We start from the raw sequence: 57,671 nt of genomic DNA, 5'->3' as shown, positions 1-57,671 counted from the left end.
TTCTTTGGTAACTGGGGTATCTTCGATGGTGTCATGAAGCAGGGCTGCCATTAATGTCTCGTGATCAAGACGCATGTCAGCCACAATGCGGGCTACCGCAACGGGATGGGTAATATAGGGTTCGCCACTTGTGCGCATTTGCCCTTCATGGGCATCACGCGCAACAATGTACGCCTGCTTGAGTAACTCTACTTGCGCGGGTTCTAAATAACCTGACGCAGACTCCTTAAGACCTTCAAACAGATACAAGTGGCGCTACTCCTTAAAGCGTACGGCCTTCAGCAATTGCTGCAACAGCAGCAATTTCAGCGGCTTCACGCTCACGAACAGTTTGACGTTCGTCAGCATCTAAAGTGTTAGAGGTGACTAAGCCTAATTCGATTTCGCGTAGAGCGATAACCGTTGGCTTATCATTCATCTCTTCAACCATAGGGTCTTTACCTTGCACAGCGATTTGGCGTGCACGACGCGCTGCAACCAGGATCATGTCAAAACGGTTGCCGATTTGTTCTACGGCGTCTTCTACAGTTACGCGAGCCATGTGGTGAAACTCCAGTGTTATCTATGGGAAAAAAATGACGCAAAATTGTACACTATGACAATTAATCTGCCAACAGATCGTTAATCATACCACTGTGAGTATGGATCTGACTAGCACAGGTTGATCTTTGACTGCGAATGATCGCGCAAAGATCGCCTAAAGCTACGTCAAAATCATCATTTACAATAATATAATCTGCATCTTTATAGTGTGACATTTCTGATACAGCCTCAGCCATACGTCCGTCAATGACGTCTTGGCTGTCTTGACCACGGCCAGTTAAACGGCGTTCAAGTTCAGCTCTTGAAGGAGGTAAAATAAATACCCCAATGGCTTCTGGCATGAGTTTTTTGACTTGTTCAGCGCCTTGCCAATCAATATCTAAAAATACATCAATACCATTTGCTAATGTTTGTTCAATAACCGTGCGGGATGTGCCGTAATAGTTACCAAACACTTCAGCCCATTCAAAGAAGGATTCTTCAGCAATAAGCGCTTTGAACTCTTCAACCGAGACAAAGTGATAATGTTGACCATTCACTTCACCTGGGCGAGGCTGACGGGTGGTATGAGACACAGACACTTGCATGTCGCTTGGCTTATCTTTTAGTAAAGCAGAGATAAGTGAAGATTTACCGGCGCCACTTGGGGCAGACACAATAAATAGATTTCCTCGAGCGCTCATAGTGCAATTTCCAACCAGATTATTTATCAGGCCGAGTATTATACTCAAAGCCATACAATTTGCGAGATTTGTGATAGAGAAAAATGCAAAAATCTGCACTAAAAATAGCAAAGAATTCTGCGTTGAATTTAGCACTCAATCCCCGACTGATATAGATGCAGCACCTAACTAGCCTGAATTTAACCTTAATCGAAAAAGACAATGGATAAGTTTCCTCTTCGATTTAGTACCAAATAGTGCTTTTTAGCATTTTTTTGTGCCATTTTACGTGGGTTTCACTGACTTTAGCGTTGAAATTGTTTAGTCTGCCAACAGTTCATTTATTTAGATATTGGGATTGCTTGTGTCATTCGCCTCCTTATTTTGTCGCCAAGGTCGAGATAACGGCCTAAGAGCCTTAGCCATTCAATTAAGCTGCTTAGTCTTTGTGTTATTGATTGCGCTACTTTTTTCAAACTCGATTGTGACATTAATTGCAGCTGTCTTAGCGTTACCTATTTGCGCGTTAAGCACTTTACGTCGCTTAAAAGATGCGGCTAAACCCAATACGTTGCTTGCGATCCCTGTATTGTTGTTGCTGCTGTTTAGCATGTCGCTCAGTTTTAGCTTTCCTGCAGCAGTCTCTATTACCGTATTTATTCTTGCTGCACTAACAGCGGGCGGTTTTGCATGGTTTGCTGCGCCAACAACCAATCAGCGAAAACCTGCGTATGTAATGGGTTACTTTGGCCCTCACGCTAAAGCAGCGGTAAAGCTTGGCGATGTACGCCGAAGACAAGAGCCAGTTATAGGCGGCGAGCATGCGTTTTCATCAATGACTGAAGATAATGAGCAATCTGTTTATGATGCCGATGATGTCAGTTATGAGCCTGGTTATCAGCATGAAACCGTTTATAAAGATGATGTTAAAGCCCAACAACATAATATTGATGAGCAAGCCGCTTATGAAAGCGATGATAAACCGACCTACAGAGTTGACCGTGGTGCATTAGAGTCTGGCTCGTTATCTGAACTGCTAAAGTCATGGCTTGTTTGGGGACAAAACAATCAAAAAACGCTCATGATGCTAGCTAAAGGGCTGGGTGTTGTTAGTGTCATTGCGGTAATTATTTACCTCATAAGCTTACTATTTAGTAAAAGCGATGTTGAACAAGAGCCAGTAGAAATAGCGCCTATCGAGCAGCCTGCAATCATTAGCGAGACAGCAAGAGTTAAGCTACCAGATGGGTTTTGGCTGATTTTACAACAAGACATTTTAATCATTCGCTGGTTAGGTGATGAAGGCGATGCGCAATCTATTTGGCGTTTAGATAACGCAGAAGGTGATAAACGTTGTGCTGAATTAGTGTTTAACGACGGCAGTAAATTCCGCCCTATGCAGGTAGATTTAATGGCAGACAGCGGTACTGAAGCTCGTTTTTCTCCTCTAGATAACGCTAAGATCATCAACAATATAGCCATGCGAGGTAGTTTTAAAATGTGCGGATTTAATTTTAGTTTGAAGGGCAGCCAAGCAACATTGTCTAGTCAACCTGATTTTGCGCACTACTTAAAAAGCCTTTAACCTCGTGAGATAGCGTGAATAGTGTCGTTTTTGTTGAGTTTTAAGGCATTACTGGTGCATAGCTAGTCTTGTGCTCAGGGATGGATTAGACTATCGGGCTCGCGATAAAAAATATGGAGTGTTGGGTGGTGGAGTTTATTAGGCAAACAATTTTGCCTTTGTATGGAATTACTGATGAAAATGCCAGTATTGCCCCGTTAGGCAATGGCCATATTAACCAAACCTTTTTGGTGAGATGGTCTACAGGGCAACTTGTGCTACAGCAAATTAATACTACTGTATTTACCGAGCCAGACGTATTAATCGAAAATGCGGCAAAAGTCAGTCATCACCTAATACAAAAGTCCACTCTTGGTGAGTATCAGCTTGATGTCATTTCTCCTGTCGTATTAAAAGATGGTCGCTTATCTGTCGACCTTGGTGATAGAGGTTATTGGCGCGCCATTAGCTACTTAGCTAACAGCCATACGATTGAAGTCGTCACCAATACTGAGCAAGCTGAAATGGCGGCCAGTGCTTTTGGTCACTTCGCTTTTGCATTAAGTGACTTAGATGCCAACAGCCTAGTCGATGTTATTCCCAACTTTTTAAACTTACCGCAACGTATCGAGCAGCTTAAACAAGCCATTGCCGAAGATAACGCTGGCAGGCTTGAGCACTGCAAGCCTTGGGCTGACTTTGTGCTTTCTCAGCAGGCACTTTTCGCAGAGCTTGAACAAATAGAAAGCCGATTACCGCTGCGTGTTTGCCATAACGATACCAAAATCAACAACATGCTATTTGATAAACGTGACATGTCGAGCATGGCTGTTATTGATATCGACACCTGCATGAAAGGCTACTTAATGTATGACTTTGGTGACATGGTGCGCGCGTTTTGCTCACCAGAGGAAGAAGACTCAACAGCACTTGATAAGGTCGTTGCTCGTCCTGAAATCATTGCTGCAGCCACCCAAGCGTATACCGACCAATTAGCTGCAATTTTAACCCCGCTAGAAAAACGTAGTTTGTGGTTAGGCATAAAGGTAATGGCGTTAATGCTAGGGTCGCGCTTTTTAACCGATCACTTAAATGGTGATGTGTATTTCGGTATTCATCGCGAAGGTCATAACCTCGACAGAGCTGCCAACCAGTTAACCGTATACAAAAGCTTAGTTGCACAAGAAGCGCAACTGATGGCGCTATTTGAATAATTCAGTCACTGTATATATCAGTAAGGGTAAATCATGAAGTACCAATGGATTTTGTTTGATGCCGACGAAACCCTATTTGATTTTGATATTTTTGCAGGGTTAAAGCTGATGTTCTCTCGCTTTGATATCGAATTTGATGCCAGTGATTTCGCTTTTTATCAAACCGTAAATAAGCAGTTATGGGTTGATTATCAGCAAGGATTAATCGATGCCGCCGAGCTACAACACACACGCTTTTTACACTGGGCGACCAAATTAGGCTTAACAACCAAGCAGCTTAATAGCGACTTTTTAGCTGCTATGGCAGATATTTGTCAGCCGTTACCAGGTGCTAAAAAACTCATTAACAGTTTAGAAGGTAAAGCCAGTTTAGGGATCATCACTAACGGCTTAACAGAATTACAAAATGTGCGATTAGAACGCACTGGATTTAAACCTGCTTTTGAACACGTAGTGATTTCTGAACAGTTTGGCAAAGCAAAACCCGATGTCAGTATTTTTGAGCACACGTTTGAGTTAATGGGTCATCCAGACAAAAATACTGTATTGATGGTGGGTGATAATCTGCATTCGGATATTCTTGGTGGCGTTAATGCAGGTATTGATACCTGTTGGCTCAATCATCATGGAAAGGATGTCGTCGATGGGATTACCCCCACCTTTGAAGTCAAAGACTTGCATCAACTGCACGATAAATTGCACTCAAGTCGCCGCTAAACCTCTTTTTAAACAGCTTAACGTCAATGCCATTATTAATAAAAGCCACTCAATTGAGTGGCTTTTTCGTTCACTTTGTAAGATTTATTCGCTTGCTGCAGACTTTGGAAATGCCTTATGAAAAGCAATCATAAAGTCTTCTCTAATATGTTGCTCTAAATGGGTCGCACGTTCAGTCGGGCAAAAAATCATGATATTCACTAATTGCTCGCCAGCAGGCCCACTATGGATATGAATATGAGGCTCTGGCCCTGGTAAATCTACCCCTGCATGCTTTTCAATCACATTGTTGTAGCGGGTGGCGACTTCTAAAAAGTCTTCACAGTGGGCTTCAATCTTTTTAACTAAATCAGGGAACAGTGGGTACAAGTTTACAAACTCCACCACTGTAATCGTGAAGCTGTGATACACATAGCGCTTCATAAAGTTAAGGTTTTTTACTGCATAGCTAAAAAACATACTATTAGGGAAGGTGACCGTTTTACCCGTGTAATGGTACTGACCATGGTGTAAATCAATCTCTTGGATCACCGTCGCCATTAGATTGTGCTCGATGACCTCACCACACAGCTTGCCCACTTCAATCCAGTCGCCAATCACAAATGAGCGTGAGCTTGCACGTTGTATCGAGCCGGTAAAACACAAAATGATTTCTTTTGACGCTACCACAAACGCAATCGCAATCGCGGTAACAGACAGCGCAAACTTATTAATCTCGGTTTGCCACAGTAAAAACAACACCATGACGATTAAAATAAAGGTGCCGTTTTTAGTACGAGACATCCATTTACGTTGATCTTCACTGACAAAAGCTACATCACCACGGATCTTAGACACCACAAAGCGTTTAAGCATCGACAGCAGTAGGATAATTAGTACAGTAACAAACAACTTATAAGTTGCTAAAAAATCAATGACGATAGTAACTTGTTCCACAAAACCTTCTTTAATAACGATAACTTGGTGATGAATTCAGCTATAAGGTTCACTGTAACATAGCCATAGATTAAGTCAGCTTTGACCAGTAATTTTAATGGAAAAATCTTTCGCAGTAAGCAGTGCACACTCGCAGTGGTAATAGCGTTAAAATGCAGAAAATAAATGAAAGCGAAGCTGCCAGAATACCATTTTTATAAAAATCCAGCTTTGATAAAAAGGCAGCTTCGCTAACATGCAATTGCACTAGAAGTGATAAAGCGGATTATTGCTTCAAGAATATATAGCCAGCCTTTTCTGCGCCCCACACTTGCTTATCCTCGCTGTCATAGCCGCGATCCCAACTAACAATACTGTCTTTGGTTACGGTCACTTCAGATGTGGCATAGCTTGCCCCGCGCAGCTGACTTAAACAGGTTTTCTCATCGGTGGAGCCTGCAAAGTGCTGCTCTGCCTCAGACCAAGTTAAAAGGACCGTACAACCTGCCTTTTCTGTTAAGTCACTTGGTGTGAGCTCGTTAAGCGGCGCCGCATTTTTGTAAGCCCCCGCAAAGCTTTTGTCATTGTCAAAGGTGTAAACTTTGCTGGCAAATTTAGTGTCAGACAATGCCGTCACTTCATACACGCGTTGACGATATGGCTTATCTAAATGCGTTGCTGCAGCTTGCTCAACATAAAGCCAAGTTGAATTTTCTTTAGGCCAAATCTGCACCATATTAAGGTGAATATTATAAAAATCTGTATCGTCGATTGATTGCTGATGACTATCGAAATGTCCCTGCATCCACTCAAGTAACAAAGCCTGTTTGTCTTGTTCAGTCGCTTGAGAGGTGATTGGTATTAGAGCTAAGGCAGAGAGTGCGGTGGTTAGAGCAATATGAGTTAGTGATGTTTTCACAGGAAGTCCTTTCCGTTAAATGGGGTGTTCGGTTGACAAAAATAAATATTTTTCTGTTAAATTAAATGATTAGTTCCATTATGTAAAACAGGACTACTTTCAGATTTATTTGGTTAGTACTTTAATTTAGCCTATAGCGAGCTTAGCCGTTTCTTGCCATAAATAAGCAGGCATAGGATGCTTTAATTTCCATGTGATATTCATTGGTTGACTACCTTCATATTTAACAAACTCAATTGGACCAAAATTAACAAAACCAACCGTTTTTCCGTACTCGTCTTTTGCCTGTTCTCGAACAAATAAAATAAAAGATTTACCATTCTTTTTATGATTTATATAACTTAGTCCGCGGCCTGTATTAGGTCTTGTGTTATTTTGTGTTTGCCAGTGAAATAATGATGGACTGATAGCGTAATCATGATACATGGTTGCTGCTGTGAATTGTTTCTCGCATTTATTCAAAGTAACAAATAAAAGCGCAATATTGGAATTTGGTAAATCTAAAATCCCTTCTCTGCTCGATGATTTTTTATCGAAAGTACTGTCACCAAATGCCACTAAAATATGTTCTTTGGGGTAACGAACATGCATTTTTAAAGGTGATGTATCGACGATTGAGTTGCCAACTACAGGCATAGAAAACTCATTGATACCAAGTTTTTGTATAAGAATAGAAATGACTTGGCTTAACTCATCTTGCAAGGTTGGATCTTGTAAGGTTAGAAGGCTGTCTTTAAGAGTGTTAAAGCCCGCGTTTTTACCTGTTTTATCCCAAAAATCATAATGGCACATTAGTGCTAAAAGCCGCTCACTTGTTAAATGATTATGGAAGTTGCTTTCACAGAGCGCTTTTACAAAGCGTAAATAGGAAATAGATGAACAGCTTAATAATCTATTCTTAATTGCACGATAATAGGCTTCATAAATTGTTTTGCGATCTGGTGATACTTCTTCTCCTTTACTCAATGCCAGCAATACAGTCCACCCTCCTAATTTGCCATGTTTAACTTTGTAAATGTCATCTAGGCTTATATTGGGGTGGATATGCAAGAAATTAGTCAAGGTTAAGGGCAGGTTGGTAACATGCTGGTAATTGATGATTAAGCTAATAAGCTTATTTTTATTGAGGGTCGCTTGGGTAATATTTTTCAGGATCATTGATTGAGTTTTTTCTTGCAACTCAATGCGGCAGCCTAAAGGTAGATGCGGAAACCCTTGCTTTATTTCTTTAGCGATCGGCTGATGGGTTTTACCTACTAATGCTCTAAATTTATGGGAAAAATCATACTCAGGTCGTGAGTTACCTACAAAGTCTAAAATGGTGCAGCATTCTTTATCATTAGTTAATCGTAAGCCACGACCCAGTTGCTGCAAAAATATAGTTAAACTTTCAGTCGGGCGTAAAAAAAGCAAGGTGTCTAGCTCAGGGATATCAACACCTTCATTAAAGATATCAACCACAAACAAGACATTTATTTGTTTTAAATTTAACTGCTGTTGCAACACTTCTCGGTCGTTACTGTTATCGCTAGTTAACACGCCACATGCAATATTATGTAAGGTAAACTTTTGCGCCATAAACTTTGCGTGAGCTTTACTAACACAAAATGCCAACGCCCGCATTTGGGTTATATCTGTCACTATCTCGTAAAGGCTTTGCAATATCCGCTGTAAGCGCTGATCGTTATAAGTATAGAGGTGGGTCAATTCGGCAATATCATAACGACCTTTTGACCAAGATATTTGTGTTAAGTCGGTGTCGTCATCAATAGCAAAATATTGAAATGGCGATAAGTGCCTTTGATTGATTGCCTCAGGTAAGCGAATCTCGGCAGCAATAACATTACAAAAGTCAGTTAAAATATCTGCCCCGTCATTGCGCTCCGGTGTTGCAGTTAAGCCTAATAGAATTTGAGGTGTAAAATGCTGTAATACTGCTCGATAACTGCTTGCAGTAATATGATGTACTTCGTCAATGACGATGAAGTCAAAGTAATCTTCACTCAACGCTATGCTATCAATTTGATTATTTAGGCTTTGAATGGAGGCAAATAGCTGCTGAAAATGTGTTGGTTTGTGATTACCTACCCATAATTCACCAAAGGCACGATTTTTTAATACACCACGATATGCCGCTTGTGCTTGTTTTAGTATTTCTTCGCGATGGGCAACAAATAAGAATTTGGCTTCGGGATTATTTTGATAAAAGCGCGCGAAATCAAAAGCTGAAATAATGGTTTTTCCCGTTCCGGTCGCCGCAACCACTAAGTTTCTGTATCTGCCATGTAGCTCTCGTTCAACTGTTAACTTATTCAGAATGGTTTGCTGGTGAGAGTGAGGCTGAATATCAAAATAGAAACTAGGTGCTGTGGTACTGAATTCTCCCTTTGCTGCTTGCAGTGCTACATGCAATTTTTTTCGGCTTTCAATGTTACCGTCAAAGATTTCAAAATCAGGTGATTCCCAATAGGTTTCAAAAGTACTTAACGACTTTTCAATGATGTGTGGGATTTCTTGGGAGGTGATTTTTAGGTTCCACTCTAAGCCGCTTGTTAGCGCTGAATGAGACAGGTTAGAAGAACCAATATAGCCTGTATGAAAGCCTGTGTTACGCATGAATAAATAGGATTTAGCATGTAAGCGCTCACGATTGGTGTTGTAGCTAAGTTTAACTTCGGTGTTGGGGAGTGATGCTAGAAACTCAACCGCTTTTGCATCAGTGGCGCCCATATATGAAGTGGTAATAATTTTTAATTGTTTGCCGCAGCGGGTGAAAGACTCTAGCTCTTTTTTAAATATTCGAATACCTGCCCACTTTATAAATGAAACTAACCAATAGATTTTATCAGATGACAGGATTTCTCTTTTAATTTCAGTTTCTAGTGAAACACCCACATTGCTGCCACAAAATAACTCACTCTGCGTAAGGCCTGTTATTGGCATTATGGTTTCTACGTGTTTAGGTAAATCAGCTGCAATGGGGTTGGATTTATCAAATAGCGCGGTAAGTATTTTACCTTGGCTATCGATTAAGTTTTCGTTAATTAATTCTTTATCGTGAATATGAGTACTGATCCACTGAACGATTGTATTAGCTAAATTGATCTGCTGATGAACTCTAGTATCGCTATTGGGAACAGAATCCATAGCAATTTCAATAATGCGGGTTAAAAATCGAGATAAGAATGTGGCCGCTTCAGCGGCTTCCAATGCGCGTTCACCAACATAAAAAGAATCACGATCTAAGTTGTGCTCAACCAACTGGGTGATGAGTTGCTCGTATATACCTGCTTGATTCATGGAAGCTCATTGTTATCTGCTATTTGTCAGCCAGGATAGCTTAAATATCTGTAAAGATGAATGATGTGAATAATATTGAGGTAATCTTTTAAAAACAGCAGTTTGAATGGGTTTTAAGGTAGGTAAGGCGATAAAGTATACTAACTTACCGCCTATAGCGTGTAAAAGTGATTTTAACGGTTATAGCGTGTGAAGATTGATTACCTAAACACTGAACGGCAGAAACACAAAAACCAGCCGATGCTGGGTTTGCTGATTTGATAGATTCAATTAAACGTTTTCAAGATTGACGTCGTTATGACGTCATCAAATAAGTGAAAATAAGTTGGGTCAGTGTAAAACTTATCATTTGGGATTATTTCTTAACAAAAAAAACCAGCACTTAGCTGGTTTTTTATTTTCAGAATGCAAAGAAAACCAATTACTCTACGTTCTGGATCTGCTCACGCATTTGCTCAATTAATACTTTAAGCTCTACCGCTGCGGCGGTGACTTCTGCGCTGATTGATTTAGACGCTAGGGTGTTAGATTCACGGTTAAACTCTTGCATCATGAAATCTAAACGGCGGCCTTGTGCGCCCCCTTTTTTAAGGATTAAACGCGTTTCTGCAACGTGTGCATCAAGGCGATCCATTTCTTCTGCGACATCCATTTTTTGTGCAAGCAATACCATTTCTTGTTCCATACGCGCTGGATCAAGTTCGCCAGTGATTTCGGCTAAGCGGTTGGTGAGCTTGTCACGTTGCCATTGCATCACGGCTGGCATGTGTTCACGCACGATTGCTACTTGCTCAACAATTTGGTCTAGGCGAGTTTGCAGCATAGTGTTGATAGCTTCACCTTCACGACCACGGGCTTCAATAAATTGTGCAACGGCGCCGTCAAATGCACTAAGTAAATCTTTATTGATTTCACCCATATCTTGCTCTGCACCGGCCATAACACCAGGCCAGCGTAGTATATCCACTAGGTTAATTTGGCCGTGTGGCGCTTCTTTGTTTAACCATTCAGTCGCGTTTAACAGCTGCTTGGCTAAGTCTTGGTTTAGGCGCATTTCACTGCTGCCAGACTCTGATAATTCGTAACGTAGGTTTACTTCTACTTTGCCGCGGTTTAAACGTTTACGTAGGCGGTCACGTAATACGGGTTCAAGGCTACGCATTTGTTCTGGTAAACGCAGGTAGGTTTCCAAGTAACGTTGATTGACTGAGCGGAGTTCCCAAGAGGCTGTGCCCCATTCAGCTTTGTGCTCAATGCGAGCGTAGGCGGTCATACTTTGGATCATGTTTGAACCCTGATTAAGTTAGCGGCAATTGTATGGTGTCGATTATAGTCTGCTAACAGTGAAGGTCAAAGTTTACAAAAGCTTATGGGGTGGGTTTTACATTAATATGCAACTTACGCTGTCTTTTTGGGTCATATTGGCTACATATGTGCGATCGAATGGATTTTCATGGCTGCTTGTTATTGGTATTTAGCGTGTAGTTAGCAATGAGCATCGAATTACACGATTGAATTGTTTATAGTAAGCCTACATCTACTGCTTGTGCCTAAAAGGTTTAGCTGTTTTATTATTTTGGAGTAGTCAATTGGACCATTTTGTGTGGAATCTCGACCCTGTGTTAGTTTCGTTTATGGGTCTTAAAGTACATTGGTATGGTGCCTTGTTTGCCTTGGCCATTGCGAGCGGGTTTCAGGTAATGAAGCGCATGTATAAAAAAGAAGGTTTGGATGTTGAATCGCTTGATAATCTACTGATGTACTGTGTGATAGGGATTATTGTTGGCGCACGTTTAGCACACTGCTTTTTTTACGATCCAAGTTACTACTTTGCCAACCCTATGAAGATTTTAGCTATTTGGGAAGGCGGCTTAGCCAGCCATGGCGGCGGGTTAGGGGCGATTCTAGCGCTGTATTATTACAAGCGTAAAACCGATATGCCGTTTTTGTTTTTGCTCGACAGATTAGCGATTGCGACCGCGATATTTGGCTTTTTTGTGCGTATGGCCAATTTTGCCAATTCAGAAATTTTAGGTCTGCCGACCACTAAGCCTTGGGGCATTATTTTTGAGCGTGTGGATTTATTACCGCGTCACCCTGCGCAGTTATATGAAGCGATTAGCTACTTAATTATCTTTATCGCGCTTTATGCTGTGTACAAGTTTACTAACTTAAAAGAAAAGCATGGCGTGATTTTTGGCTTGTTCTTGTGCAGTGTGTTCAGCGCCCGCTGGGCCATCGAAATGGTCAAGGTTAAGCAAGCTGCATACGCTACAGAATGGACCATGAGTGCAGGACAGTTATTGAGTATTCCATTTTTAGTGGTAGGCGTAGCCTTACTGATATTACCGTTTGTGAGAAAGCAAAAGTAAACGCGAGATAGGTTTAGTATGAATCGATAACAGGCCGTGACTTGATAAAGTCGCGGCCTTTTTTTGCTCTAATTAAGACTGCTTAAAATAATGTGTCAATATCGACAGTCTGGCCCTGTTCAAGTTGTTTGATGCCTGCGGAAATAGCGGCATTGACAGGGGTGCTGACATTGACTTGTCGACCTAGCTTGACCACAGCGCCATTGAGATAGTCAATTTCAGTTTGCCGTTTGGCTTGAATATCTTCCCACATCGATGAGCGGGCTTCAGGGTCTATGTCCAGCATTTGCTTAGCTATGAGATTAAACAGCCAATCGGGCATTGAGAGTATTAATGGCAACCATGCGGGTTTTACTTTGGTAAATTGCGCTAGCGGCAGCTTGGCTTGCTGGCATACGGTTAGCCACTCTTTCATAGCAAGGCCGAGTAGTTTGCGGGTACGGCGCTGGCTAAGCTGTTCTTTAATGGGCACATCAGTAATGGCGTTGAGTGCATTATTAAGATTAAGTAGCAATTTCCCGTGGATCACAGGCGCCATATCATCAACAAGGGTGCATTCGCTTTGTTGGGCTTTACGCATTGCCTGTTGTATGGCTTTAGTGTGTTGAGTGCTGTCAAAGGTAAATTGGCCTTCTGTGCCTTTATGAAACGTCGCATTTGACTGTTGCAGCACGTTAAATGGGGTAATCCCTTGACTGACATGACGATGTGTTAAGAGCGGTAATATTTCATCTAAGCTGCCTAAGCCATTTTGCATAAAAATAATGCTGCTTTGTGAGTGCGTTATTTGCAGTAATTGCTCAGTAATGGCTGCTAGCTGGTGACATTTTAAGGTGACAAAGATAACGTCAAATAGTGGAGCTGGGTTTACTTCGTTTTGTAAATCGCTGTTAGAGTCAATATTTTGATTTGTTGCTAGTTCGGTAATTAACGCCGTGGGCATCACTGTTTGATGTAAACCTTGGTAACTGGTGAGAGTGATACCTTGGTTTTCAATAATGCTGCGCTTAATTCGCTCGCGGCAGATGAGGCTCACATTCAGTTTTGCCATCAGTAGTTCGCCTGCGAGGTAGCAGCCGGTAGAGCCTGCTCCAAATATGGCAATGTTCATTATTTCCCTTAACCTTTGCACCGAATTCTAACCCAGTGTGCCTTTTTGTTAATAAAAATCCAATAAGGGTTTTGTTTAGCGTGGCATCCGTGCAAACAAGTCACTATAATGTGCAGCCAAATGTGCATGAAAATAGATGCACACTGTCTAGAAATCGATTTTGCTTTTTCTAGGTAGCAATTAGATACAGAATTTGTCATCGATTCCACACAATAGGAAATTCATATGCGTCCAAGCGACAGAACACCTGCACAATCTCGTCCAGTTACGATTACTCGTCAATTTACAGCTCACGCTGAAGGTTCGGTGTTGGTTGAATTTGGTGACACTAAAGTTTTGTGTACCGCAAGCTTTGAAGAAGGCGTACCACGCTTTCTTAAAGGTCAAGGCCAAGGTTGGGTAACCGCTGAATACGGTATGTTACCGCGTTCAACTCATAGCCGCATGCAACGTGAAGCTGCCCGTGGCAAGCAATCAGGCCGTACTCAAGAAATCCAACGCTTAATCGGTCGTTCATTACGTGCAGCTGTTGATATGAAAGCGTTAGGCGAAAACACGATTGTTATCGATTGTGACGTGATTCAAGCTGACGGTGGTACGCGTACCGCTGCAATTACTGGTGCATGTGTTGCATTAGTAGATGCATTAAACTGGGCGCGTGGTAAAGGCATTTTAAAAACTAACCCGCTTAAGTTCTTAATTGCAGCTGTTAGTGTTGGCATTTATAAAGGTGAGCCAATCTGCGATTTAGAATACATCGAAGACAGCGCGGCTGAAACCGACATGAACGTTGTGATGAATGAAACTGGCAAGATGATTGAAATCCAAGGCACTGCCGAAGGTGAGCCGTTCAGCCACGAAGAGTTATTAAGCTTACTTGAGCTTGCGAAGCACGGCATTCGCGAAATCGTGGATACGCAAAAAGCAGCATTAAGCTAAAACGTATTTGATTAAGGGGCTCTGTTAATAAGAGCCCCTTTTTTTAAGCTTTATTTAGGCTTAGTCATCATTAAATAAAAACAGATAACAGTGTTAAGGAGATAATGTGAAAGCATATCAACGTGAGTTTATTGAATTCGCTCTTGAGCGTCAGGTATTACGCTTTGGTGAGTTCACCTTAAAATCAGGCCGTACTAGCCCTTACTTTTTCAATGCGGGTTTATTTAACACAGGTCGTGATTTAGCGCGTTTAGGTCGTTTTTATGCTGCTGCATTAGTTGATTCTGGTATCGATTACGATTTAGTGTTTGGTCCGGCTTACAAAGGTATCCCGATTGCGACAACGACGGTTGTAGCGCTTTGCGATCACCATGATAAAGATGTGCCTTATTGCTTTAACCGTAAAGAGAAAAAAGATCACGGTGAAGGTGGCTCATTAGTGGGTAGCGAGCTTGCAGGTAAAGTGATGCTAGTGGATGACGTGATCACAGCGGGTACAGCTATTCGTGAGTCGATGGAAATCATCGCAGCCCACGATGCAAGCTTAGCAGGTGTGTTAATCGCACTTGATAGACAAGAAAAAGGCAAGGGTGAGTTATCAGCGATTCAAGAAGTTGAACGTGACTTTGGCTGCGCTATCGTATCTATTATTAAGCTAGGTGATTTAATTAATTACTTATCTGAAAAACCAGGAATGGAAAAAGAGTTAGCGTCAGTGAGCGCTTACCGTGAGCAATACGGTATTTAATCCATCTTCGTTAAAAACAAAAGCCAGACTTGATGTCTGGCTTTTTTGTATTTGTTTTGCTGTGAGCAGGGTTAATGATTGCTAACTAACACTTAGACTGGTGTAAAAACTCAGCACGGGTTGCTGGGTTTGATTTAAAAATCCCGCCTAATGCCGTGGTGGTTGTTGAACTGGTGGAGTCCATCACGCCGCGAGATTTAACGCAGTAATGTACTGCATCCATTTTAACGGCCACATCTTTAGTTTCGAGCAGCGTTTGCAGTGCAACTAAGACTTGCTGGGTCAGCCTTTCTTGTACTTGTGGGCGCTGGGCAAAAAAGCGCACGATGCGGTTTATTTTTGATAAACCGATAATTTTAGTGCGAGGCAAATAGGCGACAGTGGCATAGCCATCAATGGTCACTAAGTGATGCTCACAAGTGCTGGTAAGGCTTATGTCTTGCACCCGAACCATTTCATCAACGCCCATCTTATTGTCGATGACAGTGATTTTAGGGAAGTTCTCATAATCAAGCCCTGAGAAAATCTCATCAACATACATTTTAGCAATGCGGCGAGGCGTATCCATTAAGCTGTCATCTGATAAGTCTAACGCCATTAGCGTTAACACTTCTTTCATGTGATGCTCAATTTTTTCTTTACGCGCTTCTGGAGTATGAGTTTGCGGCAGCATCGGGGTTTCTAACCCTTGCTCAGTCAGTGCTGTTTTGACCTTTATTGCAGCTTCACTTAATGCCATCTTATCCTCCAACCACAGGGGTAATGCGTACTACTGAGTGTATGTTATGAACCGTGATACTGCTGCAAATGCCGTATCACGAGGGAGGGGGATAATAACGTGATTTGAAGCAAATTAATATTACTGACATAAAAAAAGCCGACCTTTTTAGTCGGGTATAGCTCGAGCTAGAGCAAATATGACTTATTTTTTATTGGCTTATGATTTTTGTAATGAATAAAAGCCAATAAAAAACGCACCGAAGTGCGTTTACATTATTCTACTTTGAAGGCTGATTTAGCTGCGTAACAACTGCTGCTGAACAAATTGCCATTGCTCATCAAAGTGCTCGGTAGGTTTTTGTTTAAATTCACTACGAACAAATTGGGCAATTCTGCCTTCGGCGATAGCTAATAATAAGTTAGCTAAAATGGCTTCATCTAAATTAAAGCCATGGCCTTCACGTAAGGTTTTTTCACGCAGTATTTGCTTAATTTGGGTTTCAATTTTGGCAAATAAACCACTGATGCGGCTGCGTAGACGCTCGTTCTCGCCCAGTAGTGCATCGCCATTGAGTACCCGTGAAATACCTGGGTTACGCTCAGAGAAGACCAGTAACAGCTGTAAGACTAATTCACAGCGTTTCATGGTGTCTTTCTCTTCATCCATAATCAGGTTTAAACGAGACAAAATTGCGTCTTCAATAAACTCAATTAAGCCTTCAAACATTCTTGCTTTACTTGGGAAGTGGCGATAAAGCGCCGCTTCAGAAACACCAACTTCAGCTGCCAATTTAGCAGTGGTAATACGTTGTCCAGGGCTGGTTTCCAGCATGTGCGCGAGACACTGTAAAATGTGCTCACGACGATTTATTTTTGGGCTAGCCGCCATTTGTTATTCCTAGGCTTGTGACTACTTGTAAAGGTTATTTGGTACCTGAGTGACCAAATCCGCCTTCACCACGATCTGAGGTATCAAACTCATCGACTAAGGTAAATTGTGCTTGAACAACAGGAACAAACACCAGTTGTGCTAAACGATCACCTATTTCTAATGTAAAAGGCTCATCGCTACGATTCCAGCAAGACACCATTAATGGTCCTTGGTAATCAGAGTCAATTAAGCCGACTAAGTTACCTAACACAATGCCGTGTTTATGCCCCAAACCTGAGCGAGGCAAAATCACTGCCGCAAGACTTGGATCGGCAACGTGTACTGCAATCCCTGTGGGGATTAACACTGTTTTACCTGGCTCAATGACCATGGTGGTATCGATCATGGCGCGCAAGTCCATACCAGCACTGCCTGGTGTGGCATAGTTTGGTAGTGGAAACTCGCTGCCTATGCGGGAGTCGAGTAACTTTAATTCTACAGGTGTCTTCATGATGTTTTTATTTTTGTTGCTATTAAAGTAAGTAATTGTTTTGCTAAGGTCAGTTTATCGGTTGCTGGCAGCTGTTGACTACCGTCCTTCCAAAAAACATGTAATGCATTGGCGTCAGCATTAAAACCAAGCCCAGCGATTGATACGTCGTTTGCGGCAATTAAGTCCAACTTTTTTCGCTCAAGCTTGCCACGGGCGTATTCTTCTACGTTATCGGTCTCAGCAGCAAAACCTACAGTGAAAGGACGATTTTTTAATGCGGCTACATTGGCAAGAATGTCTGGATTACGGGTCATCTCAAGCTGCATATTCTCAGCTGATTTTTTGATTTTTGATTCTGCTACTTCAGCAATGCGGTAATCTGCGACAGCAGCACAGCCTATAAAGATATCCTGACCATCAACATGCTCCATAACAGCATCAAGCATGTTTTGGGCTGATTCAACATCAATACGGTTGACATGACTTGGGGTCGCTAAATTGACTGGCCCGGACACTAAGGTGACTTCAGCGCCCATCTGTGTCGCCGCTGTGGCCAATGCGAAGCCCATTTTGCCTGAACTATGGTTAGAAATATAACGCACTGGGTCAATCGCTTCTCGAGTTGGGCCTGCTGTAAGGAGTAGTTTGACTCCAGCTAATGGTTTAGGGCCAAAGAAATTGATGAGCTGCTCAGCAATGGCTAACGGCTCCATCATCCGACCAGGACCCACTTCGCCACAGGCTTGGTCGCCACTCGCTGGCCCCCATACTGTGATGCCTTTGCGAGCAATATTGGCAAGGTTTTCTTGAGTGGCTTGATTACGATACATTTGCTGGTTCATGGCTGGACACACTATCACTGGCGCTTCTGTGGCTAAACAAGTGGTCGTTAGCAATTCATCTGCCATGCCAGCATTAATGCGGGCAATCAGGTTTGCTGTTGCTGGCGCTACGATGACTACATCAGCCCAACGAGCTAATTCAATATGCCCCATTGCAGCTTCAGCTGCGGGATCCAGTAAGTCAGAAGCAACAGGGTGACCTGATAAAGCTTGAATGGTTAACGGGGTGATAAATTCCATGGCGCTTTGGCTCATGACCACACGAACATCTGCGCCACGTTCTTTGAGGCGACGAATTAAGTCAGCACTTTTATACGCGGCTATGCCACCACCGATACCCAAAAGGACTTTTTTATTTGTCAGCATGTTTACTCAATCCTGCTATCCAGTTCATTGGCGCTACAATATCACAATCAACCTAAATGGTGACGATCCGAAATTAAAATTTTCGTCCATACTCTATGGTTATGTTGGCAGTGATGCGTTAGCTAACAGGAATATTGACAGAATTTGATTTAAGCAATAAACAAGGGAGTGTTTATGGCAATAAAAGATTGGCCAGAAGGAGAAGGCCCACGAGATAAGTTACTTCATCATGGTGCAGGGCACTTATCAGATGCAGAATTATTGGCTGTATTATTGCGAAATGGGTTAGCAGGCCATAATGCAGTGGATTTGGCTCGAGGAATGATCACAGAATTTGGCGGATTACGGGCTTTATTTTCAGCATCACAGTCTCAAGTGTGTCAATTAGCAGGTGTTGGGCCGGTAAAATTTGCTCAAATGCAGGCTGCATCGGAGATTTCGAAGCGAATTTTTCAAGAAAATATGCATCGAGGACAAATTTTAATAAATCCTGATTTAACTCGGGACTATTTAATGAGACAATTAGCAGACCGATCCTATGAAGTGTTCGCATTATTATTGTTGGATAGCCAACATAGAGTGATTCAGTTTGTAGAATTATTCCGCGGAACGATTAATTCGGCATCAGTATATCCACGTGAAGTGGTGGCGTTGGTGCTGGAGAAAAAGGCTGCGGCAGTCATAGTGTGTCATAATCACCCGTCTGGCATTGCAGAGCCAAGTCAGGCAGATCGGCAAATTACTGACAGATTAAAAAAAGCCCTCTCTACTATCGATGTTTCTCTATTAGATCATATGGTTGTAGGTGATCAGCAGATAATATCCTTTGCTGAACGTGGGTGGATATTTTAAACAACACTTGATCTTAGTTTTGTTATCGTGTATAAAATGCGCCCTCTTTGTGCCTCGGGCGACGGCCACACGAGGCACATAAATGCTCGAGCGTTTTAAAATTGTTTTTGGAGAAGATTGACATGTCAAGAGTATGCCAAGTAACTGGCAAGAAGCCGATGGTTGGTAACAACCGTTCGCACGCTAAAAATTCGACTCGTCGTCGTTTTTTACCTAACCTACAAAACCACCGTTTTTGGTTAGAAGAAGAAAAACGCTTCGTGCAACTACGTGTATCTACTAAAGGTATCCGTATCATCGATAAAAAAGGTATTGAAGTTGTAGTTAAAGAACTTCGTGCCCGCGGCGAGAAGGTATAATAGAAAATGGCTAAATCTAAAGGTAATCGTGAGAAGATCAAATTAGTATCTAGTGCTAAAACTGGTCACTTCTACACTACTGAAAAAAATAAGCGTAACATGCCTGAAAAAATGGAAATCAAAAAATTTGATCCAGTTATTCGTCAGCACGTTATCTACAAAGAAGCTAAAATCAAGTAATTGATTTTTCCTCCTTTTAAAAGCCCCTTTTTAGGGGCTTTTTTTTGGCCTTTTTTCAGCCCCACCTATGTCATTCCAACTCTCTTATCCATTTTTAAGTAGCAATATATCTTTACAGTGCTTTGTGCTGATTATTTAGTGTGAGTATTAAACTTGTCATCTTGGCTGATTAGGCTAAGTATGACTGAGTGCTTACCTGTATATTGGCCAACTATTTTACAAACCATGGCAAAAGGGTCGCTTTAATTAAGTGATTGGCTAGCTGATATTTTATCGAGTACTAACGTGATACCGCTTTTGAGACTTTTTTTGAATAGTTAAATACTAAAAAGCGCTAAATATCCCAATAAAAGTCTTTCAAAGTGAATTTAAATGCAATAATATTGATTAATTATATTGGTGTCCTATTTGGAATAGACACTGAATACCGTTAAGTTTATTTGTTAGGGGTTAATGTGCCTTTAAGAACCACAGAACTTGTTGATGGATTCCGTCACTCAGCGCCATATGTCAATGTGCATCGTGGCAAAACCTTCGTTGTGATGCTTGGTGGCGAAGCACTGTTACATAATCAATTTAGAGGCATTCTCAATGATGTCGCCTTGTTGCACTCTTTAGGGATTAAAGTCGTGCTAGTTTATGGTGCCCGCCCTCAAATTGACGCGGCATTGCATGATGCGAACATCGAGCCTACGTATCACAATGGTGTGCGTATAACCGACGAAGACTCGCTTAAAGTAATTAAGCAAGTTGCCGGTGCTGTGCAATTTGATATTACCGCGCGCTTATCGATGAGCTTGGGTAATACGCCGATGCAAAATGCACAAATTAACCTAGTCAGCGGCAACTTTGTTATTGCACAGCCATTAGGTATTGATGATGGCGTTGATTTTTGTCTGACCGGTAAAGTGCGCCGTATTGATACCCAAGGGTTAGAGCGTCAATTAAATAATAATTGTATTGTGCTCATGGGCCCTATGGCGGTGTCAGTGACTGGTGAGTGTTTTAATTTAACGGCTGAAGAGGTTGCCACCCAAGTGGCGATAAAGTTAAAGGCAGATAAGATCATTGGCTTTAGTAATACTCACGGCATTTTAGATGAGTCAGGCGAGGTGATTGCCGAGCTGATGCCAAATGGTGCACAAGCTATTTGGGATGACATGAATCAAGCTGGCGAAGCCTGTGTTGGTACTATGGCCTTCTTAAAAGCCAGTATTGATGCGTGTCGTAATGGCGTGCCACGTTGTCATTTAGTGAGTTACCTTGAAGATGGCACCTTGTTGCAAGAGTTATTCTCTCGTGAAGGTATTGGTACCCAGATTGTGACCGAAAGTGCCGAACGATTACGTCGGGCAAACATTGGCGATATCGGTGGTATCTTAGATTTAATTAGACCACTAGAAGAGCAAGGGATACTGGTTAGACGCTCTCGTGAGCAACTGGAAATGGAAATCGAACAGTTTATGCTGATTGAGCGTGACAGTTTGGTGATTGGTTGTGCAGCACTGTATCCATTTGAAGAAGATAATGCCGGTGAGTTTGCTTGTTTAGTCGTGCATCCCGATTACCGTGATGCCGACAGAGGTAGCGTGCTATTGAATAACATTATTGGTCAAGCCAGAGTCAGAGGCTATTCACGGCTATTTGCCTTAACGACTCGCAGTATTCATTGGTTTTTAGAGCATGGCTTTAATATTGTTGAGGTTGATGCGCTGCCGAATGTCAAAAAGCAGCTATATAATTTTCAACGTAAATCAAAAATATTGGCTCTAGATTTATAAGGTATATTTATAACACTAGATTTGAACATTAATGTTGAATACGTGATTGTTTGATACTTACTGAAATGCCACAACATGTTAAGCCATGGGGTGGCATTTTTGTTATGCTCGCAAAATATTGCATTATTCCAATCACATGCTCTATTAAGTCGGGCGCTTAATAAAAACGAATTTTAGGTATAGAAAATCAATGAATATAGAACTGGCAGGGCTAACAGCGAATGGTTTAGCTAATTTCATCGGCGTTATGATGGGCTTATTGCTGCTCACGTTACTTTTAAAACTGAAAAAGATGCCAAGCATGGCCGTTTACGCAAGCTTAGGGATAATTATTGCGGTGTTTGGTTTGTTTTCTATTACCTTGTATCAAACGCAACATGCGGGGTTATCGGTCGAGAAAAGTCATCAGGTGACACTGACTATTCCACTCTACGGACAAGTATTTCAGCAAGATGAATTAGTTTGGCAGCAAGCCAGAGTGATTAATCTTATTGAGGCGCCGCAATATATGCCTACAAGACGAACGAATGGTCTTGGCTTGTCAGGTTACTCATTAGGATGGTTTACGCTGCAAAACGGCGATAAGGCGTTAGTATCAGTGACTACAAACGAGAATGTCTTGTTGTTACCCACTGAAAAGGGGTATTCGTTGTTGTTATCGTTAGAAAACCCGCAAGCAGCAATGACAAAAATGACTGCTTGGCAGGATTAAGTCAATTGGCTGTTAGCTTTGCTTTAAACGACGGCGTCGTTGTAGTGCCATATCGGTAGTAAAGACCACTAAAGCACTCCAAATAAACCCAAAGGTGATGCCCTTTTCAATATCGAATGGTTCCTTGTATAAAAATATTGCCAAAATAAACATGATACTGGGACCGATATACTGAAAGAATCCCAGCATCGATAGCGGAATGCGCATGGCTGCACCAGCAAAGCACAATAATGGCACTGTAGTGACAATACCTGCTGCAATCAGTGTGAGGTTCATTGTCATATCATTAGTCAGCATATTCGCGCTGGCTGTGTCTAATGTGAGCGCTAAATAGCCGAGTGCGATAGGGAGCAAAATAGCGGTTTCAACTAATAAGCCTGTTTTAGCGTCGATATTGACCTTTTTACGCAGTAAACCATAAAAGCCAAAAGAAGCTGCTAATGCCAGGGATACTAAAGGTATTGAGCCGAATGAAATGAGCTGAATCAAAACGCCAATACTGGCTAGCGCCACTGCAGCCCACTGCAATTTGCGTAACCGCTCAGATAAAAAGACCATTCCCAATAGCACATTAAATAATGGATTAATGAAGTAGCCTAAGCTGGCATCAAGCATTTGATCGTTATTAATGGCCCAAATAAATATCAACCAATTAGCAGCAATGAGCACCGAGGTGAGTGCTAACACCAGTAGCTGTTTGGGCTTTTTCAGCAAGGTCGTTAAGCGAGAGAAACCACCCAAAAACTGCATTAAAATGATAATAAAAATAAATGACCACACGACACGGTGCGCTAAGGTTTCCAGCGCAGAAACCTCACTCAGTAACTTGAAATAAAGCGGTGCAATTCCCCATAGACAGTAGGCACAAATGGCAAGGGCTATGCCTTTACGATGTTCAAGATCTTGCATGGGAATCCAGTATGAAGCGATAAAGAAGGCGATTGTAGGTGGCTTACGTTAATCTCTCAAGTAATTCGCGAAATCATTTTACGTATATTGAATATGCAAAAGCTTTACAGTTGCCAAATAGACATTGATGTTCAATTGAATTATTCGCATCCGGCCACTCAACCCATCATATCAGCCAACCATATAAGTTCCCGTGCCAAATGCGATATGAGTACCTTGTTCATTATGCAGCTCCATTCGGCATACTGAAACACGATTACCTGAACGGATCACACATCCTGTAGCGGTAAATATTTCTCCTCGGCCAGGGCGAAGGTAATCGACTCGCATATCAATTGTACCGAGCGTAGTGAGCCGTTGTTCTAACGCTTCAATGGTCCAATCTTCTCGGCTTGAAACTAAGCCTGCAAAACAGGTTAATCCACCGACAACATCGAGCAGTGTGGCAGTCACTCCACCATGTAATATGTGTTGATGAATATTGCCAATGAGTTCGGGTTTCATCTTAATCACCACTTCAACACCGTCGATATCGTAACGCTTGATTTCTAATCCGAGTAGATTATGAAAAGGAACATGCTTATCAAAAATATCAGCCACTTGTTGTAATACTTTACGTTGAACGTCCGTGGTCATAGTTGGCCTTTAGTTAGCAAGTCATGCTGAAATACATGAACATGATGAGATAGAGTATTTAATCTAACTTAATTAGCTTTATAAAATCAATGGTGCATATTTGAGCAGTTGAGGTTAGCTATTGCGCATTGATTCGAGACATATGCACAGCAGTGCTTTAAAATGGCGCTTCTTATCTTCAGCTCAAAAGATGGACAATCATATCTCAGGTTCAGTAGAAGCACAGCCGCAGCAGATTTCAGTTCCCACTCCAACATTGGAGCAGGACGCACTCGGCTACCATTTACAACAGATATTTGGTTATCGTGACTTCAGAGAAGGTCAGCGTGAGATTATTGAGCAAACGTTAAACGGCCAAGACACATTAGTTATCATGCCCACAGGTGGCGGTAAAAGTATGTGTTATCAGCTGCCAGCTTTATTACTGCCAGGGTTGACAGTAGTGGTGTCACCTTTGATTTCTTTGATGAAAGATCAAGTGGACAGCTTAACTCAATCTGGTGTTGCGGCAGCTTATTTGAACTCATCCTTACCTCGTGAAGAAACGGTGGCAATACTACGTCGTTTGCATCAAGGTGAAATTAAGCTGCTATATGTATCGCCAGAGCGCTTACTTCGTCCTGACTTTATTGAACGATTACATGAATTACAGGTATCTCTGTTTGCCATTGACGAAGCGCATTGCATCAGTCAATGGGGCCATGATTTTAGACCTGAATATGCCGCCCTTGGCCAACTAAAACAGATATTTCCATACATTCCACTGATGGCGTTAACAGCTACAGCTGATCAAGCAACTCGTGAGAGTATTTGCCAGCGGCTTCATATCACGCCATTTTGCTTATTATCTAGCTTTGACCGACCTAATATCCGTTACACAGTGGTCGAAAAGCTCAATGCGGCTAACCAGCTAAAGCAGTTTTTACAACTGCAAAAAGGCAGTAATGGCATTATCTACTGCAGTAGTCGACGCCGTGTTGATGAGGTTGCTGATCGCCTAAAGCTGCAGGGCTTCAGCGCTGCTGCGTACCATGCGGGTATGACACAAGAAGAACGTGTTGATATTCAAGATAAATTTTTAAAAGATAAAATCGATATCGTAGTGGCAACTGTTGCCTTTGGTATGGGGATTAATAAATCCAATGTCCGCTTTGTTGTGCATTACGATATTCCGAAAAGTGTGGAGTCTTACTACCAAGAAACAGGCAGAGCAGGACGAGATGGCTTAGATGCTGAAGCTTATATGTTATTTGACCCTGCTGATATTGGGCGCGTGAAGCATTTAATTGAGCAATCTGAGCCAGGTCCGCAACAAGATGTGGAGTTCCATAAAATGAATACCATGGCGGCGTTTGCTGAAGCGCAAACATGCCGCCGTCAGGTATTACTGCATTACTTTGATGAAAGTGCTGATAAGCCTTGTGGTAACTGCGATGTCTGTATTGACCCGCCTAAAAAGTATGATGGCAGTGAAGATGCTAAAAAAGTTTTGTCTTGTATCTTTAGACTAAACCAGCATTTTGGGGTGAATCAGGTCATTGACGTGTTACGTGGCTCAAAAGCGGCCAATGTGATGGATCGTGGCCATAATAAGTTATCCACTTGGGGAATCGGCAAGGAGCAAAGCCATGAGTATTGGTTGTCGGTTACACGTCAACTCATTCACCTTGGTCTGGCTTCACAAGATATTACCCGTGGTTCATCTGTTAAGCTCAACGAATCAGCAAGAGCCGTGTTAAAAGGCGAGGTGACATTGCAACTTGCAGAGCCTCGTATTCAATTAGTGACCACTAAACGTCGCAGTAGCGCCTCTCGTGCGCCGCAGCAATACGACAGAAAGCTCTTCGCACGCCTGAAATTACTACGAAGAGAGCTGGCCGAAGAGCATGACGTTCCGCCATATTTAGTATTCAATGACGCAACATTAGCAGAAATGGCGGCAATGGTACCCACGAGTGCCGGAGAAATGTTAGCGGTGAATGGTGTTGGTGAGCGTAAGTTAAGCCGATTTGGTAATGCCTTTTTGGATGAAATAAGCCAATACTTAATCGAAAGCTAGTTAATCGTTGGTACAAGGCTTATTGCGTTATCATCAAGGATGTTAGCGAGCCGTTTTAAAGCTAGGTAATGAAAGCGTTATGGTTCTTCACCTCCTCACTTCTTCAATTCTCGTTTGTCGTTAATTTTAGCTCTCTTATATTTCACTAGCTTGATTTCATCATTCTCGTTATGACCTTCCTTTGTGTGCAAGCGCTTTGATTAGGTTATCGGGCAAACATGACTAACAGGTGTTTTTAATCACGAACGATCTATTTCATTCAGTTACTATGCTAGTTCCATATTCAATGTTTACTGGCTGCGTATTGATTCGCATGGCTGATATAACGAAAATGGCTTAATCACTTCAAAAAATTTATGCACTTTTTTATTGGTGATGATACTTAGTCGTTTGATGCAAATTATTTTTGAAAATAAATCCTAGAATCAGCGTATATCAAGGTTTACGTTGGTTTTTTCTTTATCGCTACACTGTTTCAGAGAAGATTGACCGTCGAGTCTGATTTAGCCTAAAGGGATAATTGAACAAAAGATGAATAAAATAGGGTTGACACAGCAGGCTTGTCACGTTAAAAAGTCAGTATAGAACATTTTAATTTAAGAATAATTAGTTAACTTTAATGAATATTTATAGTGGTAGCATTCTCCTAGGTCTCTTTCTTCTCTTACGCAAAATTTGCGCGGAGTCCTTTGTGTTACTTGCTAAATAAGTTTACTTGCATTCACAAACCCCGCGCTAACAGCCGCGGGGTTTTTTGTTTCTGTACCCAATTGATTTTTAGAACAAACAAATAGACGAATGACTTGCTAAACACTTTTTATGGCGTCGCAGTTATTTGTTAGATAACCGAACAAACTTTTACCTGAACAACAAAGTTCGATGGAGAAAACTGATGTCCAATAGAGTCATAATATTTGATACCACATTGAGAGATGGTGAGCAGGCGTTAGCAGCAAGTTTAACGGTTAAAGAAAAGCTGCAAATTGCTCTGGCGCTTGAGCGCTTGGGTGTTGATGTTATGGAAGTGGGTTTTCCTGTGTCATCGCCAGGTGATTTTGAATCAGTGCAGACCATTGCTAGAACAATTAAAAACAGCCGTGTTTGTGCATTATCTCGTGCTCTTGAAAAAGACATTGATGCGGCAGCTCAAGCGTTATCTGTTGCTGAACAGTTCCGTATTCATACTTTTATTTCTACATCGACTATTCACGTTGAAAGCAAATTAAAACGTTCATTTGATGACGTGCTTGATATGGCTGTTGGGGCCGTCAAATATGCTCGCCGTTTTACTGATGATGTTGAGTTTTCGTGTGAAGATGCGGGTCGAACACCTATTGATAACCTATGCCGTATGGTTGAACAAGCCATTAAAGCGGGTGCTCGCACCATTAATATTCCTGATACCGTGGGCTATACCGTGCCAAGTGAGTTCGGCGGCATCATTCAAACGCTATTTAATCGTGTACCTAATATCGATCAAGCGGTGATCTCAGTGCATTGTCATGACGATTTAGGTTTGTCTGTGGCTAACTCTATTACTGCTGTTGAGCATGGCGCTCGTCAAATTGAATGTACTGTAAACGGTATTGGCGAACGAGCGGGTAATTGTTCATTAGAAGAAATCGCCATGATCCTATCGACGCGTAAAGGTTTATTAGGGCTTGAAAGCAATATTAATGCAAAAGAGATCCATCGCACCTCTTCATTGGTGAGCCAGCTATGTAATATGCCTATTCAAGCGAACAAAGCTGTCGTGGGCACCAATGCGTTTTCTCATTCATCAGGCATTCACCAAGATGGCATGTTAAAAGCGAAAAACACTTACGAGATCATGACACCAGAAAGCATTGGTTTGAATCGTAATAATTTAAATATGACATCACGCTCAGGCCGCCATGTCATTAAGCACCGTATGGAAGAAATGGGTTACCAAGCTTCCGATTACGATATGGATAGCCTTTACGAGCAATTTTTGAATTTAGCGGATAAGAAAGGTCAAGTATTTGATTATGACCTAGAAGCCTTAGTGTTTATGGAAGCTCAATCTCAAGATGATGATCATTACGCATTACAACATTTAATGGTGCATTCAGATTCTACAGAAGGCGTGGCAACTGCCACAGTGCGTATTACGGTGGATGGTAAAGAGATGACAGAAGCGGCGACCGGTAATGGTCCTGTTGATGCTGCGTACAATGCCATTGCAAGAGCAACAGACCGCACCATCAATATTACTAACTACAAATTAGGTGCGAAAGGTGAAGGTCAGAATGCCTTAGGCCAAGTTGATATTACCGCAGAATACAATCAGCAAACTTTCCATGGTCTAGGGTTAGCAACAGACGTGGTTGAATCCTCAGCACAAGCGCTCGTTCATGTGATGAACTTAATTTATCGTGCAGATAAAGTAGCTGATTTTAAACAACAGATTCATAAAGATAGGGAGTTAGGTGGAGTATGAGTTATCAAGTAGCAGTATTAGCAGGGGATGGTATTGGTCCTGAAGTAATGGCTGAAGCACGCAAAGTGCTAAAAGAAGTTGAAGCCAGATTTGCACTAAATATTGAATATGCTGAGTACGATGTTGGTGGTATTGCCATTGATAACCATGGTTGCCCGTTACCAGAATCAACTTTGAAAGGTTGTGAAGCTGCAGATGCCGTATTGTTTGGTAGTGTTGGTGGCCCTAAATGGGAACATCTAGCCCCTAATGATCAACCTGAACGTGGCGCGTTGTTACCGCTTCGTGGTCATTTTGATTTGTTCTGTAATTTACGTCCTGCCAAGTTGCATACAGGACTTGAACATATGTCACCGCTGCGCAGTGATATCTCATCACGTGGTTTTGATGTGTTATGCGTCCGTGAGTTAACGGGTGGTATTTACTTTGGTAAGCCAAAAGGGCGCCAAGGTGAAGGTGCTAATGAAGAAGCGTTTGATACGATGCGCTATAGCCGCCGCGAGATTGAACGCATAKCTCGCATTGCTTTTGAAGCTGCTCAAGGCAGAAGCAAAAAAGTGACATCAGTCGATAAGGCTAACGTTCTGGCTTGTTCAGTATTATGGCGAGAAGTTGTTGAAGGTGTCGCTAAAGATTTCCCAGATGTAGAGCTTGAGCATATCTATATTGATAACGCGACAATGCAATTGTTACGTCGTCCGAATGAATTTGACGTCATGTTATGTTCAAACTTATTTGGCGATATTATTTCTGACGAAATTGCCATGTTGACGGGCTCGATGGGGCTATTGTCATCTGCGAGTTTAAATAGCAGTGGTTTTGGCATGTATGAACCTGCTGGTGGCAGTGCACCTGATATTGCAGGCCAAGGCATTGCCAATCCAGTGGCACAAATTTTATCAGCTGCCTTATTGCTGCGTCATAGTTTAAAGCTTGAAGAAGCCGCGAGTGCGATAGAGCGTGCGGTAAGTAAAGCCTTGTCTGAAGGTTATTTAACGGGCGAGTTATTAAGTGCTGATGAACGCCAAAATGCTAAAACAACGTCAGAAATGGGCGATTTTATCGCTAATGCTGTTAAGGAAGGTGTGTAATGGCAACTCAAGCAAGTGGTGCTCAGACTCTGTATGAAAAAGTGTGGGATGCCCATGTACTGGCATCGCCAGAAGCAGAGGCGCCGATTATCTATGTGGATCGCCATTTGGTTCACGAGGTGACATCACCGCAGGCCTTCAGTGGTTTAAAAACCGCAGGGCGTAAACTCCGCGCACCTGAAAAAACCTTTGCAACCATGGATCATAATATCTCGACATTGAGCGCGAGCTTAGATGCGATGAGTCCAATGGCACGTATTCAAGTGGAGACATTAGCGCAAAACTGTAAAGAATTTGGCGTTAAGCTTTATGATATTCACCATCCTAACCAAGGTATTGTTCATGTAATGGGGCCAGAATTAGGCATTACACTTCCTGGTACTGTCATTGTTTGTGGCGACTCGCATACGGCGACACATGGGGCATTTGGTGCATTGGCATTTGGTATTGGTACCTCAGAAGTTGAGCATGTGTTAGCAACCCAAACTATGCGTCAGCTGAAAGCGAAAACCATGAAAGTGGAAGTACGTGGTCATGTCGCTGAAGGCATTACAGCAAAAGATATTGTGTTAGCCATCATTGGTCGCTTAGGCATGGATGGCGGTACTGGTTATGTCGTTGAGTTCTGTGGTGACGCTATCGAAGCGCTATCAATGGAAGGTCGCATGACATTGTGTAACATGGCCATTGAAATGGGCGCTAAAGCAGGCATGGTTGCGCCCGATCAAACCACTTTCGACTATCTTGAAGGGCGCGAGTTTTCTCCTAAAGGCGATGACTGGCAGCAAGCCGTTGCGGATTGGACTGCGTTAAAAACCGATCCAGATGCAAGCTTTGATGCAGAAGTGATTTTAGACGCTGCCGATATTGCACCACAATTAACTTGGGGAACAAATCCAGGTCAAGTGGTTCCGATTGATGCAGAAGTGCCAAATCCAGCGAGCGAGCCAAATGCGACAGTGCGTAGTAGCATGGAAAAAGCCCTTGAATATATTGGCCTAACTTCTGGTACCAAAATGGTTGATATTCCGATTAATAAAGTCTTTATTGGTTCGTGTACTAACTCTCGTATCGAAGACTTACGTGCAGCTGCGCACCATGCTAAAAACCGTAAAGTCGCTGATGGCGTCACTGCGATTGTGGTTCCAGGTTCTGGACAAGTTAAATTACAGGCAGAAGCAGAAGGGTTAGATAAAGTCTTCCTTGATGCAGGTTTTGAGTGGCGCTTACCGGGTTGCTCTATGTGTTTAGCAATGAATGATGATCGATTAGAAGCTGGCGATCGCTGCGCATCGACCAGTAATCGTAATTTTGAAGGCCGCCAAGGCCGTGGYAGTCGAACACATTTGGTGAGCCCTGCAATGGCAGCTGCAGCAGCTATTGCTGGTCATTTTGTTGATATTCGTAAGCCTTATTAATCGATTACCACTAGAAGAGAGAAACAGATGCAAGCTTTTACTCAACATACTGGTCTAGCGGTTGCGATTGATAGTGCGAATATCGACACTGACCAAATAATTCCAAAGCAATTCTTATCAAAAGTGACAAGGGATGGCTTTGGGGTACATTTATTCCATGATTGGCGTTATTTAGATGAAGCGGGTGAGCAAGATAATCCAGATTTTTCATTAAATTTACCTCGTTATAAAGGTGCGTCGATTTTATTAGCTCAAGAAAATTTTGGCTGTGGTTCTAGTCGTGAACACGCACCATGGGCGTTAGCCGATTTTGGTTTGCGTGTGGTTATTGCGCCCACTTTTGCTGACATTTTTTATGGCAACTCGATCAATAATGGTTTATTGCCAGTTAAGTTAACTCACGAGCAAGTCAATCAATTGATGGCAGAGGTTGAGGCCAGTGAAGGTGCGAATATTACCGTTGATTTAGTGTCGTTAACGGTGACCTCACCAACTGGGAGTGTTTTCGATTTTTCGATTGCTGAATCAGCTAGACATAAGTTATTAAACGGCTTGGATGCAATTGGCTTAACCTTAGAGTATGCACAGGCAATTACGGACTATGAGGCGAATATACCTGCTTGGCGTCGTTAATCGCCATGACAATATGTCTGCGATTAGCGACGTGATTTTAAACAGGTTTAATCAAATTGTTGCTATCGGGCTTAAAATTAACATTTAAGCTTACACTTGTACCAAGTTTATATTAGCTAAAGCCCTTACTATGATAAGTGAGGGCTTTTTTATTGATTGATATAAATTATATTGGTTCAAAAGTTTGATTTTTAAGGATTTGTCTTTTTATCTTTCATTGTTTTACACAAAGGTAGTGAAACTCACTGCTTTTTTGGGAACACTTGTGTTCAGTAATGTTTTTTTATTATCTGCTTGATATTTAATCTTTTATTCTTTTGTCTGATATTTTTATATTGACTCTTAGCGAGTATTTTTTAAAAAACGTCTCTGAGAGGGTGTTTTTGGTGTGAGCTATGTCACCAAAGATGTTTTCTGTTACTGGTTTTGTAGTTATTTACTCTGTTTTAAGGCTTTGGCTTGTAAATTTGTTCTGCATCAGTAAACTTGCCGCGATTTCAAATTGAGCAATTGCTCTAATGATGTAAGAGATTAAGCAAACATTAGATTTGCTACAAACAGAGACTAATAATGAAAAAGACACTATTGACTGTGGCAGTAAGTGCCATGCTTTTCGGGGCAACGACTCAAGTGAATGCAGCTGGTTTTCAGTTAGCGGAATACTCATCAACGGGTTTAGGCCGTGCTTTTGCTGGTGAAGCGGCAATGGCAGATAATGCTTCGGCTCAAGCAAGAAACCCTGCAATGTTAACTTACCTTGAAGGTCGTCAACTTTCAGCAGGTGCGATTTACATCATGCCAAATGTTGATGTTGTAGGTGACGTCAGTATTTCTTCTCCAATATTAGGTCCTGATCCTGTCATTATTGCAGCGGATGCTACTGATTTTGCTGATAGTGCGGTTGTGCCTAACTTTTATTACTCTAATCAGTTGAATGACAACTGGACTTGGGGTTTAGCGGTTAACTCAAATTACGGTTTAGCGACAGAGCTTGATGTAACCCACCCAGCGTCTTTATTCGGTAATGAAACTGGGATTACAACTGTCGAGTTTAACCCGAATATTGCTTATAAAGTTAATGAAGCATTCAGTGTCGGTGCCGGATTACGTGTGGTGTATGGTGAAGGCCATGTTGGCGCATCTATGCCGGGTTGGATTGATGGCGTGAAACAAGCCGTTCCTGCTCTGGCCCCTCAACTTCCTGATGCAGGTGCGAGCCTTAAGTATATGGAAGGTGACGATATTGCCTTAGGTTGGCAATTAGGCACAAGCTGGCAGATCAATGAAGCGCATCGTTTAGGCTTTGCTTATCACAGTGGCGTTGAACTTGAGTTAGATGGCTTTGCATCTGGCTTATTGTACGATGGCGGTCAAGATGTGCACATTGAAGGCTACTTACCGATTGAGTTACCAGCATTTGCTGAATTAGCTTCACATCACCAATTAACTGAAAACTGGGCAATGCATGCAAGTGTAAACTGGACTCAGTGGAGTGTTTTTGATGAGTTAGTAGCATACTTCCCTGGCGAAACTAAGCCAATTGACTCAACAACGGGTTTACCATTGGAGTCTGATTTAGTTAAAGAAGAGAACTTCAAAGATAACTGGCGTTTTGCTGTCGGTACAACATACCAACTTAACGACAAGTGGTTAGTTCGTGGCGGTATGGCACTAGATCAAGGTGCTGCGCAAGACGAATACCGTTCAACAACAATCCCAGATTCAGATCGTTTATGGTTCAGTGCTGGTGCAGGATATCAAGCAACGAAAAACCTAACGGTTGATTTTGCTTTGACCTACATTAAAGGTGTGGGGGATGCGCCAATTGATGAAACTCAAGACCTACTAGGTTTAGCATCAGTTAATTATAGCGGTGATGTTGAAGCTGATGTTTGGTTAGCTGGTATTCAATTAAGCTACAAAATGTAATTTGCAACTGTAGATTACATTGAAAAGCCTCGCACTCGCGGGGCTTTTTTGTAGGCTAAATATAGCTTACAGCACAATTATTCTCATTGTGAGTGTAACAAACTTGAGATCGGTGATTATCCGTCTTAACTTAGTAAAGATAATTTTTACAGTGTTATATAGCACAAGCGTGCAGAACACTTTTTAAAATAACACTGCTGACAATCTATAGGTAGATAATGACTTCTAAGAAATATGTTATTGCGCTCGATCAAGGTACGACAAGTTCTAGGGCGATTGTATTCGATCACAATGCCAATATGGTTGCTGTGGCGCAAAGAGAGTTTTCTCAGATATATCCTCAAGCTGGGTGGGTAGAACACGATCCGATGGAGATTTGGTCGTCGCAAAGTTCGTCATTAATCGAAGTCTTAGCAAGGGCGAGTATTAGCGCTGATGAAGTGGCATCAATTGGCATCACAAATCAACGTGAAACAACAGTGGTGTGGGATAAACGCACTGGTAAGCCAATATACAATGCCATTGTTTGGCAATGCCGTCGTAGTCAAGCTATATGTCAGCAGTTTAAAGCGGATGGGTTAGAGGAGGATATTAAGTCTGCCACAGGTTTAGTACTCGACCCTTATTTTTCTGCCAGTAAAATTAAGTGGATTTTGGATAATGTTGAAGGTGCGCGTGAAGAAGCCCAAGCGGGCAATTTGTTGTTTGGCACAATAGATACTTGGCTAGTGTGGAAGTTGACTCAAGGTAAAGTGCATGTAACCGAGCCGACTAATGCGTCACGGACGATGTTGTTTAATATCCATCAGCAGCAATGGGACGAAAAACTGTTAAAAGCGTTTGATATTCCAAGGGCAATGCTGCCAGAAGTGAAACCTTCTTGTGCTGTTTATGGCACAACCACGATTGCTGGTGGTGAGATTGCCGTTGCTGGCATGGCGGGAGATCAGCAATCTGCGTTATTTGGTCAGCTTTGTTTTGAGCCAGGAATGGCCAAAAATACTTATGGCACAGGCTGTTTCTTATTAATGAATACAGGCCAGAAAGCCGTATCATCAACTCATGGCTTATTAACCACTGTAGCAATTGGTGGAGACTTATCGGTAAATTATGCATTAGAAGGCTCAGTGTTTATGGGCGGTGCTGTGATTCAATGGCTTCGTGATGAAATGGGCTTGATTCAGGATGCACAAGACACGGAATATTTTGCTAATAAAGTGGAAGATACCAATGGAGTGTATTTGGTACCTGCATTTGTTGGTTTAGGAGCACCTTATTGGGAACCTGATGCTCGTGGCGCGATTGTCGGTCTGACTCGTGGCGTCAACCGCAGTCATATTATCCGTGCAGCATTAGAAGCGATAGCCTATCAAAGCCAAGATTTACTTGCAGCGATGAGCCAAGATTCGGGAGTCCCGTTGACTCAAGTTCGCGTCGATGGCGGTGCAGTTGCAAACGATTTCTTAATGCAGTTTCAAGCTGATATTAGTGATGTGGATGTGATTCGACCTCAGGTTACAGAAACTACGGCGATGGGGGCTGCATTTTTGGCTGGGCTTGCTGTTGGTTTTTGGCAATCAACTGCTGAACTTAATAATATCGCAGCTGCCGATAAAACGTTCTTTGCATCGATGGAAGCCGATGTACGCAATCGTTTATATTCAGGTTGGAAAAAAGCTGTCCAACAAACAGTGTAATGGTGAAGTTTACACTTCTATATCGATATGTCTTGCAGGTGATTTAGTATCTGCGGGTTGAGCTTGGTTTGTATTAGGACGTGATATAGCTGCATTTGGGGTTGATGTGTTTGGTGGCAATTGCGATTGCGGCGCTTCATGACTATCAGCATCTAAGGCATTACTGTTGCTTACCTTTTTGACATCTCGTTTAAAACTACCCACTTGCTTTGGTGGTGTTGCTGTTATGGCATATATGGTGTCTAAGCTCATGATGGCCTCCTCATGGTTGTCGATAAATGATGGATCTAAGTCGATTCATATACTATATCGGCAATCTTTGGTTGGTATTTAGACAATTTAAGTATAACTTTGTTTCATCTTTCTTGGTATTTTCCCTTTTGCTTATACGCAATGGTCATTTTTGACTCACATATGCTGCTCTGTTTTATATATCATTCAATACAACAAAATGTGCTGGTTAACGGCAATCATTATTGCCAGTCAGTTATCGACATCATGTTTTCGGTGGATTTTTATTTTTATTTTGCCTATAAGATCGACCCTATTTGTTATTTTTATATGAAAATGGTCACAATTTGGATCAAATCCCCCACATTCTTTACTGAGATGAACGCTGTTATGTCTATGGTTTCGTTCATTTACCCATCTAAAAACCACTTTTATCCACTCGCTTATCATTAATTAAAATTTGCTGCGAACCCGCTTCAGAACTGGATTTAATTAATGTTGTCATCCCTTGACAATACTTGTGTTGTGTCCCTAAACTTAAGGGTTGTGGGGAATTGTGGATATTTGTGGGAAATTTAATAACAAATTATAGGATTTGATGACCGTGTTTCGGGGTGCCAGTGCAATAAATATGGATGCAAAAGGACGGATCGCTATTCCAATGCGATACCGAGAATCCTTGCGCGCCGAGCACGAAGGCATTGTGGTTATCACGGTTGATATTCAATCACACTGTTTACTGATCTATCCGATCCATGAGTGGGAATTGATTGAAGCCAAGTTATTACAATTGTCTGACACAGATAAAGTCGAACGTTCTATGAAACGTAGATTACTCGGTCACGCTCACGAATGTGAGTTGGATGGCAATGGACGTGCGCTTGTTCCACCTGCATTAAGACAATATGCCAGCTTACAAAAGAAAACGATGTTGGTGGGTCTACTCAATAAATTTGAATTATGGGATGAAGCTGCTTGGCAACAACAGATGGATGAAAGCCATGAGTTGATTCAAGCTGAAGATCTCGCAAACCATGAAAGATTAGCTAATTTTTCATTATAAATAACCCAATTAAGAAGAGTCTAATGAGCCAAGAATTTGCCCATTTATCTGTACTACTAAAAGAAACCGTTGATGGTTTAAATATCCATGAAGATGGCATCTATATCGATGGCACCTTTGGGCGTGGTGGTCATTCTAGGCATGTATTAAGTCAACTTGGTGACAATGGACGTCTAATTGCGATCGATCGTGATCCCCAAGCTATTGAAGCGGCTAAGCAATTTGCTGATGATCCTCGCTTTCAGATTGTTCACGGAGGTTTTGGCCAATTGGCTTACTACGTTACTGAGCTCGGGCTTAAAGGCAAAATTGACGGTGTGTTATTGGACTTAGGCGTGTCATCGCCTCAGTTAGATGATGCTGAACGTGGTTTTAGTTTTTTACGCGATGGTCCACTAGATATGCGAATGGATAACAGCCAAGGTCAAACGGCTGCTGAGTGGATCGCCAAAGCAGAAATTGAGGATATGGCTTGGGTTTTTAAAACCTACGGCGAAGAGAAAAATGCGCGTCATATTGCCCGATGTATTGCTGCTGACCGTGAAGAAACGCCTTTTTTACGCACAAAAGATTTAGCCGATCTAATTGCTCGAATTACTAAAAATAAAGAGCGTAATAAGCATCCAGCGACACGTGTTTTCCAAGCTATTCGTATTTATATCAACAGTGAGCTTGAGCAAATTGAGCAAGCGTTAGAAGGCGCAGTTTCAGTACTGGCGCCAGAAGGCCGCTTATCGGTGATCAGTTTCCATTCTTTAGAAGACAGAATGGTAAAACGTTTTATTCGTAAAAATAGCCAAGGTGAAAGCGTGCCACACGGGCTACCGATAACAGAAGCGGAAATAAATAAATCGAGAAAGCTAAAAGCGATTGGCAAAGCTATGAAGCCGTCGGATGTTGAAATTGAGCAGAATCCGCGAGCACGAAGCTCGGTGTTACGCGTTGCTCAACGTCTTGATTATTAGTTATTGAGCACAGCGACATCATAAAGAGGTTAATTTGGGACAATCATCAATAAAATTATCACGCATTGTGATTGCCGATATCTGGCGACATAAGTGGATTTTATTATTGTCGATGGTGGTGTTAGCCAATGCGGTAGGGGTGGTTTATACCAGCCATGCCACGCGTAAGTTGACCTCGCAGTTAGATCAGCTTTTACAAGAGCGGGATCGTTTAGATATCGAGTGGCGCAATTTGTTACTCGAAGAGCAATCTAAGTCTGAGCATAGCCGTGTTACTCGTATTGCTACTAAAGATTTAAAAATGGTTCGACCCTTACCTAAAGAAGAAGTGGTTATCAGGCTGCAATAACAGAAAAGGAATGATTGAGTCAGTAAAATGAGCAGACAAGCAAAACGTAAGTTAAATCCAGAGTTAATTCCATGGCGATTATTCGTAGTGGTAGGCTTTGTTTTGCTTTTATTTACGGCCTTGATTGCTCGAGCGGCTTATATTCAGATTATTGAACCAGATAAATTGCGTCACGAAAGTGATATGCGAACCCTTCGTACTAGCAGTAACCAAGTGCAACGTGGCTTAATCACTGACCGTAACGGCGAAATGCTTGCGGTGAGTGTGCCTGTGCGTGCAGTGTGGGCTGACCCTAAAGTGTCGCACGACAAAGAAGCATTTAAAGACATGCGCCGCTGGCAAGCCCTTGCAGATGTATTGCATTTACCTGTTGAAAGCATTGTAGGCAAAGTGCAGCGAGATCCTAAACGCCGCTTTATCTATTTAAAACGTCAAGTTACTCCTGCAGTTGCTGAATATATTAAGCAGCTAAAAATTGCTGGTATTTATTTAAAATCCGAATCTCGTCGTTACTATCCTGCTGGTGAAACTGCAGCGCAGTTAGTTGGTCTGACGAATATTGATGATGTCGGCATTGAAGGTATTGAAAATGCTTACGATAGCTGGCTTACAGGCACGCCATCTAAACAAAAAGTACGTAAATCTCGAGATGGTAAAGTCGTCCAACGTCTAGATATTGTTGAAGAGGGTGAAAGCTCAAATGATTTAGTGTTGAGTATTGACCAGCGAATTCAGCAACTTGCTTACCGTGAATTAAAACGCACAACAGAAATTAACCAAGCAACGTCAGGTTCAGTGGTGGTGCTTGATGTTCATACTGGTGAAGTGTTAGCGATGGTGAATACACCTTCTTACAATCCTAATTCTCGAGAAAACCTACAATCGTATCGAATGCGTAACCGTGCATTAACCGATACGTTTGAGCCTGGTTCAACAGTAAAACCGTTTGTGGTTGCTGCAGCATTAGAGGCTGGCACAATTGAACGTAATGATTTAATTAAAACCTCACCGGGCTGGATGCGAGTGGGTGGTCGTCAGGTACGTGACCCGATTAATTATGGCGACATGACTTTAGATAAAATCTTAGTGAAATCCAGTAACGTAGGTATCAGTAAGGTATCACTATCTATGCCAGTGCAAGAGTTATTGGGTACATACCAGTCAATGGGGTTAGGTAATTATTCTGGCATTAATCTGGCGGGTGAAAGTGCAGGATTGATTCATGATCGTCGCCGCTGGTCTGATTTTGAAAGAGCCACTCTTTCATACGGTTACGGCTTAACTGCTACGCCACTACAGTTGGCACGAATGTATGCCACCCTAGGAAGCGGCGGTGTGCTTTATCCTGTTTCGGTATTAAAACTCAAGCAAGCCCCTCGTGGTGAGCAGGTTATTTCTGAGCAAACAGCCAAAGATGTCATGGAAATGATGCTGGGTGTGACTGAAAAGGGTGGCACTGCGACCCAGGCGCATATTGATGGTTATCCAATTGCAGGTAAAACAGGAACCAGTCGTAAATCAATTGCTGGTGGTTATGGTGATGATTATGTGTCGCTATTTGCCGGTGTCGCGCCAGTTCATAACCCTCGCTTAGCGATATCTATCGTGGTTAACGAGCCAAAAGGCGATCGTTACCATGGTGGTGATGTTGCAGGCCCAGCATTTGCAAAAATCATGTCTGGAGCATTACAGATGCTCAACGTAGAGCCATTGAATGAGAAAGAAAAAGTGGAATTAGCTGCCATTGCTAGGAGGGCTGAATAATGCTTCTTAGTGATTTGCTTGCTCCTTGGTTTCATTATGCCGGTCGTGAGATCGTGGCCTCGATGACATTAGATAGTCGTCACATTAACCCAGGCAGTTTGTTTGTTGCATTACCAGGCTATCAAGTTGATGGACGTCAATTTATTGATAAATCCATAGACTCTGGTGCGATAGGTGCGCTTATTCATACCGATAATCCGGATGAACATGGCAAAGTTGAACTTCATGATACTGGTGCAGTATTAGTCTACTTTTTTCAGTTAAGTCGTCAGTTATCGGCAGTCGCAGCACAGCTTTACCCGGTTCAAGGGCAAGCAATGTCAATTATTGGCGTAACTGGAACAAATGGTAAAACATCAGTTAGTCAGCTAATTGCTCAGCTTGTTACCCTCAAACAGCAAAAAGCTGCGGTGATGGGGACACTAGGCAACGGTGTGTGGGGACAGTTAGTTGATAGCGGTAATACCACGGCTGATGCGATAACGATAATTGAGCAAATTAGTGCTTTTCAGCAGCAAAATGTGTCAGCGTGTGCCATTGAAGTATCTAGTCATGGGCTGGTACAAGGCCGAGTGGAGGCCGTTCCTTTTGATACGGCAGTGTTTACTAATCTTAGCCGTGACCATTTAGATTATCATGGTGACATGGATGCGTACGGCGCAGCCAAAAAGCGTTTATTCACATTTCCATGTGTTAAGCATGGTTTACTCAACTTAGACGATGCCGTTGGATCGCAATGGTATGCTGAATTCGATTCCCACACTATGTTTGGCTTTAGTACAAAAGCACCTGTGACTTCACAAGATATTGAAACGCAGCAATTAGCGCGGTTTTATACGGATAATATGCAGTTTAATGATGCAGGTGTTAGTTGCGACTTTTATTACCCTTCAAATGTCAATGTTCAGCAATCAGAATTAATTAAAGCCAAGTTAACATCGCCACTGCTTGGTGATTTTAACTTATCAAATCTTGTTGCAGCAATAAGCGCGCTTTTCTTACAGCAATCTAGCCCTAATCGTGACTCAATGAATGAGTTATTGGGGCTTGTGCCATTGCTCACCCCAGTAGCGGGTCGTATGGAGCGCTTTAATCAGCAAGATGGTCCAACTTTGGTCGTTGATTACGCTCATACACCAGATGCTATTGAGCAAGCGTTAAAAGCATTAAGAATCCATTGTCATGGTACTTTGTGGTGTGTTTTTGGTTGCGGTGGTGATAGAGATAAAGGTAAGCGACCATTAATGGCTCAAGCGGCTGAGCATTACGCAGATAAGGTCATGGTGACAAGTGATAATGCGCGTAGTGAAGACCCTATGACCATTATCAATGATGTTGTCGCTGGTCTAAATAAGCCCGAGCTTGCTTTGACAGAAATTGACAGGATCACAGCCATTAAGAAAGTCGCTACATTAGCGAAAGCAGGTGACATTGTTTTGCTAGCAGGTAAGGGGCATGAGACTTATCAAGAAGTGTCGGGTAAAAGAATTGATTATGATGAGCGTGCGCTAGCTATGCAATTAACGGGCTGTGACACTATGACCAGTGTTAGCGAACAAAAGGGGCGCCTATGATCCCTATTCAATTATCCGACTTAGCACGTGAGTTAAATGCCACGTTAGTCGGCGCTGACATAGAAATTAATGATGTCACAAGCGATAGCCGTAAAATGGCTGAAAGCAGTTTATTTGTTGCATTAAAAGGCCTGCGTTTTGATGGGCATCAATTTGCGCCAACCGCGATTGAAAATGGTGCGCAAGCGCTATTAGTTGAACATGAACTTGCTGTTAATGTACCTCAATTAATTGTGAGTAACACGCAAAAGGCAATGGGCGCTATCGGTGCGTATGTTCGTCAACAAGTGTCGCCAATTGCGGTAGCATTAACTGGGTCAAATGGTAAAACGACTGTGAAAGAAATGGTTGCGACGATTTTATCGCAGCACCATAACGTGCTTTACACTGCGGGAAATTTTAATAATGAAATTGGTGTGCCGTTAACCTTACTCAGATTAGAGCATCAACATGAATTTGGTGTGTTTGAGTTAGGGGCAAATCATCTGGGTGAAATTAATTATACTTCATCTTTAGTGACGCCTCAGGTGGCGTTAGTCAATAATGTTGGCCGTGCTCATCTTGAAGGTTTTGGCTCGATTGAAGGTGTTGCTAAGGCCAAGTCTGAAATCTTCAATCATTTGCAAAAAGATGGCGTAGCAATCATAAATGCTGACGATCAATTCTCACCATTTATGATGGATAAAACTGCCGAATTTACGCAACTTAAGTTTTCGATATCAGCAGAGAATGAAGCTGATATTAAGGCGTTAGATATCGTCGCTGATAACAGCGGATGTTATCAATTTAGCTTAGAGTACCTTGGAAAATCACACCTTGTACATCTTCCATTAGCAGGCTTGCACCAAGTCAGTAATGCTTTAGCTGCTACCGCTATTTGTATTGCGCTTAACATCCCCGTTTCTGACATTGTGACAGGGCTCAGCCTGTTGTCACCAGTGAAAGGGAGAATGGTGCCGCATAACTTAGGCAGAGTATTATTAGTTGATGATAGTTATAACGCTAACCCAACTTCTGTCGATGCCGCAATGAATTGGCTTAAACAAACTCGAGGTTTTCAGTGTTTAGTGCTGGGAGATTTAGGTGAATTAGGTGACAATAGCGCCCTTTTGCATGCGGAAGTTGGTAAACAGGCCAAAAAAGCTGACATCGATGCCTTGTTTTGTTGTGGTCAACTGACTGAATCAACAAGTAAAGCGTTTGGAAGCGAGCATTATGAGGATAATAAATCCTTAGCAAAAGCGTTAATTGAAAAAATAAATCAGTTACCTGGTGAGGTAACCATTTTAGTAAAAGGTTCTCGAAGTGCAGCGATGGAAACTGTAGTCGAAGAGTTGTTAGAAGCCAATAGGCGTGGGGAGTTTGTTTAGATGCTGGCTTATTTAGCTGAGTATTTAACCCAGTTTTACAGTGGGTTTAATGTTTTTTCATATGTGACTTTTAGAGCCATTCTTGGCCTGATGACAGGTCTTATCTTTAGTTTATGGTTTGGGCCGAAACTGATTGAGCGATTGCAGTTGATGCAAATTGGTCAAGTTGTCAGAAATGATGGCCCTGAATCACATTTTAGTAAGCGTGGAACACCTACAATGGGTGGTTTACTGATACTTGCTGGTATTTTTGTCAGTGTTTTACTTTGGGGTGACCTATCGAATCGATACGTCATTGTCATGTTATTTGTACTTGGAACATTTGGCGGTATTGGCTTTCTTGATGACTATTTAAAAGTAGTTAAAAAGGATTCCAAAGGTCTTATTGCACGTTGGAAATATGCTTCGCAATCTATCGCAGCCTTGGTAGTCGCGTTTTATTTGTATAGCTCGGCATCAATTCCTGGTGAAACGCAATTAGTTGTCCCGTTTTTTAAAGATGTAATGCCGCAACTTGGTCTGCTTTATATCGTGTTGGTGTACTTCACGATTGTTGGGGCGAGTAATGCCGTTAACTTAACAGATGGACTTGATGGTTTAGCGATCATGCCAACAGTGATGGTAGCAGGCGCTTTTGCACTGATTGCTTACTTATCTGGCCACGCGCAATTTGCTAATTATTTACATATTCCACATTTACCCGATGCGGGTGAGCTGGTGATTGTATGTACGGCCATTGTTGGAGCAGGTTTAGGTTTTTTATGGTTTAACACATACCCTGCACAAGTTTTTATGGGCGACGTTGGCTCGTTAGCGCTAGGCGCAGGCTTAGGTGCTATTGCGGTATTAGTGCGACAAGAAGTGTTATTGGTGATCATGGGCGGTGTTTTCGTGATGGAAACTGTGTCGGTGATTTTACAAGTTGGTTCATACAAATTGCGCGGACAACGTATATTCAGAATGGCGCCAATTCACCATCATTACGAATTAAAAGGTTGGCCAGAACCAAGAGTGATCGTTCGCTTTTGGATTATTTCATTGTTCCTAGTCATGCTAGGACTGGCAACCCTTAAATTAAGGTAGTTAGCAATGCAATCAAGCTATTCACATATTGTTTTGGGACTTGGGGCGACAGGGTTATCTGTGGTTCGTTATTTGATGTCTCAAGGCATTACACCATTGGTGATGGATAGTAGGCGTACACCACCAGGTCAAGATACGTTAGCGCAGGAGTTTCCTGATGTTGAGTTATTAACCGGTGGCTTTGTTTGCCGATACTTAGTGCAAGCTAAGCAAATTATTGTGAGTCCGGGTATTCCTATCGACACGCCTGAAATCCGTGCTGCTATGGATATGGGAATTGAGGTTATAGGTGATGTTGAGCTATTCGCTCAAGCAATAGCAGATAGACCGCCTTGTGTTGTCGCTATTACTGGTTCAAACGGTAAAACAACAGTGACTACCTTAGTGTATGACATGCTCAATGCTGCAGGTAAAAAAGTCGCAGTTGGTGGCAATATTGGTATTCCTGTTTTGGATTTACTGGCTACAGATGCTGAGTTCTTTGTACTAGAGCTATCAAGCTTTCAGCTAGAAACAACCCATAGCTTGCAATGCATTGCAGCGACTTGTTTGAATATCAGTGAAGATCATATGGACAGATATCACGATATTCATTCATATCGCGCCGCTAAGCTGCGCTTATATCAGCAAAGCCGCTTCGTGATGTTTAATCGTGATGATGAGTTAACGTACCCAGATGAGCCAACAAACCAAAATACGTTTGGTTTAAGTGTACCTGAAGGTGACGAATGGGGCTTAGCTGACGGCAAAATCTTGCATGGTGAAAGTGAGATTATGAATTTGCATGAGGTGAGCTTAATTGGTAGCCACAATCAGGCAAATTTACTGGCGGCGATGGCATTGGCTGATGCCTGCGGTATTGATAAGAATGTGATGATCGAGATTGCCTCACATTTCAGTGGGCTTGCGCACCGTTGTGAATTAGTCGGGTTGAAACAAGGTGTCACTTACATTAATGACTCAAAAGCCACCAATGTTGGTGCTACGGTTGCAGCCTTAAACGGACTAAGCGATCACTTGGGCGACCTCATTTTAATTGCTGGCGGTGAAGGCAAAGGTGCAGATTTTAAAGAGCTTGAAAAATCACTGACCAATGTTACTCAAGTGATTACCTTTGGCAAAGACGGAAGCAAAATTGGGCAGTTAAAAGCTGACAGTATTGAAGTGAATAACTTGGAAGAGGCTGTCGCGAAAGCTGTTGAGATCACTTTTTCTGGTGATATCGTGCTACTTTCGCCAGCTTGTGCAAGTACTGATATGTACAAGAACTTCATGGATAGAGGTGATCACTTTAAACAATTAGTGGAGCAGATTGAAGATGGCGAGGGGTGAGCAACAACTTAGCTTATTCCAACAAGTCCTAAAAAGGCCTTGGGCAAACATTCTGTCTGAAACTACACCCAGTGATCAGCTTTATGACCGTAGTTTATTTTTAGCTGTTGCAGGGTTAATTACATTTGGCTTTGTGATGGTGATGTCAGCGTCTATGCCTGAAGCGCAGAAACTGACAGAGAACCCGTTTCATTTTATATATCGCCACGTAGCGTATTTAATGGGATGTGGTGTGATCGCTTATGCCGTACTCAATATTGAGCTGAAGTTTTGGGAGCGTTACAGCGCATATTTAGTGTTGTTGGTGTTGCTATTACTGGTAGCGGTATTAGTGGTGGGAACCACTGTCAATGGGGCTACCCGCTGGTTAGCGATTGGGCCAGTGAGAATACAGGTCGCTGAGATAGCCAAGTTTGTTTTTATTATTTACATGGCGGGGTATTTAGTTCGCCGTCATGGTGAGTTAAGAGAAAACAGTAAGGGGTTCTATAAACCTATTTTTGTCTTTTTACTGTTTGCTTTTTTGATTCTTGCTCAACCAGATTTAGGTACTGTCGTCGTACTTTTCGTCTGTACTGTCAGCCTGTTATTTTTGGCAGGAGCACGAATCATGGACTTTTTGGTACTGATATTTCTCGGTATCGCCATGTTTGTTTTTTTAGTGGTATTTGAGCCTTATCGAATGCGACGGGTGACGTCATTTTTAGACCCATGGGAAGATCCCTTTGGGAGTGGTTACCAGCTAACTCAGTCACTGATGGCTTATGGTCGTGGTGATATTTTTGGGCAAGGTTTGGGTAACAGTATTCAAAAACTGTCGTATTTACCTGAGGCACATACAGATTTTATCTTTGCTGTTATTGGTGAAGAACTTGGTTTTGTTGGTATTGTTTGCGTATTAACTGTGCTGTTTTTTGTATCGTTTAGAGCGATACGATTGGGTAATTTGTGTTTGAGTATTCAGCGCCCATTCGAGAGTTATTTAGCATATGGCATAGGTATATGGATTTGTTTTCAGACAGTGGTCAATGTGGGGGCCAGTATTGGTATGTTGCCCACTAAAGGTCTGACGCTGCCCTTTATCAGTTATGGCGGTAGTAGTTTATGGGTCATGACGGCAGCGGTAATGTTACTGATACGAATTGATCATGAACGGCGGTTAAGTTTAACGCAAGCGGTGCAAGGGAGAGTAAAAAAGTGAGCCCTAATATGACTGATGCACCTAAATTATTGGTGATGGCTGGCGGCACGGGCGGACATGTATTCCCGGCGTTAGCAGTTGCAAAAGAATTAGCCAAAAAAGGTTGGCAAGTACGCTGGTTAGGTACGGCTGACAGAATGGAAGCAAGGCTGGTTCCTCAACATGGATTCGATATTGAGTTTATTGATATCAAAGGTGTGCGAGGAAATGGAATAGTAAGAAAATTGGCTGCACCATTTAAAATTATACGTTCAATATTACAGGCTAAAGCGTTCATTAATGAATATCAGCCAGACGTGATTTTAGGCATGGGTGGTTTTGCCAGTGGCCCAGGTGGTGTGGCGGCAAAATTGGCAGGCGTGCCTTTAGTATTACATGAGCAAAATGCAATTCCGGGCATGACTAATAAGTTGTTATCTCGCATTGCTAACAAGGTACTTTGTGCATTTCCGAATACCTTTTTACCGGCAACCAATGCAGAAGTCGTTGGTAATCCAATTAGACAAGAGTTAATAGAGCTCGGTCAAAAAGAGAAAGTATGTGATGACGAAGCCTTAAAGGTGTTAGTTGTTGGTGGCAGTTTAGGCGCAAAAATATTTAACGATGTCATGCCGGATGTGGTTGGGCAATTAAGTCAACAGCATTCAATTACCGTGTGGCATCAAGTAGGTAAAGGAAACCAACCTACTGTTAATAGTCACTATCAGGACAAAGGCCAAGCAGCCAATGTCAATGTGGCAGAATTTATCGATGACATGGAAGCCGCATATCGCTGGGCAGATGTTGTTGTTTGTCGTTCAGGTGCATTAACAGTATCTGAATTAGCCGCTGTAGGACGGGCAAGTATTTTAGTGCCTTACCCTCATGCTGTAGACGATCATCAAACTATCAATGCTTCAGTATTAGTAGAGGCTGGTGCGGCAATTTTATTGCCGCAAACCATAGTAAATGCAGATAATTTAGCTGAGAAGTTAACCCTTTTCGCTGAAAAAAGACATGTTGTATTAGAGATGGCTCAGCAAGCAAGAAGCGTTGCTGTTTTAGATGCCACCCAACGTGTTGCAGGTATTTGTGCTGAATTAGCACGAAAGGATTGAAATGACAAAAACAGAAAAGTACGCCCAATTACGTAGCATGATCCCTGAGATGAGACGGATTAAGAAAATCCACTTTGTCGGAATAGGTGGTGCAGGCATGGGTGGGATAGCTGAAGTATTAGTAAATGAAGGCTATCAGATCAGCGGCTCAGATATTGCTGTTAATAGTGTGACTGAAAGGCTAGAAAGTTTAGGGGCAAAAATCATCATTGGCCATCAGGCTGCAAGCGTTACAGATGTTGATGTTGTGGTCGTTTCAACGGCAATTGATAAGCAAAACCCTGAAATCATTGCAGCAAAAGAGCGCCGTATTCCGATTGTCCGTCGTGCTGAGATGTTGGCTGAATTAATGCGTTACCGTCATGGCGTTGCAATTGCTGGCACCCATGGTAAAACAACGACGACAAGCTTGATTGCCAGTGTTTACGGTCAAGCTGAACGTGATCCAACATTTGTTATTGGTGGATTGCTCAATAGTGCAGGAACCAATGCACGTTTAGGGACAAGTCGTTATTTGATAGCAGAAGCCGATGAAAGTGATGCAAGCTTTTTGCATTTACAGCCTATGGTCAGTGTTATTACAAACATTGAAGCTGATCATATGGACACTTATGGTGGTGATTTTGAGAAGCTAAAGACGACCTTTGTCGACTTTTTACATAACTTGCCGTTCTATGGTGTTGCTGTGATGTGTATTGATGATGAAGTCATTCAAGAAATCATGCCTCGAGTCGGTAGACAAGTCGTGACATATGGTTTTAGTGATATTGCTGATGTACAAGCATTGGATTTCAAGCAAGTTGGCCATCAGTCGCAATTTAACGTACGCCGAACGGGTCGTGAAGATTTAGCTATAGTGTTAAACCTTCCTGGCGAGCACAATGTGTTGAATGCACTGGCAGCGATTGCAGTTGCTACTGAAGATGATATCGATGACGAAGCTATTGTTGCAGCACTTGCAGAATTTGAAGGGATCGGAAGACGCTTTCAGCATTTAGGTGAGTTTGATACAGCAAACGGTAAGGTGATGTTGGTTGATGATTATGGTCATCACCCAAGTGAGGTACTTGCAACGATCAAGGCGGCTAGAGCTGGTTGGCCTGATAAGCGCTTAGTGATGGCATATCAGCCACATCGATATAGTCGTACCCGTGATTTGTACGAAGATTTCGTTGAAGTATTATCTCAAGTTGATGGCTTGCTGTTACTTGATGTATACGCAGCGGGTGAAAGTGCCATCCCTGGAGCAGACGGCAGAGCATTATGTCGCTCAATCAGATTGCGTGGGCAAGTTGATCCAATATTTGTCGCATCGCCTGAGTTACTTGCTGATGTATTGCCTGACGTTTTACAAGAGGGCGACTTATTGTTGACTCAAGGCGCTGGTAATATTGGTGCACTATCCAAAATGCTTGCATCATCTAATTTAGGTTTTGATGAGTCGAACAAAGAAAGTGTTGATTGATTATTGAACGATAACTGTTTGTAAATAGAAGCTTTAATACAGTCAGCATGCTAGATATAATGGTGAATTGCCAAATGAAAGTGACCAGATACAGTTGGGAGTTACAGTAATCGTGGCGTGGAGTGATAAAGCTCGCCAATTAAAAGGCCATTTGAGTCAAGTCAATTGGTACTTATATACCGGATTACTGTTTTTACTGACAGTGCTGCTGACTATCGTGTGGGCTGGCTTAAAGCTGAATGTATTATTGAACGATGCAGATGCATTGCCTATTGATGCTGTAGCGATTAAAGGTGAGCGAATTTATACCACAGATGCAGAGATTCAAGCTGCATTACAAGCATTAATGCAGCGCAGTTTTTTTAGTGCTGATGTGGTTGAAGTGCAGCTAGCGCTAGAAGCATTACCTTGGGTACATCATGCGTCAGTGAGACGTGAATGGCCGGCAAAATTGAAGGTGACATTACAAGAGCAGCAGGCCGTAGCACACTGGAATGGTGATGATTGGCTTAATGTTCATGGTGATGTGTTTATTGCGCAATCACATGAAAGTATCGCAGCATTACCAATGCTTTCTGGCCCAGAAGACATGTCTTCTGAAGTGTTAACGAGTTATCAGCAATTGGCTGATTTATTGAGTATTAATGGTTTTAAGCTTGCGAGTTTAAGTTTAAGCCCACGGCATGCATGGCATGCGACATTGGATAACGGCATCCTTCTTGAATTAGGTCGAGAAGATAAGATGTCGAGAATACAAAGATTTATAAATGTTTATCCTGAAATAACAAAAAATGACAAGCCAATAGCAACCATTGATTTACGCTATGACACGGGTGTTGCCGTTGGCTGGGACGATACTAACACAGAGAGTCGACACTAAATGACCAAGAATCAGGAAAGAAATCTTATCGTAGGCTTAGACATTGGCACGTCTAAAGTCGCAGTGATCATTGGTGAAGTGCTACCCGATGGTGAGATAAGTGTGGTCGGTTTAGGTAACCATCCTTCACGTGGCATGGATAAAGGTGGTGTGAATGATTTGGACTCTATTGTAAAAAGTGTTCAACGTGCACTTGACCAAGCTGAATTAATGGCTGACTGCCAAGTATCATCAGTCTATTTAAGCATTTCAGGCAAGCACATCGCCTGCCAAAATGAAAATGGCATGGTGTCAATTAATGATGAAGAAGTAACGCAAGAAGATGTGGACAATGTGATTCACACCGCTCGCTCAGTTAAGATCCCAACAGAGAGAAGGATCTTACATGTGTTACCGCAAGAATATTCTATCGATGTGCAAGATGGTATTAAGAGCCCAATTGGCATGTCAGGTATGCGCATGGAAGCAAAAGCCCATATTGTGACTTGTGCAAACGACATGGCAAAGAACATCACCAAGAGTGTTGAGCGTTGCGGCTTAACAGTAGATGACTTAGTTTTTTCAGGTATTGCTTCCGCTGATTCTGTTTTAACTAATGACGAAAAAGATTTGGGTGTATGTATTGTCGATATTGGTGGCGGAACGACTGATATCGCGGTTTATACCAATGGTGCATTACGACATTGTGCTGTGATTTCTGTAGCCGGTAACCAAGTAACGAGTGATATTGCGAAAATTTTTAGAACGCCATTAACTCATGCCGAGCAAATTAAAGTGCAATTTGCTAGTGCACGAAGTTCAATGGTGAGCCGTGAAGACAGTATTGAAGTTCCATCAGTGGGTGGTCGTCCTTCACGCAGTATGTCTCGTCATACGTTGGCAGAAGTCGTAGAACCAAGATACCAAGAATTATTTGAATTGGTATTAAAAGAATTAACTGACAGTGGTTTAGAAGATCAAATTGCTGCAGGGATAGTATTAACGGGCGGAACAGCTTCTATTACAGGTGCTGTTGATATTGCTGAAGCAACTTTCGGCATGCCAGTTAGGGTAGCGTCACCGCTACCAGTGAAAGGCTTAAATGAATATGTTGATCAACCTATTTACTCAACAGGAATAGGTTTGCTTCATTATGGCGCCAGACGCGTTATCGAACGTCAGTTCGAACGTCCTGAGCGTCAAGGGGTTACCAGTCTTTTGAATCGGGTCAAAAGCTGGTTTAAGGGTGAATTTTAATAACGCAGGCAAACGGAGATCAGACAATGTTTGAGATCATGGACACTCATAATGACGAGGCGGTGATTAAGGTCATCGGCGTCGGTGGTGGCGGCGGAAACGCTGTCGAACATATGGTTAAACACAGCATCGAAGGTGTTGAGTTTATTGTAACGAATACGGATGCTCAGGCATTACGCAAATCAGGCGCTGGCTCAACAATTCAATTAGGACGTGATGTCACTAAAGGATTAGGTGCTGGAGCGAACCCTGATGTGGGTCGTCAAGCTGCAGTTGAAGATAAAGAAAACATCCGCGCTGCGATTAAAGGCTCTGACATGGTCTTCATTGCTGCAGGTATGGGTGGCGGAACGGGTACTGGTGCTGCACCAGTCGTTGCAGAAATCGCTCGCGAAGAAGGCATTTTAACAGTAGCGGTAGTTACCAAGCCGTTTCCGTTTGAAGGCAAAAAGCGCATGACGTTTGCTGATCAAGGCATTGCGGAGCTAGCAAAACATGTTGACTCATTGATCACAATTCCGAATGAGAAATTGTTGAAAGTCTTGGGCCGTGGAACGTCATTGCTAGACGCTTTCGCTGCGGCAAACAATGTTTTATTAGGCGCAGTGCAAGGTATTGCTGAACTAATTACGCGTCCTGGTCTAATTAACGTGGATTTCGCCGATGTGAAAACCGTGATGTCAGAAATGGGTAATGCCATGATGGGCACAGGTGTTGCCACTGGTGATGATCGTGCAGAAGAAGCTGCAGAAGCTGCTGTTGCAAGTCCTTTACTAGAAGATATTGATCTAGCTGGCGCGCGTGGCGTATTGGTCAACATTACAGCCGGTATGGATATCAGTATTGAAGAGCTTGAGACTGTGGGTAACCACGTAAAAGCATACGCTTCTGATAATGCGACAGTGGTTGTTGGTGCAGTTATTGATCCAGAAATGAGCGAAGAGTTACGTGTAACAGTTGTTGCTACAGGAATCGGCGCAGAGAAAAAGCCTGATATTCAATTAGTGACTAAGCCTGTTGCTCGCCCTGAACCTGCACCGGTTATTGAGCCTAAAGTTGAACCTGCAGAAGAGCCAGTACCAGCCGCTAGCTATGTAGCGCCTACTGGAAATGCGGTTCCAGCACAGCAACCTGCGGCGCAACCTGCAACGCGTGCTGACGGTGATTACTTAGATATTCCAGCATTTTTACGTAAGCAAGCTGATTAATTGTTGAAAGTAAAAATGAAAATCTAAAAACGCTAAGATGTTGATAAAATGTTACTTGTGTAAGTAGAGGCGTAGAAAAACACAGTAAAGGAGTCTTTTTTGTGAAAAGACAATTTTATGGTAGTATATCGCCTCAGCTTACTGGGTAAACTCAGTAAAAGCAGTGCAATAATGTTTATTAATAAGTGATTAAAACGGGTAACTGAATGATTTTTCAAAGAACTGTTCAAAAAATGGTGAAGAGTACTGGTGTCGGATTGCATTCCGGCAACAAGGTAACTCTGTGCATTATGCCCGCACCTGTTAACACTGGTATCGTACTAAGACGTACAGATTTAACGCCTGCAGTGGAAATTCCTGCTAAGGCAAATCTTGTTCGTGAAACAACAATGTGTACGGCATTGGTTAATGACGAAGGTGTTCGCATTTCAACTATTGAACATTTATTCGCAGCGCTTGCAGGCCTTGGCATAGATAACGCTGTTATCGAAGTTGATGCTCCTGAAATCCCGATTATGGATGGCAGTGCAAGCCCGTTTGTTTTTTTACTGCAAAGTGCAGGTATTAAAGAACAAGCAGCCGCTAAAAAATACATTAAGATCAATCAAACCATTCGTGTTGAAGATGGAGATAAATGGGCTGAATTAAAACCATTTAAAGGTTTTAGAGTTGATTTCAAAATTGACTTCAATCACCCAGAAATTTCGCGTAGTCAGCAACACATGGTGATGGATTTTTCAACATCTGCGTTTGTTAAAGATATTAGCCGAGCAAGAACGTTTGGCTTTATGCAAGATATTGAATACCTAAGAGCTAACAATTTAGCGTTAGGTGGCAGCATGGAAAATGCTGTAGTGCTTGATGAGTATCGTGTTCTTAACCCTGATGGTCTGCGATATGAAGACGAATTTGTTAAGCATAAGATTCTTGATGCGTTCGGTGACTTATATGTAGCAGGACATGCCATTGTTGGTGAGTTCTGTGCGTATAAAACTGGTCATGCTCTAAACAACCAATTGGTAAGAGCATTACTGGCACAACAAGAAGCTTGGGAGTTAGTCAGCTTTGAAAATGAAGTTGATGTACCACTTAGCTTTATGGTGCCGGGCGCTGTATCTTTAGCGTAAAGAGTTAAGATTGCCTATTACGGCTGGCTAATGCAGCCAGCCGTTTTAGTTTTTCACCAAGAGACCCTTCAACGTGATCAGCCAATGTTTGCAGATGCTCTGCAGCGACAGGGCTGATTTTTGCGTAATTAGTTGGTGCTTTACTTGGTGTTATTGCTAACCCTGGGTTGACTTTAACCTCTATTGCGGTAAGCATTGGAAGCGTCTCTTCCTGAAGTTGTTGCAGTAGTTTGGTCTTTTGGAAATTTATTCTAGCAGCCCATGCAGCCGAAGTAGTTTCAATAACAAGAACACCCTGACGAAGATTAGCGACTTTTAGCTGCTCACTAACAGGACCATTTAAACTCCGCTTTACGTAAGTATTTAGCTGGTTTAATAGCTCTGCTTTTTCAGCTAGTTCCGGTAATGTTCCCGATTGATGTAGTAATCTACTGAGATCTTGAGGGGGCTTTTTCATATGATAATAAGATGGCTGAGTTAGGCTATGAGTGTAACAGTTTTTATTCAAGGTCGAAATGGAGTAACACGTTGGCATCCTAGCAAACGTTGGTTGCTTCTACCTATCCTATTAGTGGCAGCAGGAACTGGTCTTTACCAGCAAAATGCTGATCGCTTTGCTGCACAGCAGACGAAAGTTGATGAAAATCAAAAGTTGCGTGAACAGCAAAAACAACAAGTTCTAGACCTCAAAAAAGCGACTGAAACTCAACTAAGTACATTAGTTGCTCACGTCGCACGCATGCAAGCTAATGTGACTCGTTTAGAGGCATTAGGCCAGCAAGTCGCCGAAAATAATTTACTTGAAGATCAATTTGATTTTACTGCTGACGTTGGTGTTGGTGGGTTAAGTGAAATCGGTGCAGGTGTTGAATTAAACCAACTGCTAGACGATATGTCGCAGCTGGCATCCAGAATTGATAATAATAATGTTCAGTTAGCACTACTTGAAACTGTGTCAACTAATCTCCATATAGATAAAGAACGTTATATATCAGGGCGACCAATTGTCAAAGGTTGGTTATCTTCGCCCTACGGTTTACGAAATGACCCTTTTAATGGTCGTAGAACAATGCATAAAGGCATTGATTTTGCGGGTAAAGAAGGAGGCGATGTTATCGCGACTGCTGCAGGCGTGGTGACATGGTCAGGAAATATGCTTGGTTATGGTGGGCTTGTCGAAATTGATCATGGAAATGGTCTTCGAACCCGCTATGGACACAATAAATCTATGTCAGTAAACGTAGGTGACGTCGTTGCCAAAGGCGATAAAATTGCCAGTATGGGTAGCACAGGCCGTTCAACCGGTCCCCACGTGCATTACGAAGTATTGCGAAACGGACAACAAATCGATCCTAGAAAGTTCGTTTATCGCAAGGCTAGTTAATAACATTTTCGGTTAAGTCGCTCAATTGAGCTCAACCTACAAGAGATAAGTGATTAAGATGTTAGGCAAATTACTGACAAAAGTATTCGGCAGTCGTAACGACCGTACCTTGAAAGGCCTTGGTAAAGTTGTAACTAAAATTAATGCATTAGAAGCTGAATATGAAAAGCTGACTGATGAAGAATTAAAAGCAAAAACGGACGAGTTCCGTCAGCGTATTGAAAATGGCGAAACGTTAGACGCAATTATGGCTGAAGCATTCGCAACAGTGCGTGAAGCCTCTAAACGTGTATTCGAAATGCGTCACTTCGATGTGCAGCTATTAGGTGGTATGGTGCTAGATAGTAACCGTATTGCTGAAATGAGAACAGGTGAAGGTAAAACATTAACCGCGACCTTGCCTGCTTATTTAAATGGCATTACAGGTAAAGGTGTTCACGTTATTACCGTGAATGATTACCTAGCAGCACGTGATGCAGAAAATAACCGACCTTTATTTGAATTCTTAGGTTTAACTGTTGGCATTAACGTGGCAGGTTTAGGTCAAGTCGAGAAAAAAGAAGCGTATAACTCAGATATTACTTACGGTACTAACAACGAGTTTGGTTTTGATTACCTTCGTGACAACATGGCATTTTCGCCTCAAGAACGTGTTCAGCGTCCATTACATTACGCCCTAATTGATGAAGTCGACTCAATCTTAATTGATGAAGCTCGTACGCCATTGATTATTTCAGGCGCAGCTGAAAATAGCTCTGAGTTGTACATAAAAGTTAATACACTTATTCCTAATCTTATCGTTCAAGAAAAAGAAGATACTGAAGATGAAATTGGTGAAGGTGATTTCAGTATTGATGAAAAGGCTAAGCAAGTTCACTTTACAGAACGTGGTCAAGAGAAAGTAGAAACTTTACTTATCGAGCTGGGTGTATTGGCTGAAGGTGATTCACTTTATTCAGCAGCTAACATCTCGTTGCTGCATCATGTAAACGCAGCGCTTCGTGCACACACTTTGTTCGAGCGTGATGTCGATTACATTGTTAAAGACGGCGAAGTTGTTATTGTTGATGAACATACTGGTCGTACAATGCCAGGACGTCGTTGGTCTGAAGGTTTACACCAAGCTGTAGAAGCTAAAGAAGGTGTTAATATTCAGAATGAAAACCAGACATTAGCATCTATCACATTCCAAAATTACTTCCGTCAATACGAGAAGTTAGCCGGTATGACAGGTACAGCTGATACTGAAGCATTTGAATTCCAACATATCTACGGGCTAGATACGGTTGTCGTTCCGACGAACAAGCCAATGATTCGTAATGATATGGCTGACTTGGTGTACTTAACAGCTGCTGAAAAGTACAACGCAATTATTGATGACATTAAAGGTTGTCGTGAGCGTGGTCAGCCAGTACTAGTTGGTACAGTATCAATTGAGCAATCTGAATTATTAGCAACGCTATTAAAGCAAGCTAAGATCCCGCACTCAGTATTGAATGCGAAGTTTCATGAAAAAGAAGCACAGATTGTTGCAGATGCGGGTAGTTCAGGCACGGTAACTATTGCTACTAATATGGCAGGTCGTGGTACCGATATCGTCTTAGGTGGTAACTGGAAGGTTCAAGTTGATGCATTAAAGAACCCTACAGATGATCAAATTGCTAAAATTAAAGCTGAATGGCAAGTTCGTCATGATGCAGTAATCGCTGCTGGCGGTTTACACATCTTAGGTACAGAACGTCACGAATCTCGTCGTATTGATAACCAATTACGTGGTCGTGCTGGTCGTCAAGGTGATGCAGGTTCTTCACGCTTCTACTTATCAATGGAAGATAGCTTAATGCGTATCTTTGCATCAGATAAAGTAACGGGCATGATGAAAAAACTAGGTATGGAAGAAGGCGAAGCCATCGAACATCCTTGGGTATCACGTGCTATTGAAAATGCACAACGCAAAGTAGAAGCACGTAACTTCGATATTCGTAAGCAATTGCTTGAGTATGACGATGTTGCTAATGACCAACGTCAAGTCGTTTACTCACAACGTAATGAGTTAATGGATGCTGAAAGTATCGAAGATACGATTTCAAATATCGAACAAGATGTCGTAAGCAGTGTGATTGATCAATATATTCCGCAACAATCTGTTGAAGAGCTTTGGGATGTTCCAGGCTTAGAGCAACGATTAGAACAAGAATATGGTTTAAAACTGACAATCCAACACTGGTTAGATACTGAAGATGATCTTCATGAAGAAACTTTACGTGAGCGTATCGTCAACAGTTGGAGCGATGCATACAAAGCCAAAGAAGAAATGGTTGGCTCACAAGTGCTTCGTCAATTTGAAAAAGCGGTAATGCTGCAAACTCTTGATGGTTTGTGGAAAGAGCATTTAGCGGCAATGGATCATTTACGTCAAGGTATCCACTTACGTGGTTATGCTCAAAAGAACCCTAAGCAAGAATATAAACGTGAATCGTTTGAATTGTTCCAGCAAATGCTTGAGTCACTCAAACAAGATGTGATTAGTGTCCTTTCAAAAGTTCAGGTACAAGCACAGTCTGATGTTGATGAAATGGAACAGCGTCGCCGTGAAGAAGAAGCTAAGATCCAACGTGATTATCAACACGCTGCTTCAGAAGCGTTAACTGACAACAGTGAAGCAGAAGCGGCGATGCCAAGAACGGTAATCCGTGATGGTGAGAAAGTTGGTCGCAATGATCCTTGCCCTTGTGGTTCTGGTAAGAAGTACAAACAATGTCACGGTAAATTAAGCTAAACACGCTTTCTTTATATAGAACCAAAAAGCAGCTATTAATAGCTGCTTTTTTTATATCCTGATTTTAGGCTGAAAAAACACCATTCTTCTTGTATTTGTGGATAACTATGGGGGTAAATAGTGTGTAGCTTGTGGCTAATGAAAAACATGCAAAAAAATCATATTTTTTTGCAAAAAGCCCTTGCACGGTTTCATAATCTCCCTATAATGCGCATCCACTGACACGGCAAACCACGCAATAGCATGGTGTAGACGCCAAATCAGTTCACTGAAAAGTGACGCTGAAAAGAGTTTTTAAATTAGTTTAAAAATCACTTGACGCGATACGGGAATTGCGTAAAATACGCATCCCTAGCCACTCGGGCTTACCGAGATGCGCTAACGCTCTTTAACAATTTATCAAGTAATCTGTGTGGACACTCACAGGTGTTGAGTTAATCGAAATTGCTCACTCTTTCTTGTAAAGAATGCAGCAATCAAAATTATTATCAATATTTTCTGAATCACGTAAGTGATGAGTGTTCATAGCAATATGTAACAAACAGGATGT

The 57,671-nt window shown here is 42.2% G+C and carries 51 protein-coding genes (1 of these 51 running past the window's edge); 35 read left to right on the top strand and 16 right to left on the bottom strand.

Going from position 1 to position 57,671, the window contains the following annotated elements:
- The 3 genes from spoT to gmk all read right to left on the bottom strand — a co-directional run.
- Positions 1-249, bottom strand: the start of a protein-coding gene (spoT, locus tag A9267_RS17320; protein ID WP_055025249.1) for a bifunctional GTP diphosphokinase/guanosine-3',5'-bis pyrophosphate 3'-pyrophosphohydrolase. 1,869 nt of this gene lie to the left of the window's left edge; only the first 249 of its 2,118 coding nucleotides appear in the window; its start codon is at positions 247-249; its stop codon lies off the left edge, out of view.
- Between the two features lie 13 nt (positions 250-262).
- Complete coding sequence (rpoZ, locus tag A9267_RS17315; protein WP_055025248.1) at positions 263-541, bottom strand: DNA-directed RNA polymerase subunit omega; 279 nt, start codon at positions 539-541, stop codon at positions 263-265.
- Between the two features lie 61 nt (positions 542-602).
- The gene (gene gmk / locus A9267_RS17310; RefSeq protein ID WP_055025247.1) at positions 603-1,226 is read right to left on the bottom strand and encodes a guanylate kinase; all 624 of its coding nucleotides are present in this window, start codon (positions 1,224-1,226) and stop codon (positions 603-605) included.
- Positions 1,227-1,569: 343 nt separating this feature from the next.
- On the opposite strand from gmk, the gene A9267_RS17305 reads away from it, so the two are divergent.
- The 3 genes from A9267_RS17305 to yjjG all read left to right on the top strand — a co-directional run bounded on the left by A9267_RS17305 (position 1,570) and on the right by yjjG (position 4,700).
- The gene (locus A9267_RS17305; RefSeq protein WP_065110106.1) at positions 1,570-2,790 is read left to right on the top strand and encodes a hypothetical protein; all 1,221 of its coding nucleotides are present in this window, start codon (positions 1,570-1,572) and stop codon (positions 2,788-2,790) included.
- Between the two features lie 125 nt (positions 2,791-2,915).
- The gene (locus A9267_RS17300; RefSeq protein ID WP_065110105.1) at positions 2,916-3,983 is read left to right on the top strand and encodes a phosphotransferase enzyme family protein; all 1,068 of its coding nucleotides are present in this window, start codon (positions 2,916-2,918) and stop codon (positions 3,981-3,983) included.
- Positions 3,984-4,016: 33 nt separating this feature from the next.
- Positions 4,017-4,700 (top strand): pyrimidine 5'-nucleotidase, encoded by a 684-nt coding sequence (gene yjjG, locus A9267_RS17295; RefSeq protein ID WP_065110104.1) that lies wholly within the window; start codon positions 4,017-4,019, stop codon positions 4,698-4,700.
- 84 nt (positions 4,701-4,784) lie between these two features.
- On the opposite strand, the gene A9267_RS17290 is transcribed toward yjjG, so the two are convergent.
- The 4 genes from A9267_RS17290 to A9267_RS17275 form a co-directional block, all read right to left on the bottom strand.
- Positions 4,785-5,636: a mechanosensitive ion channel family protein gene (locus A9267_RS17290; RefSeq protein ID WP_065110103.1), complete on the bottom strand. Its 852-nt coding sequence runs from the start codon at positions 5,634-5,636 to the stop codon at positions 4,785-4,787.
- A gap of 265 nt (positions 5,637-5,901) precedes the next feature.
- The gene (locus tag A9267_RS17285; protein WP_065110102.1) at positions 5,902-6,534 is read right to left on the bottom strand and encodes a chromophore lyase CpcT/CpeT; all 633 of its coding nucleotides are present in this window, start codon (positions 6,532-6,534) and stop codon (positions 5,902-5,904) included.
- Positions 6,535-6,660: 126 nt separating this feature from the next.
- Positions 6,661-9,834: a DUF3427 domain-containing protein gene (locus A9267_RS17280; RefSeq protein ID WP_065110101.1), complete on the bottom strand. Its 3,174-nt coding sequence runs from the start codon at positions 9,832-9,834 to the stop codon at positions 6,661-6,663.
- A 421-nt stretch (positions 9,835-10,255) separates the two neighbouring features.
- Complete coding sequence (locus A9267_RS17275; RefSeq protein WP_065110100.1) at positions 10,256-11,119, bottom strand: YicC/YloC family endoribonuclease; 864 nt, start codon at positions 11,117-11,119, stop codon at positions 10,256-10,258.
- A gap of 304 nt (positions 11,120-11,423) precedes the next feature.
- Between A9267_RS17275 and lgt the strand changes: the two genes are divergently transcribed.
- A complete protein-coding gene (lgt, locus tag A9267_RS17270; protein WP_065110099.1) occupies positions 11,424-12,206 on the top strand; it encodes a prolipoprotein diacylglyceryl transferase in 783 nt (260 codons plus the stop codon).
- Between the two features lie 82 nt (positions 12,207-12,288).
- On the opposite strand, the gene A9267_RS17265 is transcribed toward lgt, so the two are convergent.
- Positions 12,289-13,317 (bottom strand): 2-dehydropantoate 2-reductase, encoded by a 1,029-nt coding sequence (locus A9267_RS17265; RefSeq protein WP_065110098.1) that lies wholly within the window; start codon positions 13,315-13,317, stop codon positions 12,289-12,291.
- Between the two features lie 225 nt (positions 13,318-13,542).
- Here A9267_RS17265 and rph point away from each other — a divergent pair, with 225 nt between their 5' ends.
- Complete coding sequence (rph, locus tag A9267_RS17260; RefSeq protein ID WP_065110097.1) at positions 13,543-14,256, top strand: ribonuclease PH; 714 nt, start codon at positions 13,543-13,545, stop codon at positions 14,254-14,256.
- Between the two features lie 106 nt (positions 14,257-14,362).
- The gene (gene pyrE / locus A9267_RS17255) at positions 14,363-15,004 is read left to right on the top strand and encodes an orotate phosphoribosyltransferase (RefSeq protein ID WP_065110096.1); all 642 of its coding nucleotides are present in this window, start codon (positions 14,363-14,365) and stop codon (positions 15,002-15,004) included.
- An 85-nt stretch (positions 15,005-15,089) separates the two neighbouring features.
- On the opposite strand, the gene folE is transcribed toward pyrE, so the two are convergent.
- The 4 genes from folE to coaBC form a co-directional block, all read right to left on the bottom strand.
- The gene (gene folE, locus A9267_RS17250; protein ID WP_055025231.1) at positions 15,090-15,743 is read right to left on the bottom strand and encodes a GTP cyclohydrolase I FolE; all 654 of its coding nucleotides are present in this window, start codon (positions 15,741-15,743) and stop codon (positions 15,090-15,092) included.
- A 276-nt stretch (positions 15,744-16,019) separates the two neighbouring features.
- Positions 16,020-16,613 (bottom strand): nucleoid occlusion factor SlmA, encoded by a 594-nt coding sequence (slmA, locus tag A9267_RS17245; RefSeq protein WP_055025229.1) that lies wholly within the window; start codon positions 16,611-16,613, stop codon positions 16,020-16,022.
- Positions 16,614-16,647: 34 nt separating this feature from the next.
- Positions 16,648-17,106 (bottom strand): dUTP diphosphatase, encoded by a 459-nt coding sequence (gene dut / locus A9267_RS17240; RefSeq protein ID WP_055025228.1) that lies wholly within the window; start codon positions 17,104-17,106, stop codon positions 16,648-16,650.
- The gene (gene coaBC, locus A9267_RS17235) at positions 17,103-18,296 is read right to left on the bottom strand and encodes a bifunctional phosphopantothenoylcysteine decarboxylase/phosphopantothenate--cysteine ligase CoaBC (protein WP_065110095.1); all 1,194 of its coding nucleotides are present in this window, start codon (positions 18,294-18,296) and stop codon (positions 17,103-17,105) included. Before coaBC ends, dut begins: the two co-directional genes overlap by 4 nt.
- A gap of 174 nt (positions 18,297-18,470) precedes the next feature.
- Here coaBC and radC point away from each other — a divergent pair, with 174 nt between their 5' ends.
- From radC to A9267_RS17210, 5 genes are all read left to right on the top strand, one after another.
- The gene (gene radC / locus A9267_RS17230) at positions 18,471-19,148 is read left to right on the top strand and encodes a RadC family protein (RefSeq protein WP_055025226.1); all 678 of its coding nucleotides are present in this window, start codon (positions 18,471-18,473) and stop codon (positions 19,146-19,148) included.
- Positions 19,149-19,270: 122 nt separating this feature from the next.
- On the top strand, positions 19,271-19,507 hold the full coding sequence (rpmB, locus tag A9267_RS17225) for a 50S ribosomal protein L28 (RefSeq protein ID WP_055025225.1): 237 nt from the start codon (positions 19,271-19,273) through the stop codon (positions 19,505-19,507).
- A 6-nt stretch (positions 19,508-19,513) separates the two neighbouring features.
- Complete coding sequence (rpmG, locus tag A9267_RS17220; RefSeq protein WP_055025224.1) at positions 19,514-19,687, top strand: 50S ribosomal protein L33; 174 nt, start codon at positions 19,514-19,516, stop codon at positions 19,685-19,687.
- A 455-nt stretch (positions 19,688-20,142) separates the two neighbouring features.
- Entirely contained in the window at positions 20,143-21,468 is a 1,326-nt protein-coding gene (gene argA, locus A9267_RS17215) for an amino-acid N-acetyltransferase (protein ID WP_065110094.1), read from the top strand.
- A 190-nt stretch (positions 21,469-21,658) separates the two neighbouring features.
- On the top strand, positions 21,659-22,180 hold the full coding sequence (locus tag A9267_RS17210) for a PH domain-containing protein (protein ID WP_065110093.1): 522 nt from the start codon (positions 21,659-21,661) through the stop codon (positions 22,178-22,180).
- A 12-nt stretch (positions 22,181-22,192) separates the two neighbouring features.
- Here A9267_RS17210 and rarD read toward each other — a convergent pair whose 3' ends face one another.
- Positions 22,193-23,089: an EamA family transporter RarD gene (gene rarD / locus A9267_RS17205; protein WP_065110092.1), complete on the bottom strand. Its 897-nt coding sequence runs from the start codon at positions 23,087-23,089 to the stop codon at positions 22,193-22,195.
- Positions 23,090-23,260: 171 nt separating this feature from the next.
- Positions 23,261-23,725, bottom strand: coding sequence for a thioesterase family protein (locus A9267_RS17200; protein ID WP_055025220.1), 465 nt, complete (start codon positions 23,723-23,725; stop codon positions 23,261-23,263).
- A gap of 190 nt (positions 23,726-23,915) precedes the next feature.
- Between A9267_RS17200 and recQ the strand changes: the two genes are divergently transcribed.
- The 7 genes from recQ (at position 23,916) to glpK (ending at position 35,013) form a co-directional block, all read left to right on the top strand.
- Positions 23,916-25,784 carry a DNA helicase RecQ gene (gene recQ, locus A9267_RS17195; protein WP_082972455.1) on the top strand — a complete coding sequence of 623 codons (1,869 nt, stop codon included), beginning with the start codon at positions 23,916-23,918 and terminating at the stop codon, positions 25,782-25,784.
- Between the two features lie 892 nt (positions 25,785-26,676).
- Positions 26,677-28,245, top strand: a complete 1,569-nt coding sequence (gene leuA, locus A9267_RS17190) for a 2-isopropylmalate synthase (RefSeq protein WP_055025219.1) — start codon at positions 26,677-26,679, stop codon at positions 28,243-28,245.
- Positions 28,242-29,336, top strand: coding sequence for a 3-isopropylmalate dehydrogenase (gene leuB, locus A9267_RS17185; protein WP_065110091.1), 1,095 nt, complete (start codon positions 28,242-28,244; stop codon positions 29,334-29,336). The genes leuA and leuB overlap by 4 nt, the downstream gene beginning before the upstream one ends.
- On the top strand, positions 29,336-30,754 hold the full coding sequence (gene leuC / locus A9267_RS17180; RefSeq protein ID WP_065110090.1) for a 3-isopropylmalate dehydratase large subunit: 1,419 nt from the start codon (positions 29,336-29,338) through the stop codon (positions 30,752-30,754). The genes leuB and leuC overlap by 1 nt, the downstream gene beginning before the upstream one ends.
- 27 nt (positions 30,755-30,781) lie before the next feature.
- Positions 30,782-31,387 carry a 3-isopropylmalate dehydratase small subunit gene (gene leuD, locus A9267_RS17175; RefSeq protein ID WP_055025216.1) on the top strand — a complete coding sequence of 202 codons (606 nt, stop codon included), beginning with the start codon at positions 30,782-30,784 and terminating at the stop codon, positions 31,385-31,387.
- Positions 31,388-31,957: 570 nt separating this feature from the next.
- Positions 31,958-33,316, top strand: coding sequence for an outer membrane protein transport protein (locus A9267_RS17170; RefSeq protein WP_065110089.1), 1,359 nt, complete (start codon positions 31,958-31,960; stop codon positions 33,314-33,316).
- Between the two features lie 218 nt (positions 33,317-33,534).
- The gene (gene glpK / locus A9267_RS17165) at positions 33,535-35,013 is read left to right on the top strand and encodes a glycerol kinase GlpK (RefSeq protein WP_065110088.1); all 1,479 of its coding nucleotides are present in this window, start codon (positions 33,535-33,537) and stop codon (positions 35,011-35,013) included.
- A gap of 9 nt (positions 35,014-35,022) precedes the next feature.
- On the opposite strand, the gene A9267_RS17160 is transcribed toward glpK, so the two are convergent.
- On the bottom strand, positions 35,023-35,265 hold the full coding sequence (locus A9267_RS17160; protein ID WP_055025213.1) for a hypothetical protein: 243 nt from the start codon (positions 35,263-35,265) through the stop codon (positions 35,023-35,025).
- 583 nt (positions 35,266-35,848) lie between these two features.
- Here A9267_RS17160 and mraZ point away from each other — a divergent pair.
- From mraZ to lpxC, 15 genes are all read left to right on the top strand, one after another.
- Complete coding sequence (mraZ, locus tag A9267_RS17155; protein ID WP_055025297.1) at positions 35,849-36,307, top strand: division/cell wall cluster transcriptional repressor MraZ; 459 nt, start codon at positions 35,849-35,851, stop codon at positions 36,305-36,307.
- 23 nt (positions 36,308-36,330) lie between these two features.
- Positions 36,331-37,272, top strand: coding sequence for a 16S rRNA (cytosine(1402)-N(4))-methyltransferase RsmH (gene rsmH, locus A9267_RS17150; RefSeq protein WP_065110087.1), 942 nt, complete (start codon positions 36,331-36,333; stop codon positions 37,270-37,272).
- A gap of 34 nt (positions 37,273-37,306) precedes the next feature.
- On the top strand, positions 37,307-37,621 hold the full coding sequence (ftsL, locus tag A9267_RS17145; protein ID WP_055025211.1) for a cell division protein FtsL: 315 nt from the start codon (positions 37,307-37,309) through the stop codon (positions 37,619-37,621).
- A gap of 27 nt (positions 37,622-37,648) precedes the next feature.
- The gene (locus tag A9267_RS17140) at positions 37,649-39,385 is read left to right on the top strand and encodes a peptidoglycan D,D-transpeptidase FtsI family protein (RefSeq protein ID WP_055025210.1); all 1,737 of its coding nucleotides are present in this window, start codon (positions 37,649-37,651) and stop codon (positions 39,383-39,385) included.
- A complete protein-coding gene (gene murE / locus A9267_RS17135) occupies positions 39,382-40,959 on the top strand; it encodes a UDP-N-acetylmuramoyl-L-alanyl-D-glutamate--2,6-diaminopimelate ligase (RefSeq protein WP_065110086.1) in 1,578 nt (525 codons plus the stop codon). Before A9267_RS17140 ends, murE begins: the two co-directional genes overlap by 4 nt.
- On the top strand, positions 40,956-42,329 hold the full coding sequence (locus tag A9267_RS17130) for a UDP-N-acetylmuramoyl-tripeptide--D-alanyl-D-alanine ligase (protein WP_065110085.1): 1,374 nt from the start codon (positions 40,956-40,958) through the stop codon (positions 42,327-42,329). The genes murE and A9267_RS17130 overlap by 4 nt, the downstream gene beginning before the upstream one ends.
- Entirely contained in the window at positions 42,330-43,412 is a 1,083-nt protein-coding gene (gene mraY, locus A9267_RS17125) for a phospho-N-acetylmuramoyl-pentapeptide-transferase (protein WP_055025207.1), read from the top strand.
- Positions 43,413-43,418: 6 nt separating this feature from the next.
- Complete coding sequence (gene murD / locus A9267_RS17120; RefSeq protein ID WP_065110084.1) at positions 43,419-44,744, top strand: UDP-N-acetylmuramoyl-L-alanine--D-glutamate ligase; 1,326 nt, start codon at positions 43,419-43,421, stop codon at positions 44,742-44,744.
- Positions 44,731-45,945 (top strand): cell division protein FtsW, encoded by a 1,215-nt coding sequence (ftsW, locus tag A9267_RS17115; RefSeq protein WP_055025205.1) that lies wholly within the window; start codon positions 44,731-44,733, stop codon positions 45,943-45,945. The genes murD and ftsW overlap by 14 nt, the downstream gene beginning before the upstream one ends.
- Positions 45,946-45,953: 8 nt before the next feature.
- On the top strand, positions 45,954-47,042 hold the full coding sequence (gene murG / locus A9267_RS17110; protein ID WP_055025296.1) for an undecaprenyldiphospho-muramoylpentapeptide beta-N-acetylglucosaminyltransferase: 1,089 nt from the start codon (positions 45,954-45,956) through the stop codon (positions 47,040-47,042).
- Position 47,043: 1 nt separating this feature from the next.
- Complete coding sequence (murC, locus tag A9267_RS17105; RefSeq protein WP_065110083.1) at positions 47,044-48,507, top strand: UDP-N-acetylmuramate--L-alanine ligase; 1,464 nt, start codon at positions 47,044-47,046, stop codon at positions 48,505-48,507.
- A 112-nt stretch (positions 48,508-48,619) separates the two neighbouring features.
- Positions 48,620-49,387: a cell division protein FtsQ/DivIB gene (locus A9267_RS17100; RefSeq protein ID WP_144430197.1), complete on the top strand. Its 768-nt coding sequence runs from the start codon at positions 48,620-48,622 to the stop codon at positions 49,385-49,387.
- Complete coding sequence (gene ftsA / locus A9267_RS17095; protein ID WP_055025203.1) at positions 49,388-50,623, top strand: cell division protein FtsA; 1,236 nt, start codon at positions 49,388-49,390, stop codon at positions 50,621-50,623.
- A 26-nt stretch (positions 50,624-50,649) separates the two neighbouring features.
- A complete protein-coding gene (gene ftsZ / locus A9267_RS17090; protein ID WP_055025202.1) occupies positions 50,650-51,831 on the top strand; it encodes a cell division protein FtsZ in 1,182 nt (393 codons plus the stop codon).
- Between the two features lie 206 nt (positions 51,832-52,037).
- On the top strand, positions 52,038-52,958 hold the full coding sequence (gene lpxC / locus A9267_RS17085) for a UDP-3-O-acyl-N-acetylglucosamine deacetylase (RefSeq protein WP_055025201.1): 921 nt from the start codon (positions 52,038-52,040) through the stop codon (positions 52,956-52,958).
- Positions 52,959-52,962: 4 nt separating this feature from the next.
- On the opposite strand, the gene A9267_RS17080 is transcribed toward lpxC, so the two are convergent.
- Positions 52,963-53,415: a DUF721 domain-containing protein gene (locus tag A9267_RS17080; RefSeq protein ID WP_065110312.1), complete on the bottom strand. Its 453-nt coding sequence runs from the start codon at positions 53,413-53,415 to the stop codon at positions 52,963-52,965.
- A gap of 27 nt (positions 53,416-53,442) precedes the next feature.
- Between A9267_RS17080 and A9267_RS17075 the strand changes: the two genes are divergently transcribed.
- Together A9267_RS17075 and secA are read left to right on the top strand one after the other, a co-directional pair.
- Positions 53,443-54,342: a M23 family metallopeptidase gene (locus A9267_RS17075; RefSeq protein ID WP_055025200.1), complete on the top strand. Its 900-nt coding sequence runs from the start codon at positions 53,443-53,445 to the stop codon at positions 54,340-54,342.
- Positions 54,343-54,400: 58 nt separating this feature from the next.
- Complete coding sequence (gene secA, locus A9267_RS17070) at positions 54,401-57,121, top strand: preprotein translocase subunit SecA (protein ID WP_065110082.1); 2,721 nt, start codon at positions 54,401-54,403, stop codon at positions 57,119-57,121.
- Positions 57,122-57,671: the final 550 nt, after the last annotated feature.

Origin of the sequence: Shewanella sp. UCD-FRSSP16_17 (assembly GCF_001675935.1) — a bacterium.
Taxonomy (GTDB): Bacteria; Pseudomonadota; Gammaproteobacteria; order Enterobacterales; family Shewanellaceae; genus Shewanella; species Shewanella japonica.
This window is presented reverse-complemented; position numbering and strand designations above follow the sequence as displayed.

Coding starts and splice junctions, on each gene's coding strand:
- mraY (WP_055025207.1), top strand. CDS start 42,330: ATGCTGGCTTATTTAGCTGAGTATTTAACCCAGTTTTACAGTGGGTTT.
- ftsZ (WP_055025202.1), top strand. CDS start 50,650: ATGTTTGAGATCATGGACACTCATAATGACGAGGCGGTGATTAAGGTC.
- secA (WP_065110082.1), top strand. CDS start 54,401: ATGTTAGGCAAATTACTGACAAAAGTATTCGGCAGTCGTAACGACCGT.
- murC (WP_065110083.1), top strand. CDS start 47,044: ATGACAAAAACAGAAAAGTACGCCCAATTACGTAGCATGATCCCTGAG.
- rsmH (WP_065110087.1), top strand. CDS start 36,331: ATGAGCCAAGAATTTGCCCATTTATCTGTACTACTAAAAGAAACCGTT.
- A9267_RS17275 (WP_065110100.1), bottom strand. CDS start 11,119: ATGATCCAAAGTATGACCGCCTACGCTCGCATTGAGCACAAAGCTGAA.
- leuA (WP_055025219.1), top strand. CDS start 26,677: ATGTCCAATAGAGTCATAATATTTGATACCACATTGAGAGATGGTGAG.
- recQ (WP_082972455.1), top strand. CDS start 23,916: ATGGACAATCATATCTCAGGTTCAGTAGAAGCACAGCCGCAGCAGATT.
- A9267_RS17160 (WP_055025213.1), bottom strand. CDS start 35,265: ATGAGCTTAGACACCATATATGCCATAACAGCAACACCACCAAAGCAA.
- glpK (WP_065110088.1), top strand. CDS start 33,535: ATGACTTCTAAGAAATATGTTATTGCGCTCGATCAAGGTACGACAAGT.
- A9267_RS17080 (WP_065110312.1), bottom strand. CDS start 53,415: ATGAAAAAGCCCCCTCAAGATCTCAGTAGATTACTACATCAATCGGGA.
- radC (WP_055025226.1), top strand. CDS start 18,471: ATGGCAATAAAAGATTGGCCAGAAGGAGAAGGCCCACGAGATAAGTTA.
- ftsA (WP_055025203.1), top strand. CDS start 49,388: ATGACCAAGAATCAGGAAAGAAATCTTATCGTAGGCTTAGACATTGGC.
- rpoZ (WP_055025248.1), bottom strand. CDS start 541: ATGGCTCGCGTAACTGTAGAAGACGCCGTAGAACAAATCGGCAACCGT.
- slmA (WP_055025229.1), bottom strand. CDS start 16,613: ATGGCGGCTAGCCCAAAAATAAATCGTCGTGAGCACATTTTACAGTGT.
- ftsW (WP_055025205.1), top strand. CDS start 44,731: ATGGCGAGGGGTGAGCAACAACTTAGCTTATTCCAACAAGTCCTAAAA.
- lpxC (WP_055025201.1), top strand. CDS start 52,038: ATGATTTTTCAAAGAACTGTTCAAAAAATGGTGAAGAGTACTGGTGTC.
- A9267_RS17280 (WP_065110101.1), bottom strand. CDS start 9,834: ATGAATCAAGCAGGTATATACGAGCAACTCATCACCCAGTTGGTTGAG.
- folE (WP_055025231.1), bottom strand. CDS start 15,743: ATGGCATTAAGTGAAGCTGCAATAAAGGTCAAAACAGCACTGACTGAG.
- leuD (WP_055025216.1), top strand. CDS start 30,782: ATGCAAGCTTTTACTCAACATACTGGTCTAGCGGTTGCGATTGATAGT.
- rpmG (WP_055025224.1), top strand. CDS start 19,514: ATGGCTAAATCTAAAGGTAATCGTGAGAAGATCAAATTAGTATCTAGT.
- A9267_RS17130 (WP_065110085.1), top strand. CDS start 40,956: ATGATCCCTATTCAATTATCCGACTTAGCACGTGAGTTAAATGCCACG.
- coaBC (WP_065110095.1), bottom strand. CDS start 18,296: ATGCTGACAAATAAAAAAGTCCTTTTGGGTATCGGTGGTGGCATAGCC.
- murG (WP_055025296.1), top strand. CDS start 45,954: ATGACTGATGCACCTAAATTATTGGTGATGGCTGGCGGCACGGGCGGA.
- A9267_RS17200 (WP_055025220.1), bottom strand. CDS start 23,725: ATGACCACGGACGTTCAACGTAAAGTATTACAACAAGTGGCTGATATT.
- A9267_RS17140 (WP_055025210.1), top strand. CDS start 37,649: ATGAGCAGACAAGCAAAACGTAAGTTAAATCCAGAGTTAATTCCATGG.
- rpmB (WP_055025225.1), top strand. CDS start 19,271: ATGTCAAGAGTATGCCAAGTAACTGGCAAGAAGCCGATGGTTGGTAAC.
- A9267_RS17075 (WP_055025200.1), top strand. CDS start 53,443: ATGAGTGTAACAGTTTTTATTCAAGGTCGAAATGGAGTAACACGTTGG.
- yjjG (WP_065110104.1), top strand. CDS start 4,017: ATGAAGTACCAATGGATTTTGTTTGATGCCGACGAAACCCTATTTGAT.
- rarD (WP_065110092.1), bottom strand. CDS start 23,089: ATGCAAGATCTTGAACATCGTAAAGGCATAGCCCTTGCCATTTGTGCC.
- A9267_RS17265 (WP_065110098.1), bottom strand. CDS start 13,317: ATGAACATTGCCATATTTGGAGCAGGCTCTACCGGCTGCTACCTCGCA.
- gmk (WP_055025247.1), bottom strand. CDS start 1,226: ATGAGCGCTCGAGGAAATCTATTTATTGTGTCTGCCCCAAGTGGCGCC.
- dut (WP_055025228.1), bottom strand. CDS start 17,106: ATGAAGACACCTGTAGAATTAAAGTTACTCGACTCCCGCATAGGCAGC.
- A9267_RS17210 (WP_065110093.1), top strand. CDS start 21,659: ATGAATATAGAACTGGCAGGGCTAACAGCGAATGGTTTAGCTAATTTC.
- A9267_RS17170 (WP_065110089.1), top strand. CDS start 31,958: ATGAAAAAGACACTATTGACTGTGGCAGTAAGTGCCATGCTTTTCGGG.
- murD (WP_065110084.1), top strand. CDS start 43,419: ATGCAATCAAGCTATTCACATATTGTTTTGGGACTTGGGGCGACAGGG.
- rph (WP_065110097.1), top strand. CDS start 13,543: ATGCGTCCAAGCGACAGAACACCTGCACAATCTCGTCCAGTTACGATT.